The sequence below is a fragment of the Oceanobacillus sp. FSL W7-1309 genome (assembly GCF_038002145.1).
GTDB classification, from domain to species: Bacteria; Bacillota; Bacilli; order Bacillales; family Amphibacillaceae; genus Oceanobacillus; species Oceanobacillus profundus.
On record NZ_JBBOBX010000001.1, the window covers coordinates 57,672 to 115,342 of the forward strand.

At 38.4% G+C, this 57,671-nt stretch carries 50 protein-coding genes and 1 riboswitch (2 of these 51 cut by a window edge); of the genes, 13 read left to right on the forward strand and 37 right to left on the reverse strand.

Annotated features, from left to right (window positions below):
- Together thiO and NST46_RS00290 are read right to left on the reverse strand one after the other, a co-directional pair.
- Positions 1–769, reverse strand: partial view of a glycine oxidase ThiO gene (gene thiO, locus NST46_RS00285; RefSeq protein WP_341136563.1) — the 5' portion only. The gene continues 341 nt to the left of window position 1, outside the view; the window shows 769 of its 1,110 coding nt (coding positions 1–769); its start codon is at positions 767–769; its stop codon lies off the left edge, out of view.
- Complete coding sequence (locus NST46_RS00290; protein ID WP_095310662.1) at positions 766–1,362, reverse strand: thiamine phosphate synthase; 597 nt, start codon at positions 1,360–1,362, stop codon at positions 766–768. The genes thiO and NST46_RS00290 overlap by 4 nt, the downstream gene beginning before the upstream one ends.
- 137 nt (positions 1,363–1,499) lie before the next feature.
- Positions 1,500–1,609: riboswitch (TPP riboswitch) on the reverse strand.
- A 185-nt stretch (positions 1,610–1,794) separates the two neighbouring features.
- Between NST46_RS00290 and NST46_RS00295 the strand changes: the two genes are divergently transcribed.
- On the forward strand, positions 1,795–1,932 hold the full coding sequence (locus tag NST46_RS00295; RefSeq protein ID WP_168927295.1) for a hypothetical protein: 138 nt from the start codon (positions 1,795–1,797) through the stop codon (positions 1,930–1,932).
- 493 nt (positions 1,933–2,425) lie between these two features.
- Here NST46_RS00295 and NST46_RS00300 read toward each other — a convergent pair whose 3' ends face one another.
- The 6 genes from NST46_RS00300 to NST46_RS00325 all read right to left on the reverse strand — a co-directional run bounded on the left by NST46_RS00300 (position 2,426) and on the right by NST46_RS00325 (position 9,348).
- Positions 2,426–2,665 carry an indolepyruvate ferredoxin oxidoreductase subunit alpha gene (locus NST46_RS00300; RefSeq protein ID WP_095310664.1) on the reverse strand — a complete coding sequence of 80 codons (240 nt, stop codon included), beginning with the start codon at positions 2,663–2,665 and terminating at the stop codon, positions 2,426–2,428.
- A 97-nt stretch (positions 2,666–2,762) separates the two neighbouring features.
- Positions 2,763–4,277, reverse strand: a complete 1,515-nt coding sequence (locus tag NST46_RS00305; RefSeq protein WP_095310666.1) for an AbgT family transporter — start codon at positions 4,275–4,277, stop codon at positions 2,763–2,765.
- 24 nt (positions 4,278–4,301) lie between these two features.
- Complete coding sequence (locus NST46_RS00310) at positions 4,302–5,609, reverse strand: hypothetical protein (protein ID WP_340002113.1); 1,308 nt, start codon at positions 5,607–5,609, stop codon at positions 4,302–4,304.
- Complete coding sequence (locus NST46_RS00315) at positions 5,606–6,859, reverse strand: M20 family metallo-hydrolase (RefSeq protein WP_095310670.1); 1,254 nt, start codon at positions 6,857–6,859, stop codon at positions 5,606–5,608. The genes NST46_RS00310 and NST46_RS00315 overlap by 4 nt, the downstream gene beginning before the upstream one ends.
- Complete coding sequence (locus tag NST46_RS00320; protein ID WP_341136564.1) at positions 6,852–8,147, reverse strand: amidohydrolase; 1,296 nt, start codon at positions 8,145–8,147, stop codon at positions 6,852–6,854. Before NST46_RS00320 ends, NST46_RS00315 begins: the two co-directional genes overlap by 8 nt.
- A gap of 4 nt (positions 8,148–8,151) precedes the next feature.
- Positions 8,152–9,348, reverse strand: coding sequence for a M20 metallopeptidase family protein (locus NST46_RS00325; protein WP_095310672.1), 1,197 nt, complete (start codon positions 9,346–9,348; stop codon positions 8,152–8,154).
- Positions 9,349–9,528: 180 nt separating this feature from the next.
- Between NST46_RS00325 and NST46_RS00330 the strand changes: the two genes are divergently transcribed.
- The gene (locus tag NST46_RS00330; RefSeq protein WP_095310674.1) at positions 9,529–9,726 is read left to right on the forward strand and encodes a DUF2188 domain-containing protein; all 198 of its coding nucleotides are present in this window, start codon (positions 9,529–9,531) and stop codon (positions 9,724–9,726) included.
- Positions 9,727–9,781: 55 nt separating this feature from the next.
- Here NST46_RS00330 and NST46_RS00335 read toward each other — a convergent pair whose 3' ends face one another.
- The gene (locus NST46_RS00335; protein ID WP_095310676.1) at positions 9,782–11,953 is read right to left on the reverse strand and encodes a DNA topoisomerase III; all 2,172 of its coding nucleotides are present in this window, start codon (positions 11,951–11,953) and stop codon (positions 9,782–9,784) included.
- A gap of 185 nt (positions 11,954–12,138) precedes the next feature.
- Here NST46_RS00335 and ytaF point away from each other — a divergent pair, with 185 nt between their 5' ends.
- Positions 12,139–12,762: a sporulation membrane protein YtaF gene (ytaF, locus tag NST46_RS00340; RefSeq protein ID WP_095310678.1), complete on the forward strand. Its 624-nt coding sequence runs from the start codon at positions 12,139–12,141 to the stop codon at positions 12,760–12,762.
- Positions 12,763–12,921: 159 nt separating this feature from the next.
- Here the strand turns inward: ytaF and NST46_RS00345 are convergent, their stop codons facing one another.
- Positions 12,922–13,713, reverse strand: a complete 792-nt coding sequence (locus tag NST46_RS00345; protein WP_340002116.1) for an SDR family oxidoreductase — start codon at positions 13,711–13,713, stop codon at positions 12,922–12,924.
- 297 nt (positions 13,714–14,010) lie between these two features.
- Positions 14,011–14,907: an AEC family transporter gene (locus NST46_RS00350; RefSeq protein ID WP_095310682.1), complete on the reverse strand. Its 897-nt coding sequence runs from the start codon at positions 14,905–14,907 to the stop codon at positions 14,011–14,013.
- A 679-nt stretch (positions 14,908–15,586) separates the two neighbouring features.
- On the opposite strand from NST46_RS00350, the gene NST46_RS00355 reads away from it, so the two are divergent.
- On the forward strand, positions 15,587–16,441 hold the full coding sequence (locus NST46_RS00355; RefSeq protein ID WP_095310684.1) for a CvfB family protein: 855 nt from the start codon (positions 15,587–15,589) through the stop codon (positions 16,439–16,441).
- Positions 16,442–16,475: 34 nt separating this feature from the next.
- On the opposite strand, the gene NST46_RS00360 is transcribed toward NST46_RS00355, so the two are convergent.
- Together NST46_RS00360 and NST46_RS00365 are read right to left on the reverse strand one after the other, a co-directional pair.
- Positions 16,476–16,760: a hypothetical protein gene (locus NST46_RS00360; RefSeq protein ID WP_095310688.1), complete on the reverse strand. Its 285-nt coding sequence runs from the start codon at positions 16,758–16,760 to the stop codon at positions 16,476–16,478.
- 133 nt (positions 16,761–16,893) lie between these two features.
- A complete protein-coding gene (locus NST46_RS00365) occupies positions 16,894–17,088 on the reverse strand; it encodes a YwbE family protein (protein WP_095310690.1) in 195 nt (64 codons plus the stop codon).
- Positions 17,089–17,295: 207 nt separating this feature from the next.
- On the opposite strand from NST46_RS00365, the gene NST46_RS00370 reads away from it, so the two are divergent.
- Positions 17,296–18,165: a LysR family transcriptional regulator gene (locus NST46_RS00370; protein ID WP_118889908.1), complete on the forward strand. Its 870-nt coding sequence runs from the start codon at positions 17,296–17,298 to the stop codon at positions 18,163–18,165.
- A 123-nt stretch (positions 18,166–18,288) separates the two neighbouring features.
- Here NST46_RS00370 and NST46_RS00375 read toward each other — a convergent pair whose 3' ends face one another.
- Positions 18,289–18,915, reverse strand: a complete 627-nt coding sequence (locus tag NST46_RS00375) for a TetR/AcrR family transcriptional regulator (RefSeq protein WP_341136565.1) — start codon at positions 18,913–18,915, stop codon at positions 18,289–18,291.
- Between the two features lie 97 nt (positions 18,916–19,012).
- Here NST46_RS00375 and NST46_RS00380 point away from each other — a divergent pair, with 97 nt between their 5' ends.
- Positions 19,013–19,774 carry an SDR family oxidoreductase gene (locus NST46_RS00380; protein WP_339316484.1) on the forward strand — a complete coding sequence of 254 codons (762 nt, stop codon included), beginning with the start codon at positions 19,013–19,015 and terminating at the stop codon, positions 19,772–19,774.
- Between the two features lie 129 nt (positions 19,775–19,903).
- Here NST46_RS00380 and NST46_RS00385 read toward each other — a convergent pair whose 3' ends face one another.
- Together NST46_RS00385 and NST46_RS00390 are read right to left on the reverse strand one after the other, a co-directional pair.
- On the reverse strand, positions 19,904–21,622 hold the full coding sequence (locus NST46_RS00385; protein ID WP_095310698.1) for a GMC family oxidoreductase: 1,719 nt from the start codon (positions 21,620–21,622) through the stop codon (positions 19,904–19,906).
- Positions 21,623–21,657: 35 nt separating this feature from the next.
- Entirely contained in the window at positions 21,658–22,425 is a 768-nt protein-coding gene (locus NST46_RS00390; protein WP_341136566.1) for a gluconate 2-dehydrogenase subunit 3 family protein, read from the reverse strand.
- Between the two features lie 360 nt (positions 22,426–22,785).
- Between NST46_RS00390 and NST46_RS00395 the strand changes: the two genes are divergently transcribed.
- Both NST46_RS00395 and NST46_RS00400 read left to right on the forward strand, forming a co-directional pair.
- Positions 22,786–24,483 carry a M3 family oligoendopeptidase gene (locus NST46_RS00395; protein ID WP_341136567.1) on the forward strand — a complete coding sequence of 566 codons (1,698 nt, stop codon included), beginning with the start codon at positions 22,786–22,788 and terminating at the stop codon, positions 24,481–24,483.
- A gap of 154 nt (positions 24,484–24,637) precedes the next feature.
- Positions 24,638–25,423 (forward strand): HAD family hydrolase, encoded by a 786-nt coding sequence (locus NST46_RS00400; RefSeq protein ID WP_341136568.1) that lies wholly within the window; start codon positions 24,638–24,640, stop codon positions 25,421–25,423.
- Between the two features lie 90 nt (positions 25,424–25,513).
- Here NST46_RS00400 and NST46_RS00405 read toward each other — a convergent pair whose 3' ends face one another.
- Both NST46_RS00405 and NST46_RS00410 read right to left on the reverse strand, forming a co-directional pair.
- Entirely contained in the window at positions 25,514–26,041 is a 528-nt protein-coding gene (locus tag NST46_RS00405) for a chromate transporter (protein WP_095310705.1), read from the reverse strand.
- Positions 26,038–26,610, reverse strand: a complete 573-nt coding sequence (locus NST46_RS00410) for a chromate transporter (protein ID WP_095310707.1) — start codon at positions 26,608–26,610, stop codon at positions 26,038–26,040. The genes NST46_RS00405 and NST46_RS00410 overlap by 4 nt, the downstream gene beginning before the upstream one ends.
- Before the next feature lie 904 nt (positions 26,611–27,514).
- On the opposite strand from NST46_RS00410, the gene pflB reads away from it, so the two are divergent.
- On the forward strand, positions 27,515–29,758 hold the full coding sequence (gene pflB / locus NST46_RS00415; protein WP_251659225.1) for a formate C-acetyltransferase: 2,244 nt from the start codon (positions 27,515–27,517) through the stop codon (positions 29,756–29,758).
- Between the two features lie 114 nt (positions 29,759–29,872).
- Positions 29,873–30,598: a pyruvate formate-lyase-activating protein gene (gene pflA, locus NST46_RS00420; protein ID WP_341136569.1), complete on the forward strand. Its 726-nt coding sequence runs from the start codon at positions 29,873–29,875 to the stop codon at positions 30,596–30,598.
- Between the two features lie 50 nt (positions 30,599–30,648).
- Here the strand turns inward: pflA and NST46_RS00425 are convergent, their stop codons facing one another.
- The 17 genes from NST46_RS00425 to ilvD form a co-directional block, all read right to left on the reverse strand.
- Positions 30,649–30,930: a YciI family protein gene (locus NST46_RS00425; RefSeq protein ID WP_303450413.1), complete on the reverse strand. Its 282-nt coding sequence runs from the start codon at positions 30,928–30,930 to the stop codon at positions 30,649–30,651.
- 111 nt (positions 30,931–31,041) lie between these two features.
- Entirely contained in the window at positions 31,042–32,886 is a 1,845-nt protein-coding gene (gene asnB, locus NST46_RS00430) for an asparagine synthase (glutamine-hydrolyzing) (RefSeq protein WP_341136570.1), read from the reverse strand.
- Between the two features lie 300 nt (positions 32,887–33,186).
- Positions 33,187–33,864, reverse strand: coding sequence for a ribose-5-phosphate isomerase RpiA (rpiA, locus tag NST46_RS00435; protein WP_095310715.1), 678 nt, complete (start codon positions 33,862–33,864; stop codon positions 33,187–33,189).
- Between the two features lie 175 nt (positions 33,865–34,039).
- Complete coding sequence (opp4A, locus tag NST46_RS00440) at positions 34,040–35,899, reverse strand: oligopeptide ABC transporter substrate-binding protein (protein ID WP_095310717.1); 1,860 nt, start codon at positions 35,897–35,899, stop codon at positions 34,040–34,042.
- A gap of 141 nt (positions 35,900–36,040) precedes the next feature.
- Complete coding sequence (locus tag NST46_RS00445) at positions 36,041–36,949, reverse strand: ABC transporter permease (RefSeq protein WP_445321715.1); 909 nt, start codon at positions 36,947–36,949, stop codon at positions 36,041–36,043.
- 28 nt (positions 36,950–36,977) lie between these two features.
- The gene (gene opp4B / locus NST46_RS00450; protein ID WP_095310719.1) at positions 36,978–37,940 is read right to left on the reverse strand and encodes an oligopeptide ABC transporter permease; all 963 of its coding nucleotides are present in this window, start codon (positions 37,938–37,940) and stop codon (positions 36,978–36,980) included.
- A 4-nt stretch (positions 37,941–37,944) separates the two neighbouring features.
- Positions 37,945–38,877 carry an ABC transporter ATP-binding protein gene (locus NST46_RS00455; RefSeq protein WP_095310721.1) on the reverse strand — a complete coding sequence of 311 codons (933 nt, stop codon included), beginning with the start codon at positions 38,875–38,877 and terminating at the stop codon, positions 37,945–37,947.
- On the reverse strand, positions 38,864–39,874 hold the full coding sequence (locus NST46_RS00460) for an ABC transporter ATP-binding protein (RefSeq protein ID WP_341136571.1): 1,011 nt from the start codon (positions 39,872–39,874) through the stop codon (positions 38,864–38,866). The genes NST46_RS00455 and NST46_RS00460 overlap by 14 nt, the downstream gene beginning before the upstream one ends.
- Positions 39,875–40,568: 694 nt before the next feature.
- Entirely contained in the window at positions 40,569–41,537 is a 969-nt protein-coding gene (gene ilvA, locus NST46_RS00465) for a threonine ammonia-lyase (protein ID WP_445321728.1), read from the reverse strand.
- A 71-nt stretch (positions 41,538–41,608) separates the two neighbouring features.
- Complete coding sequence (leuD, locus tag NST46_RS00470; RefSeq protein ID WP_341136573.1) at positions 41,609–42,193, reverse strand: 3-isopropylmalate dehydratase small subunit; 585 nt, start codon at positions 42,191–42,193, stop codon at positions 41,609–41,611.
- Between the two features lie 13 nt (positions 42,194–42,206).
- Positions 42,207–43,613 (reverse strand): 3-isopropylmalate dehydratase large subunit, encoded by a 1,407-nt coding sequence (gene leuC, locus NST46_RS00475; RefSeq protein ID WP_095310727.1) that lies wholly within the window; start codon positions 43,611–43,613, stop codon positions 42,207–42,209.
- A gap of 38 nt (positions 43,614–43,651) precedes the next feature.
- Positions 43,652–44,758, reverse strand: coding sequence for a 3-isopropylmalate dehydrogenase (gene leuB, locus NST46_RS00480; protein ID WP_095310729.1), 1,107 nt, complete (start codon positions 44,756–44,758; stop codon positions 43,652–43,654).
- 237 nt (positions 44,759–44,995) lie between these two features.
- The gene (locus NST46_RS00485) at positions 44,996–46,540 is read right to left on the reverse strand and encodes a 2-isopropylmalate synthase (protein ID WP_095310731.1); all 1,545 of its coding nucleotides are present in this window, start codon (positions 46,538–46,540) and stop codon (positions 44,996–44,998) included.
- The gene (ilvC, locus tag NST46_RS00490; protein WP_095310733.1) at positions 46,527–47,561 is read right to left on the reverse strand and encodes a ketol-acid reductoisomerase; all 1,035 of its coding nucleotides are present in this window, start codon (positions 47,559–47,561) and stop codon (positions 46,527–46,529) included. The genes NST46_RS00485 and ilvC overlap by 14 nt, the downstream gene beginning before the upstream one ends.
- A 123-nt stretch (positions 47,562–47,684) precedes the next feature.
- On the reverse strand, positions 47,685–48,203 hold the full coding sequence (ilvN, locus tag NST46_RS00495) for an acetolactate synthase small subunit (protein WP_341136574.1): 519 nt from the start codon (positions 48,201–48,203) through the stop codon (positions 47,685–47,687).
- Complete coding sequence (ilvB, locus tag NST46_RS00500) at positions 48,200–49,921, reverse strand: biosynthetic-type acetolactate synthase large subunit (RefSeq protein WP_251659231.1); 1,722 nt, start codon at positions 49,919–49,921, stop codon at positions 48,200–48,202. Before ilvB ends, ilvN begins: the two co-directional genes overlap by 4 nt.
- A 781-nt stretch (positions 49,922–50,702) precedes the next feature.
- On the reverse strand, positions 50,703–52,385 hold the full coding sequence (gene ilvD, locus NST46_RS00505; RefSeq protein ID WP_251659233.1) for a dihydroxy-acid dehydratase: 1,683 nt from the start codon (positions 52,383–52,385) through the stop codon (positions 50,703–50,705).
- 339 nt (positions 52,386–52,724) lie between these two features.
- Here ilvD and NST46_RS00510 point away from each other — a divergent pair, with 339 nt between their 5' ends.
- The gene (locus tag NST46_RS00510) at positions 52,725–53,885 is read left to right on the forward strand and encodes a pyridoxal-phosphate-dependent aminotransferase family protein (RefSeq protein ID WP_340002119.1); all 1,161 of its coding nucleotides are present in this window, start codon (positions 52,725–52,727) and stop codon (positions 53,883–53,885) included.
- Positions 53,882–55,468, forward strand: coding sequence for a phosphoglycerate dehydrogenase (gene serA, locus NST46_RS00515; protein ID WP_095310744.1), 1,587 nt, complete (start codon positions 53,882–53,884; stop codon positions 55,466–55,468). The genes NST46_RS00510 and serA overlap by 4 nt, the downstream gene beginning before the upstream one ends.
- 50 nt (positions 55,469–55,518) lie before the next feature.
- On the opposite strand, the gene NST46_RS00520 is transcribed toward serA, so the two are convergent.
- Positions 55,519–56,298, reverse strand: a complete 780-nt coding sequence (locus NST46_RS00520; protein WP_341136575.1) for an HAD family hydrolase — start codon at positions 56,296–56,298, stop codon at positions 55,519–55,521.
- Between the two features lie 144 nt (positions 56,299–56,442).
- On the opposite strand from NST46_RS00520, the gene NST46_RS00525 reads away from it, so the two are divergent.
- Entirely contained in the window at positions 56,443–57,537 is a 1,095-nt protein-coding gene (locus NST46_RS00525; RefSeq protein WP_095310749.1) for a branched-chain amino acid aminotransferase, read from the forward strand.
- A gap of 111 nt (positions 57,538–57,648) precedes the next feature.
- On the opposite strand, the gene NST46_RS00530 is transcribed toward NST46_RS00525, so the two are convergent.
- Positions 57,649–57,671 carry the 3' end of an alpha/beta-type small acid-soluble spore protein gene (locus NST46_RS00530; protein ID WP_095310751.1) on the reverse strand. 178 nt of this gene lie beyond the right edge of the window, so only the last 23 of its 201 coding nucleotides appear in the window; the start codon falls outside the window, past its right edge — the gene reads right to left on this strand; the stop codon is at positions 57,649–57,651.

Here is a 57,671-nt window from a genome sequence, read left to right on the forward strand (position 1 = left end):
TAACAAGCTTTCCATTATTTCTAGGAACGATATAACAGCTTTCATGAAATAGGGTATGCTCTAATACATGCTGTTCACTATGAACGATTAAACTTTCACCTTTAATTGGTATGAGCTCTTCATCTAATCCAATTTGCCTAAATAGCCCATTACCATATACACCTGTAGCAAAGACAACATAATTTGCTTCGACATCACCATGCATTGTTCGGACAAGATAGTTGCCATCTTTCTTTTCCACTTGATAAACACCATTGCTTTCCATAATGGATGCACCAAGGGCTCGAGCACTTTTAGCAAAGCTTTCACAGGTTTGTTCTGGTATAACACTCACATCATCCTTTATATATGCTGCTCCTAATATATTTGGAGCAATCAATGGCTCCCTTTTCTTTACTTCTTCTTTATCCAACCATTCTGCAGTTGGTTGCTTCAGAAGCGGAGTAAGCTGATACTTATCTGTATCTGAAAATACAAGCTTTAATATTCCACCTTCTTTGTATCCGATATCAATGCCGCTTAATTGATAAAGCTCATCCTTCAACCTGAGATATGCTTGTTGACTCGATCTGGCAAACGAAAATATTGTATCCTCGCCATTGCTTTCAGAATGAGCACCGAGCATACCAGCCGCAGCACTTGTAGTCATCAAACCAATTTGTCCTTTTTCAAATAACGCAACATCAACCTTTTCTTTCGCTAAGTAGTAGGCAATCGAACAACCAATAATACCACCACCAATTACGACTACTTCATAATGCTGTTTCACTTTGAAATTGCCTCCCTATATTTTTTTATCATCACGTTTGGTGCATCGGCATGGAAAATACCGGACATGATTGCAATTCCATCTGCTTTTGTCTGTTTCATTAACGGCACCTCTTCCAATGAAATTCCTCCGATACCATAAACTGGGATGTGAATTTCTCTTTTCATTCGTTCAATTGGCAAAATTCCATTTGGAGGTATTCCCCTTTTACTGCTTGTCTCAAAACAATGACCAAATATTATATAATCCGCCCCATCCGCTTCAGCTTCTTTCGCTTTTTCGAATGAATGTACACTGCAACCAACCCTTAGATGCGGATATTGCTTCTTCACTGTTTTTACTGGTAAGCCATGTTCTGGCAGGTGAAGATTTGGGATGTCACTAAGCAGTACGATATCAAGCCGATCATTTAGAATTACTTTTTCTTTATCAACCCCATTCATTTGCAGATAATCTAGTAGCTGCAAAATTTCACGGGCTGTTTTTGACTTTTCACGAATTTGGAGAAAATCAATCTCGTCGATGATGTCAATAATGGTATCTGCTAGCTTTTCAACAGTCATGCTATCTGCGGTTACAGCAATTAGCTTCATCAAACTCCCGCCCCTTTCTTTCAGGTTTCATCAAGAATCATTACCTAATAATGCAATTACAGCTTTTATGCACACAAAAAACCACTTTCCTGCACACAGAAAGTGGTATCGTATTTGTATAATGAAACTAACAATACAATTTGCCCTTGCCACATTCCTACGCAGGTGCTAGCCTGTTCAGGTTTTGAGGGTTTCAAAGTAACTACTTTTTTCTCAGCCCTTATCAAGGGTTCCCCTAGTGAATAACGCTACGTATTTACTTATCATTACTTTACCACAAATAGAAAAATTTGCAAAGTCTGGATTTTTCAAATAATACAGTTTAAAGACGAGTTGCAGGCTAGATTTCACACAGCTTTTTTATTTTCGAACCAAAAAAATACCATTTTCATGTATACTAAAACTAGAAAAAATAGAAAGAGGTCTTAAATAATGAAAGTAAAAATGAACGTACAGACAGCATATCATGGTGAATTGCTGCGAGCAGGCAAAGTATATGAAATTGATGAAACGACAGCAAAGCGGTGGATTGCTAGTAATTTGGCAGAAGAAGTTAAAAATGAAAAGTAAGCTATAACCTTCCGCAATTGATGCGTCCAGAACAGTTAAATTGTATGGAAAAAATGCTTACTTCTTTAGTTAAAACTGTTGGATCAGACATCGAATAACAAACTGAAGCGGGCGGGGATATCACATCGATGAAAGAAAAGAAAAACACCTGGCATCATGAAGTTATAGACGCAGTAAACATAATTAGAGTAGATAACAATCTTCTTTGGGAAAAGCAATAAGCATGAGCGCGAAATAGGTATACCAGGAAGCTTAATGAGATTCAATCTTCCAAACGCAACTGTAATACAGTACAAACCTCGCATATTGCTACCCGATTTTTTCCCACTAAATACAAATGTCAACCCAGCCGGATACACTTCGTGACTCTTTACTGTGAATAGCGGGGTTGACTATTTATAATGCATATTTTTTAGCACTGCCAATCTAACAGCACTGCTAGTTGAACAAATAGACGTTTCTTCTAGAACATTTCGTCTACTATCCAATAAATCTATCTATTCGCGAAGAATTCTTCCGCCTTTTCTAAAAATACTTCTTGATCAGGAGTCAAATCGTATTCCTCCTCGATCGCTGAAACAGGACAAACTGCTTTGCACGCACCACAGTCAATGCAAATGTCAGGATCAATATAAAATTGATCTGGTCCCTCTTCTATACAATCAACCGGACAGACACTCACACATTCTGCTGCCTTTTCCGGTCCACATGGATCCAATATTACAAAAGCCATTTATGATTTACCTCCTTACATACATCACTTTCTCTCTATTAAATGATAATGCTTAAACGTCTTGAAGTAAACCATTTGACTCGAAATTCCGACAACATTATACATAAACACTTACTCCTGGGCCAAACGGAATTCCAAAGTAGAAGAAAATTAACAGAAGAATCGTAAATGTAATCAAAAAGAAAATCGTATATGGTAACATTAATGCAATCAATGTACCAATTCCTGCTTTCTTATCATACTCCTTCATAAATCCAAGCACGATAATCAAATACGGGTTCATCGGTGTGATTACGTTTGTGGATGAGTCTGCAATTCGATATGCCGCTTGAACAAATGCTGGACTGTATCCTAAAAAGTAAAACATCGGTATAAAAATAGGTGCTTCTAACGCCCATTGTGCAGATCCACTAAATATAAACAAGTTCAATAGTGTTGTTAAAAGAACAAACCCTAATATAACAGCAATTCCTGTTAAACCAATGGATTCCAGCATGTTCGCTCCACTAATAGCAATCCAAGCTCCCATGTTTGTCCATTCGAAATAGGAGATAAATTGAGCTGCCGCAAATACGAGTACGATAAATCCGGACATGTCTTTTATTGCATTTCCCATATAGGTCCCGATATCCTTCGAGCTTTTAATCTTTTTTACTGTTACCCCATAGACCGTACCAACTAGAATAAACAAAAACAAAATTAATGGCACAATTCCAGATAAAAATGGTGAAGGGATGATTCCGCCTTCCTCATTCGTCAGTGGGGAACTAGGAATAAGAATTACTGTAACAATTAATACAACATATGCAACACCCGCAAGCACAGCATTACGCAATCCCTTTATTTCCAAGGAAGTTGTTCCCTTTACTTCTTTGGCTGCTCCACCTGCATAGGTACCTAAGCGTGGCTCTACTATCTTTTCCGTAACAAATCCGCCAACAAAAGTTAAAATAAATACACATGTCAACATAAAATACCAATTATCGACAGGTGTTACATAGAGATCTGGATTTACAGTACGAATCGCTTCCGTTGAAATTCCAGATAGCAATGCATCCGTGCCAGTAATCATTAAATTAGCTGTAAAACCGGAGCCCACACCAGCAAATCCTGCAGCAAGTCCTGCGAGAGGGTGTCTGCCAATATTATAGAAAACCATTGCAGCCAGTGGTGGAATAATAACAAACGCAGCATCAGATGCGATATTTCCCAAAATACCAGTGAAAACCACTGCATATGTAACCAATGATTTTGGTGCCTTTAAAATCGTACTCTTTATTCCAGTCTCTAAAAGCCCTACCTTATCAGCCAGGCCAATTCCCAGCATCATCGCTAAAACAATCCCTAATGGTGTAAAACCAACAAAATTGTCCAGCATCGATGTTAAAATATATTGCAGCCCTTCAGCTGAGATCAAGCTTTTTATAGCGAGCACCTCAGACTCACCTGGTAATGTGAACGTGACATTAAATAGTGAGATTACCCATGATAATACGATAACGATACCTGCAAGAATGACAAACAACATAAATGGATCCGGTAATTTATTCCCCACTCTTTCAATTCCGTTCAAAAAACTTTGCATGCCAAACCTTTTTTGTCCTCTTGCCATCAAATCCATCCCTTCTATTTTCTCTTATTTCAATGCACAAAAACGAAATACTTTTTTGGGCCTGCCTCGTACATTTGATTGCACCTCTCCACATTGCTCTGTAATTGCAGCCTTTTCTAGCAGGCTGACAATCCTTCTCCCATTTCTTTCTGTGCTTTTCAGCCACCTGGCCACATCACTAGCTGTAAATTCATATCGATTATATTTTCTTGAATAAGCTCTTATCTTTGAAACGATACTTGGACTTACACCACTGTGTCTAATTTTTTCTTGCCATTCCTCATCTAACTCCATCGTTTTAAATGCAATTGTTTCATTATCTGCATTCTTTTTTGTGATTGACTGGTCTTCATCGACAATAATAATAGATGTTGATTTCTCTGTTTCCAGTTGGTGGAATCCTAGTCTTACATGGTCTTCTGCTTGGGATACTGTTTCACCAAATCCAATCGAGATAGTCAATTGAATATTCTCCTGGACTTTAACATCCTCCATTATTTCAAATATCGCCACTTCGAATTGATCATCAATTTCTCCCCGGGTTGTGAATATAAAAAATAATCCATCACCTAGCTGCATTAATGATCCATTTATTTTTTCTGTTAAAAAAAGCAATGTTTTCCGCAATTCGAGTTCTTTATGTTTCATTTTGAACGAATAATACATCGCTTCTTCATTCGTATTAAACACTACATTGCACCCGATTACAGCCAATTGGGCATTTTTATAGCGACTGGATAGCGCCCGTTGAATTAATAGTCTAAACGATTGTTCGATCGATAAATAGGATGGCATAACCCTGTAAACAGGAATTCCTTTCTCTTTCAAAGCGATATAAGTAGAACGAATAAATGTAATAGCAACTTCCGATTTACCTTTTTCATATAGTTCCTCATGAAAAGCAATTTGCTTTTCGTTATGTTCATATCCTTGGAAAGGAATATTATTATAAATCATGGAGTGTAACTGATAAAAGGATAATAACTTGTCTATTTCTTCATTTTCAATCGTATCAATGCTTATTTTTTTATAGACCTTATCCTCATTAAGCTGCGCCTCAAGCAATGTCCCTAAAAAAGCTGATCCATTCATATCTGGATAGATTGCATGATCCATTGACAAAAGCGTATGCTCCATTGCATAAGAAAAATTCATTATTCCCGAAAAGAACCATTGATCAAATTGATTTTTATTATTCTTCAATATTTCGTCTATTTCCTCGAGCGATTCATAGGTAAATGGGACAATTGATGTATCGCTAAATTCCTTTGCAACAGTCATAATTTGATTTACAGAATCAGCAGGACCGATGACCCCAATTCTTACTTTCATATTGGTTCTCCTGCTTCCTGTTGTAAAAATGTCATCATAACCTTTGTTCCTTTTTCAAGACTTTCTATCGATGCAAATTCACGTGGATGATGACTTAATCCATCTTTACACGGAATAAAAATTAAACCTGCTGGCCAGTTCGCCGCCATATTCATTACATCATGACCAGCCCCGCTATTCATTGACAATGTTTCATACCCAATTGTTTTACTTGCTTGGGTTAATTTTGCATGCATTATGTTATCCATCTTGACTGAATCATTATCTACAAGCGTCTTTACACCAATCCTAATTTGCTTTTTCACTTCAAGCTCAGAAACAAAAGTACGAATATTTTCAGCGAAATCCCGTTTTAGTCTATCGTCAACACTTCGTATATCAATACCAAGTTCAACTTCTCCAGGGATTACATTCATTGCGTTTGGATGTAAACGGATTGTACTTACTGTAGCTACAAGTGGAACTTCACTTTTTTCATTTACTTTTAGTGCTTCCTCCTGCACAAAATTTACGAGTGGTGCAATGGCTACAAAAGCATCCTGCCTTTGATGCATCCGGGTTGTACCAGTGTGATTGGCCATTCCCTTTGCAGTAATTACAAGTCTTACTGGGCACGCGATCCCCTTTACAATACCAATTTCTGCACCTGTTTCTTGCAACTCCATTCCTTGCTCAATGTGCAGCTCAATAAAGCTTTCCAATGAATCAAGTGAGAGGGCAGCCGCTTCGATAGATTCCCAGTCAAGTCCATAATCTGTCATTGCTTGTTTCATTTTAATTCCATTACGATCTTTAATTGCTTCCATTTCCTTTAGTTTTAGTTGACCCGTGATTGCTTTGCTTCCAATCGTCGACACACCAAATCGGGCAGATTCTTCAGCAATAAAACAGATGATAGCGATGTTTTTTATCGGGTGAAATCCTATGTCCTGTAATCCTTTAACAGCAGTTAATGCTGTTAACACACCTGCAACCCCATCATAGCCACCACCACAATCAACGGTGTCTAAATGCGATCCCATTGCAATTGTTGATGCAGACGGATCAACCTCCCAAACAGCCCAGCAGTTCCCTGCTTGATCTTGATATGTTTTCAAACCGAGTTCAGCAGCGATTTGTTCAAATTGGATATGCGCTGCTTTTTCTTCCTTTGTAAAGCTAAGCCTCGTAAACCCATCTGGACGTGCCATTGTATCCGTCACATTGAGGGCTAGCAGTTTGTCCTCTAGCCATTTAGTCAAATTACTCAATTCCTGACCCTCCTTCAATGATTTTGATAAATGCATCCAATGCAACAGGAAGAACATCTTCTTGAAAATCAAAAGCTTGATGGTGATGCGGGTAATTCAACTCTGTTCCAAATAACAAATAAGTTGCTTTCCCACCCTGTTGCTGTACACGATTCATCATAAAGCTTGCATCCTCTGAACCCGAAACCTTCGCTACCGGAAGAACTTCCTTTATATAATCACTTGATTTACATGCCTCTATTATTGTTGGTATTAATGCTTCACTGCAAATCATTTCCTCTGTAATACCGACAGGAGTGATCTCACAAGTCACGTCATGCATGTCTGCTGCTGCTTTTATGATTCGGGTTGCTTCTGTTAGCATATATTCATTAATTTTTTTAGTTTCTCCTCTCGTCTCCATTTCAAGAAAGGCGTCACTAGGAATTATATTTCTACCACTACCAGCAACCATTTTCCCAACATTAATTCGAGTAATGCCATCACTATGCCTAGGAATTGTATAAAGATTTGTTGCTGATACTGCAGCAGCGAGCAAAGCATTCTTTCCTAACTCCGGGTGCATTCCTGCATGAGAAGCAACACCAGAAAATGTGACATTGAACTTTGAGGATGCTAGAAATCCATCTACCGTTGCAGCAATGGTTCCAATTGGCAAGGACTGGATGCCAATATGTCCGCTATAAAAATAATCGACATTATCTAACCACCCTTTTTCAGTCATTGCTTTAGCACCTCGTCCACCTTCTTCAGCTGGCTGAAACAATAACGTAAATTTTCCTTTTAATTTTGATTGATAGGCAGCAATGTAGGAGGCAACCCCTAGACCAATTGTCATATGGCCATCATGGCCACAAGCATGCATGGTTTGGTCGATCATAGAATGAAAACCTTCTTTTGCAGGGATATGATTCGTATCCTTTGTTTCCGTAATTGGTAAGGCATCGATATCAAATCTGAATGCCACATGGTCTCCGGGTCTTTCAGTATCCCATGTTGCTACAAGTCCTGTAAGACCTCCACGCATTTTAGCAAGCCAGGACTCTTCCACTCCTTTTGCTTTTGCTTGGAGTTCATGTTTATCCAATTCAGTTTTATTTGGAACTCCTAATCTCGCATCACGCTCTAGTGCTTCTTCTCCTAAATGAATCGTAAATCCAAGTCCCTCTAGAACTTTTCCAAGACGGTACGTTGTTACATATTCCATAAAACCAAGTTCAGGGTATGAATGAAAGGATTGTCGCCAACTAATCAACTTTGGTTCCATATGGCTTACAAAATCAGACATATACTCACTCCTCATTTAATTTTTGTAATGCATCGATTGCAAATTGGACAAATAGCTTAGTTCCCTGTGGCAAGGCACGTTCATTCAATTTAAAATTCGCATCATGAAGTGGTGTCTGCTTTTCCTTATCTTCCAATTGTGTTCCAAGCCAAATAAATGCACCAGGGTATTTATGTAGGAATCTTCCAAAATCTTCTCCTGCTAAAGACGGCTTTTGTGAAGGTGTTGCATTCTCTCCAAGGATCTTCTGTGCAGAACTTCTGGCAAGTTTAGCCCATTGTGGTGTATTAATTGTTGCTGGATACCCATCCGTGTATTCAATATATGCTTTTGTATTAAAGGCTTCCGCAATCTGGTTTGTAATCTGGTAAAAGCGTTCTTTTAATCGCTCTCTAATTTCTGAATGATACGTTCGAACAGATCCTTGCAGCGTCACTTCTCGCGGAATAATGTTCGGTACACTGCCAGCATCCAGCATACTAATTGTAACAACAGAAGACTCCATTGGATCTAGGTTTCTACTAACGATTGTCTGCAGTGCAGTAATCAAATGCCCTGCTGCTATAACAGCATCATTTGCTTGATGCGGCATGCTTGCATGACCACCTCGCCCTTCTAAAATTATTTTAAAACGATCTGATGCTCCCATTACTTCCCGGTCATGCACACCGACAGTACCCGTTCGCATATATGGCCACACATGCTGGCCAAAAATTACATCCGGCTTGTATGTATCAAATACACCATCCTCCATCATGACCTGCGCTCCACCTTTTGGTGATGCTTCTTCTGCCGGTTGAAAAACAAGCAACACTGTTCCATTAATCTCTTCCTTTAGTTGCTGAAGAACATATCCTGCACCAAGTAACATAGCTGTATGAGCATCATGTCCACATGCATGCATCACATTTGGGTGTTTAGATACAAAATCATCTTCATTTAATTCCTGTATTGGTAATGCGTCGATGTCTGCACGTAACGCAACGATGTTATCGGAATCTTTACCTTTAATAATCCCCAAAACCCCATGTTCGGCAAAGCCAGTTTTAAAGGGAATTCCATAATCTGTTAGCTTCTGTTGAATATAGTGGGATGTTTTGACCTCTTGATTACTAAGCTCTGGATATTGATGCAAATGACGTCGGTTAGCGATAATTTCCTGTTCCACTTGCTTCAAATATGTGTCTATCTTTCGTTGCATTAATCTACCTCCAAAAATATAACTCATTTACGGAAAATTACCTTTAATATTCCGTTAAAATGGATTATACAGAATTTTTAACCTGTTGTATATATTTTGTTTATATAAAGTTGATGATGTTTTAGTTTCAATACAAATGGGAAAATAAATTATATCTTAAGAAATAAAGGAGTTTTTTAATTGAAAACGTATAGTGTCACACCAAATGTAGATGCAAGTGCTTGGTTTGTAAAATTGGAGGACGTTGCACCAGAGGAAGTCTACGACACTAAGTCAGAAGCCATTGAGGCAGCAGAACAATTGGCACAGGAAAACACACCAAGCATTGTCGAAATACAAGATGAATATCATAATGTTTTGGAAGAAAAGAAGTATTAAATCACACCACACAAAAAAAGGGATAGCTTATCTACTGTAAGCTATCCCTAAACCTCTATTTCTTCAGCTTTGCCAACGCATCAGCGAGTGCATTGTTCTTAAAGCCATCATCCTGCTTTTTCAAATACTTATTTACATCTTTTTTCGATACTTTATGTTTTTTCTCTTCTTGTTTACGTGCATTAAATGTGGAAAGTTTTTCTCTGTGTCCACATTTGCATATAAACATTTGCCCTTCTCCTTCACCGCGAAGTTCCATACGTTTATGGCAGTTTGGACAGCGGGCATTCGTTTGTTTGGCAATATTTTTCTTATGCCCACAAGAGCGATCTTGGCAAACGAGTTTACGTCCATGCTTATTCTTAATTTCCAACATGAGCTTTCCACAACTAGGGCATTTCGTCCCCGTCATATTATCATGCTTGAACGTGTCCCCAGTATTTTTAATCTCCTGAACAGCTTGTTTCGTATAGGTTTTTATTTCAGAAATAAATTTATCCTTTGCAAGCTTGCCTTCTGCAATTAAGGCTAGCTTCTGCTCCCATTCCGCAGTCAAGGCCGGAGAACGCAAATCTTCTGGCACAAGATCAAGCAGCTGACGACCTGTAGGAGTTAAATAAATATATTTTCCTTTTAGCTCCATGTACATATTATTAAATAACTTCTCAATAATATCCGCTCTTGTCGCTACCGTTCCAATACCGCCTGTTTGATTAATTGTTTTCGCCAAATGTTTTTCATCCGAGCTCATATAACGAACTGGATTTTCCATCGCCTGTAATAAGGCACCCTCTGTAAATCGTTCTGGCGGCTTCGTTTCTCCTTCCGTACGAGAAATACGGATATCCGTTAGCTTATCACCTTTATGCATAACTGGTAAACGTTGGTCATCTTGAAGATCATCTTCACTTCTTCGGTTATTGTAGACTTCTTTCCAACCGAGCTTTTTAATCACTTTTCCTTTCGCAGTAAAACGCTCTGGTCCAATTTCAGCTGTAATTGTTGTTTGTTCATATTCATAGGCATCTGAAAGCACCGCTAAAAAACGTTTCACAACAAGATCATAGATTTTAATTTCCTTATCATCTAAATCCGCTAACAGAACCGGCTGTTCCGTGGGGATAATCGCGTGGTGATCCGATACCTTCGCATTATCGACAACTGCCTTGGAAAGCTTCAAATCCTTTTTTAAAATTTTCGCAGCTGATTTTGCGTACTCATCTACGCCACAAGCTTTTACGCGATCCTTTAATGTAGGAACAATATCTGAAGAAATAACGCGTGAATCGGTCCGTGGATATGTCAAAACCTTATGCTGCTCATAAAGCTTTTGCATAATCGACAACGTCTGTTTTCCAGAGAAATTAAAAATCCGATTGGCTTCTCGCTGTAATTCCGTCAAATCATAAAGCTGTGGGGCAAATTTTTTCTTATGCTGCCTATCAACTTGGACAACAGTTGCGGACTCATTTTTCAATTGATTAAGCAAAAGGTTTGCTTTATCTTCGGAAAAAATACGCGAATTATTTTTTTCATCCAGCCAAGTTAATTTAAATCCTTTGTCTGTTTTTGCTTCGATACCGTAGAATGCCCTCGGCTTAAACTCTTTGATTTCCTGCTCTCTTGCAGCAATCATCGCTAGTGTTGGCGTTTGAACTCGCCCACTGGACAATTGGGCATTATGCTTTGTCGTTAATGCACGTGTTGCATTCAGACCAACATACCAATCAGCTTCAGACCTTGCAACTGCCGATTCATACAGATGCACATACTTTGCACCAGGCTTGAGATTTTTAAAACCTTCACGTATCGCTTTATCCGTAACCGAGGAAATCCATAAACGTTTAGTCGGCTTTTTAATTCGGGCTTTCTCCAAAATCCAGCGGGCCACCAGCTCCCCTTCACGTCCGGCATCAGTAGCAATAACGACTTCACTGACGTCCTTGCGTGTTAATTGGGATTTGACAACCTGAAATTGTTTACCTGTCTTCTTAATAACGACTGGCTTTAATTTCGGCGGGAGCATTGGCAAATCTTCCATACGCCACGTTTTATATTTATCATCATAGACTTCTGGATCTGCCAATGTAACCAGATGACCAAGCGCCCATGTTACAATATACCTTGAACCTTCAAAATAACCATTCCCCTTTTTCGTACATCCAAGCACCCTTGCAATGTCACGACCAACGGATGGTTTCTCTGCTAATACAACTATTTTACTCATCAAAAAATCCTCTCTATATGAACGATCCATTCGGATTTCACTTACTTATTTCGTTATGAAATGAAGGAAACATCTAAAGATACTTTATCACAAATTAACTCTTTCGTGCAGGCATAACTGCCGCAAGCACAACGTAACCATCCTTTCCATACTATAATCTAGAACCTTGTAAAGGATATGGTTAGATGCTTTATTATACTGGATTACTCTTATTAGTTACAGCAGTTAGTTTAGATGGATTCGGCGTAGGAATCACTTATGGACTGCGAAAAATTAAAGTACCTGTGATTGCATTAATCATCATCATGCTCTGTTCAGGTATTATAGTTTATACATCCATGCTGGTTGGCGATTTGCTTAGCTTTTTTATCTCAAAAGAAGTGGCAAAGATCCTTGGAGGTATTATCTTAATCGCGATCGGTTTATTTTCATTCATTAATGTTATCCGAGCAAAATTAATAAATGCGACTTCTACTAATAAGGCTCACACGACTAGAATAGAAGATATTAAAACCGTAATGACAACACCTGATAAAGCTGATTTAGATCAATCCGGGTCCATTTCAGCCGGAGAAGCATTCCTGCTTGGCTTAGCACTTGCACTTGATGCATTTGGTGCTGGAATTGGCGCATCAATGCTTGGGTATTCCCCTGCACTGACTGCCGTTCTTACAGCGTGTATGAGTGGTTTCTTTTTATTTTTCGGTATGAAGCTAGGAATTTTTTTATCACAGCAAGAGAAACTGCAGCGCCTAACCTTTCTGCCACCCGTTATTTTAATTGCGATCGGGATTTTTAATATTTTTTAAGGGTCATTCCAAATGTCTGATAAACGTGCAATCATTAGAAAACCAAGGCATTTGCCAAGCCTTTTCATCGAATGCCTTAGTTGCGGATAAAAAAGTTTAAACTTTCTTATCTGTCAAAGATGGATCAGGCTCAATCACCTGATCCTCTTTGACGTCCATTTATAATGCTTTCACTTGTCCACCGTCAATAATGAGAGATTGTCCTGTAATGTATGTATTTGCACCAGATGCTAAGAAGACAACTGCTTTCGCAAACTCCTCTGGCTGGCCGAATCGCTTCATTGGAATCTGATTCTCCGTCTCTTCTATGATTGTTTCAACACTTACTTGACGCTTTTCCGCTCTCACCTTGTATAGCTCAAGTATCCGATCCGTTTCAACCGTTCCCGGACCAACTGTATTGACTAAAATATTATCAGCACTTAATTCCTGTGCCAATGTTTTAGAAAGCCCAACAATACCTGGACGCATTGTATTCGATAGTACTAAATTGTCTAGGCTTTGTTTAATAGATGATGATGCAAGATTTACAATATGACCACGGTTTTGTTTTTGCATGAATGGAACGACTGCTCTTATTGTTCGGACAAAGCTGAGCAGATTTAATTCAAATGCGTGATACCAATCATCATCAGACATATCCATGAATGAACCCGCTGGTGGTCCTCCTGCATTATTAATGAGCACATCAATCGTACCATTCCAGGACAATGCTTTTTCAACAAGTCGATCAATTGCCTCTGAATCCTTCATATCGCAAATAGTATAATCAACCTGTTCATTTCCTGTTTCCTGCTTAATTTCCTGAACTGCAAGATGCAATGCTTCTTCATCCCTGCTACTTAATAAAACATGAGCACCTTCCTTTGCAAACTCTTTCGCAATTGCCCTCCCAAGTCCTTTGCTTCCTGCTGTTATAATCACTGACTTTCCTTTTAATTCTAAATCCATCTGGAACAACCTCCCTATTTACCTTTTTTTCAATTATAGCAAAAATCATAATGAATACGAGTAAACTTAATCACTTAATCCTTAACATGAACACAACGCGAAAATGCCCGAGACAAATTGTCTTCGGGCAAGTCACGTGTTTATTCTTTTTTCATTAAAGCAATGAAATAATAAACCCGATTACTACTATTGCTCCAATTATCATTAGTATTGTTCGAATCATATTAATCTCCCTTTTCTGGAATGCATGAGCTTAATAAGAAGTTTCCCCTTATAATTCCATACCAAACATCTAAATTAAACAATGATATTTAACAGAATACTAAGTGTTACAATACTAACTAATGTTGCAATGAATGTAATACTTGAAACTAGGTCTGGTTCTGTATCAAACTCAATGGCGTACATTGTTGTTGTAGCAGCCGTTGGCATTGCAGAAATGATAATGATAACAGCGGCAATTACTGGATCTACATCAAGAATTGAAACAAAGATTATCCCAATTATCGGAGCAGCAATCATTTTCAATGTCACTGCAGAAATAACAACCTGCCAATTAAGTTTCAGTGCTGTTATCGAAGCTAACTGCATTCCAAGCATAATCATCATTACCGGAATAGCCGCACTTCCAACCATGTCTAATGTCGAATGAACCGAATCAGGAATTTCAACAGAAAAAAACTGGAAAACAAATGCCAAAACCGCCGCATAAGTAGTAGGCATTTTCAATACATTCTCAAACGCGCGTCGAAAACCACTTTTACTTCTGGAAGCATAATAAACACCAAAAAAGTTATTTTGTAATGCTTGAACAACCATTATGAAAATAGCATACGGTAATGCAGCGTTTCCTACTGTATACAGTACAACAGGCAAACCATAATTACCTGAATTCATAAAACCTGAAGCTAGAATCGAAGCACTTTCTGTGTTTGGATCCCATTTGAATATTTTTGCCAATATTTTATTGATGGCAACCATTATGTAAAATAATACAAGCATGTAAACTACAATCACCATATAGCCACTATTAAACTCAGTATCATATAAGGTTACAAATATAAGTGCTGGTGACAATATGTAAAGCGAAATAGCTGATACCGACCTTACATCTAGAATACGAATTCGTTGCAATATAAAACCTGAAGCAAAAACTGCCATAATCGGTACAATAATATTCAGAAATAAACTCATCCATGACATCTCCATTTTATTAGAACTATTCACTAGTTTATCACAATTTTTGGCACTTCTAGAATGAAAGACTATTTATCTTATTTTCTAGCATCTAATATTTCATTGTGTCTCCCTTTTTTTATCGTAAGCTCCTTGCCCTCTCGTTCAGGTGTAAAATTATGATTTGACAGAAGTACTCATGCATGGTATGATTACTCATCTAGTAACAAATAAGTAATTCTGGCATTCTACAATGTTTTTGAAGATGCTTATTCACACTGGCGCGACTTAGGGGTCGCAAGGACGTAGAGCAGGTAGGGCTACGTTGCTTAAGTTAGAGGACATCCAGTGGAACACGTACCGCGGTTAAGTGAAATTCTTGGCAGATAGAAAAGAATAAATGCTGCTATCTGTATATTGCAATGAATATTTGCATAGAAGACTTGGTAAATACTACGTTTTTGAAAAATAACTTTATTGAATAAAACAAGTAATACACTTTCTCACGCTATCAATTAATAGCTGATGAACAAGAATTTCCCACCCGAAACAATCGGGATAATAAAATAAAATTAAACTTATGTGTTACTTTTAAATCAAAGGGGTACTCTTAATAATGAGGGTACTCCTTTTCCAATACATACTAGGATTGCGCACATTTAGGACACTTTAGAAAAGAATGAAAGTAGGTAAATATATGCATACATTACCAATAGGCAAGGTACAAACAATGACTGTTTCTCGAAAAATTGACACCGGCTATGTATTAGAAAAAGACGGACAAGAGGCGCTTTTACATCATAATGAAGCCAATCATACTTACGACGAAGGAAGAGAAATTGATGTTTTTCTCTATAATGACAAAAAAGGAAACATTGCAGCTACAGCGACATTGCCATCCGTTCAAATGGATGTCTATGATTGGGCTGAAGTAGTAGAAGTTATTCCTAAATTAGGAGCTTTTGTTAACATTGGTATCGCAAAGGAAATGCTAGTATCTGTTGACGACCTTCCATTATTCGAAGCTGTTTGGCCAAATCCAGGAGATAAACTTTTTATTACTCTAGGTAAAGATCAAAATGGACGTCTGCTTGCAATACCTGCTACGGAGGGTGTCATTGCTAGAGAAATCGAACTAGCACCAGAAGAACTATACAATCAGCCGATAAGCGGAACCGTTTATCATACAAGCAAAGAAGGATCCGCTATTATAACCGAAGATGATTATCGCGGATTCATTCATCATACAGAACGTAAAGAAGAGCCAAGACTCGGTGAATTCGTTCATGGGCGTGTGATTGATGTGAAGGAAGATGGGACATTAAATGTTTCCCTTCGCCCATTAAAACAGGATAGTATCGGAGAAGATGCTACGAGCATTTTAGCACATTTGGAAGAAAACAATGGTGTTATTCCCTTTAACGATAAGAGTGATCCAGAAGACATCCGTGGAACATTTCGTATCAGCAAGGCAGCATTTAAACGAGCTTTAGGCAGACTTTTAAAAGAAGGTAAAGTGGAACAACGTGATGGAATGACTTATTTAAAGTAAAAAACACAGCATCTTTCAAAAGATGCTGTGTTTTTTATGCAGTTACATTTTGGTAAGCGTCAATAATTGATGTAATAATAAATCCAATTGCTGCTGAGAATAATGCTGCAATTCCCCAACCACCAAATCCTGCTCCTAGTATGTCTACTTTAGGAGCAATCGATGCTACTCCTAGTAGTAATAATCCAACAATCACTAAGAAGATATTTGGATAATAGCAAGACCTTGATTCTTTTGCGGTCATTTTAACAAGTAGAACGTTTGCAAGAAGTGTTACGATTGTTAAAATTCCCCCGATTGTAAAAACTGCCAAAATCATAACTTTCACCCCATAAATATTAAATGACATTACCTATAGTCTACAATTGAAAGAAATCAAAGTCAATTAGAATATCGCTTTTCAGGTAGATCGTGTCATCTTTTTGGAAGCGGTTCCTCTGGTTAAGTCATCCCTATTTTACATGGATTCGTCCAACTTGACCGTCCTCTAATCTAACTTTAATTCCATGTGGATGAAATTCTGATTTTGTCAAAAGATCTTTCACAACTCCTGCCGTTGTTTTTCCTGTGCGTTGATTTTGCTTCAATACGATTTCTGCTTTTTGCCCAGGATAAATATTTTTTCGATATCTTCCATCAACTATCATCTTGCTATTCCCTCCCCTAACTTCATTTCTTTAACAAAAATCTGATTTTAAGCATCTCATTTACTTCTACCGTTAGCCATAATATACTAAAATAAAGAAAAATGCACGGTTATCATTCATAGCGTGTATGACTATTTTCGTAAAACTTTCTGCTTTTAGTATACAATATAATGCACTAGAAATTGATGAAGGGAATAAACAAGACATATGGCCACTATTACACAGCTTCATATTTTTTCAAAAGTTATTGAAATCGGCAATTTCACGAAGGCAGGTCAAGCCTTAAAAATGACACAACCAGCTGTCAGTCAGGCTGTTTCCAGTCTTGAGGCTGAACTTGGTGTGTCACTATTGATCCGAGATAAATCAAGGGGACTCATTCTGACAGACATCGGTGAAAAGATTCTTCTGCAAATCCGTACGATTGAAAACAGCCTTAAAATAATTGATCAGGAGGTTGCGGCAGAAAAAGGCCTTGAAACTGGCACAATCAAAGTCGCTGGTTTTCCCGATGTATCCGCACGTTTTCTGCCTAAGATTATTCAGGCAATCCAGCAAAAATATCCGAATATAACCATCGAATTATTTGAAGGGTCTGTCGAAGAAGTTTTTAACTGGATCACATCACGTATGGTTGATATTGGATTTATTTACTCTCCACATAGCAGCCTGGATATTATTCCATTAGTGGAAGATAAATATATGGCAGTATTTCCTCCTGAACATCATTTACTTAAAAAGTCATTAATTACGTTGTCAGATCTATCAAATGAATCATTGATTGTTGGTAAGTGGGGAGATCCAAAAGCGATTGAACAACTATTTATCGATAAAGGACTTCCCTATCATCAAAAATATACCGTTTCAAACTTAAATACAATGCTCGGAATGATTCAGGAAAGGCTTGGTTTATCCATACTCCCTGAACTTGCTATAAAAGATACGGAAATGTGGAAATACGCTCGTCCAATTTTGACCGATTATCGTCGAAATATCGCATTAGCTGCTATTTCACTACAGCACGTTTCGCGAGCGACCAAGCTGTTTATTGACATTGTGAAGGAACAGGTCAATTAAGAACAAAATGCACGTTACTGAAAGAACAAGCCTCCCCCCTTCTCCACGGGGGCCTTTTTTTATAGAAGTCACAATGCTTATACTTCTTCATACCTCCTCAATCCTATTAAAGGTTCAAGATGATCACCTATATGACCTAGTGTTTGTTATGAGCTTGATTAGCTGCTCATTCAGTATCTCTATCGGTGTTGTATAGTTTTGTTTATGCCACTCAATGATAATTCCGATTATTGCATTGGCGTGGTAGCTTATGAGGTAATCGAAGTCAACATCCAAATACACTGCATTATTATCTATGCTCAAGGATTCTTCCATAAATTTACGAATTGTATCAAAGACGAGATAATAATAAGTCATTGGAGATTTTCCATCAAATATAATCTGATAAAAAGCTTTATATTTTTTTACATGATTAAAAATATCAATCATATCAGGTGTCATATTATTTATATTAAAATTTGTATTCAAATATGGTTTCTCATATGCCTTTCTAAAATCTTCCACAATCACTTCAAAGTAATGACGAAACACATCATGGACATCACGATAATGCAGATAAAAGGTCCCTCGATTAATTTGCGCCAACCTACATAGCTCTGAAATTGTTATTGTTTCTAAAGTCTTTGTTTTTAATAGTGTGAGCAGTGCCTTTCGCAAGCTTTCCTCAGTCTTTATAATACGTAAATCTTTTTTCACTTTTTCTCCACCTTTAATCAACATATTTCTTAATAAGCGTATATTAATCAGCATTTCTCGATTTTCTGTTGATTGCGCTTTCTTATTAGACCATATATACTTTTATTGTACAGGTGTTCATTATCTTCATCAATATGAAGGAGGAAATTAAATGAAATTACAAGAAAAAGTTGCGATTGTAACTGGTGCTGCTTCAGGTATGGGAAAAGCAATTGCGAAGTTATATGCTAAGGAAGGTGCTAAAGTAGTTGTAGCTGACCTTAATTTTGAAGGTGCTGAAGAAGTTGTAAAAGAAATCATTGCAGATAATGGGGTTGCTGTGGCCGTTCAGGTTAATGTGGCAAACCAAGGAGATATTGATCACATGATTGATACAGCTGTTAATGAATACGGTAAATTAGATATTTTAGTAAATAATGCAGGAATTATGGATGGGTTTGAGCCAGTTGCTGACATTACGGACGAACGCTGGGATTTAATATTCGATGTAAATACGAAAGGTGTTATGCGTTCGATGCGTAAAGCAATTCCGTTATTCCTTAAGCAAGGCGCTGGTGTCATTGTGAATATCGCATCAACAGGTGGCTTAAATGGGGCACATGCGGGAGCAACCTATGGTGCTTCCAAGCATGCAGTTGTTGGTTTAACGAAGAACACAGGTTATATGTACGCACAAAAGGGTATCCGCTGCAATGCAATCGCTCCTGGTGCAGTAAATACAAATATTTCTGCTTCCATGAAAAATATTAATCCGTTTGGGATGGAGCGAACCAAAACAGTTCAAGGTGTTATTCCGAAAGTTGGGGAACCAGAAGAGATTGCAAATGCTGCACTTTTCCTTGCTACAGATGAAGCGAGCTTTGTAAATGGAACAGTTCTTACAGTTGATGGCGGCTGGACTGCTGCATTCTAATATGGATAAAGCAAAAGCACTTTCTTTTTTCACAAAAAAGAAAGTGCTTTTAATTCTAATATATTAATACTTGCACTTCAACAGCTGTCACACAGTGAAATATTTTGGGAAATATATTCTAATGAACAATTAAACGAGTGAACCGCCACCATCTTTAAGATATTTTATAATGCCTTCTGAAGCTCTGTAAGATAGCGCACCAATCGTACCTGTCGGGTTAAATGAACTGTTATGCGGAAATGCGGAAGCACCAATAACAAATACATTCTCGGCTTCCCACATTTGTAAATAAGAGTTTACTGCCGATGTTTTCGAATCAGCCCCCATAATTACGCCACCAGTGTTATGAGTATTTGTATCCACATTCACATTAAAGGCTGCTTGTTCTTCAGTAGTTTCATAATGATCCGCGCCAATTTTCTCCGCAATTTTACGAGTTACTTTAGACATATATTTTACTAATTCTTTATCTTGTTCGGTATAGTCATATGTCATGCGTAATAATGGCATGCCATATGCATCTTTATACTCAGGATCAAGATCAAGATAATTGTCTTTATGTGGCATGCTTGCACCTTGTGATTTCACCTGTAACGTACTATTTGCGTATTTAATCGATTGCTTTTTAAACTCTGCTCCCCATGACGGTGTTCCGCTTGGTACTTGATTAATGGCAATTGGTCGGTTGCCATATTGCGTCATGCGAATCCCTGAACCATGAATAAAGTTTACATCTGAATGGTCAAAGTTATCTCCAGCGAAATCAGGAATTTCAATTCCTAAGGCCCCAGCCCCAGCATAGTTATTAAACGCTTTATCCTCATAGAATAACGTAGTAGCACCTGCACTTACTTGATAGCAATAGTTTTTGCCAATTGATCCTTCCCCAGTCTCTGGGTTATATGGTGTACCTAAGTTAGAGTTTAATAGTAAACGAACATTATTAAATACATAGCTTGTTACAATAACAACATCAGCTGGCTGTTCAAATTCTTCACCAGTAATTGTATTTACATAAACAACTCCTGTTGCTTTTGTTCCATCATTTAAAATGCGCGTTACATTGGAATGTGTTCGAAGATCGAGGTTACCTGTTTCCTTAGCAACCGGGATAACCGTAACTACTGGATCGGCCTTCGCTCCATACTCACACCCAAAGTTTTCACAGAATGCACAGTATTGACATGCTGATCGTGAGATACCATCAGGATTCGTATAGTTTTCCGATAGGTTAGCTGATGGCAACATATACGGATGATAGCCTAATTTTTTCGTTGCTTCCTCAAACAATTCAAAAGTAGGTGTCTTCACCATTGGTCCTGTTGGATAAGGATTTGAACGGTGTCCATACATTTCTACCGTTTCACCAGAAATCCCAGCCATTTTTTCGAATGTATCATAATATGGCTCAATTTCATCGTATGTAATTCCCCAGTCCTGTAATGTATACTCTGAACCTAGTTTATTTGTGCCATATTTCTCTTCAGTCAAGGATTTAATTTCAAAATCATATGGAAGAAATCGATAGGTTTGACCATTCCAGTGACTTCCTGCTCCACCAACACCATCTCCAACAATAAATGTTCCGTAACTGCGCATTGGAAGTGCACGCATATTGGGATCATTACGATGTGTAATGGTTTCTTTCGATAAGTCTTGCATTAATTCTGTTCGATGTTGAAAGCGAAGCTCATCATGTCCCATTAAATAGTCATTTGTAGTTCGCTCTTTCCCACGCTCAATGCCTACAACTTTAATTCCTGCTTTTGTCAGTTCAGAAGCAATAATGCCTCCTGCCCATCCCATTCCAACAATAACCGCAGGCACTTTAGGTAGTTTTGTGCTCATGTTTGTCAATTCCTTTCTTCAAGTCCCTCTTCAATTTAGTGCCCCATATGGCTTTGTAAACTTTCAGGTTCCAATTCAATAAATTCTTTGCTTACCACTTCATTGTTATAGTTCATTCGAGAACCCGGGAATTTGCGCATTGCCCAGCCTTCCATGTCTTTGTTCCCGCCATACATTGGATCTGCGTACGCACCTTCGATCGTTAATATACGAAGCAAGTCAAAGAAAATACTGCTCGATACGCCGGAAAGTTTGTATTCCCCATTTTCAAACTCGGTCAAAATCTCATCCTGCTGTTCGCCTTCTAATGAAGTAAATTTACTGTCAAATTTATTCCCACTATAGTCATCCAGTCCCTTTAACCCCAATAAGAATAAATCTTTCCGTAAAATACGTACTTGTTCCTGTTGAGTGGCCTCTGCTTTATAAAATGCACCTAACATATAGTCCTTTGCATTAATTCCCCAAGGACTCGCCAATTGATGGTCAATATAAATAGCTACATTTAAATCAGCTGCACCTGGTCCGTTCTCATCTGCAGGGAAAATCCGCTCTGTTGCAGCAATTGTAGTTTGGTACTGATCAGGTGTGAAAAACATTAATGCAGCATTTGGATTTGCTGCAGGAGCGGCATGTTCGTGCTCAGTTTCTGGTGCTTGGTGCTGTTTTTCACCACCAAAACCAATTAAGCCTCCAAGCACACTACCAACTACTACTCCGCCAGCTGCTACTCCAGAATTTCTAAGGAATTTACGCCTTGAAGACCCCTTCTCGTCAAGTCCATATTTCTCTGATTCTTCCATCATATAACCCCCAGTAAATAGACTGATAATATTTGATTTGGTTGCTTATGAAAGGAATTAATTACCCATTCAAAAGCACTACAAAGAAACTCTCACCCATTTCGGATGAGAGAGCTTCCATTTTACTATGTAGTAGAAAGCTTTTTTTAATCTCAATTAAAAGAATTATAGCATAGTAATCCTTCTAAATAACAATGCGAATTTGGTTATATATCATAATCAAATACTTATGAAAACGTTATATATCATAATTTTAGAATTTTATGTAATCATAAATTTTAAAAAGGATTACTTAAATTTAGAGGTTTCTTTACACAAGAAGTCGAATTATTAAATGATATATATTTGAGGGGGTCCACCATGCTAAAATTTGAAGAATATGTTTATGAAAGACCTATACTCCATGAGGAACAGGCGACATTTAAAGTGCTATTAAAGAAATTTACAGATGCACAATCAGCTGAAGAAGCAATTGCTGGCACAGAAAGCATCAATGCTTTTCGTAACAGACTATCAACTTTATTTAATTTGGTCTATATACGTGCATCAATCGATACAAAAGATGAGTTTTATCAAAAGGAACGTGACTATTTCGATGAGATTCAACCAAACCTAAAAGAAATGACCACCGAATTTTATAAAGAACTGGTTAACTCTCCCTATCGCAAGAATTTAGAAAAGCAGTTCGGTTCTCAGCTCTTTCAGCTTGTCGATAACGAAATTAAAGCTTTTTCACCTGAAATAATTAGCTTATTACAAAAGGAAAACAAGCTTTCTTCAGAATACTCAAAGCTTGTAGCCTCAGCAGAAGTAGCCTTTCAAGGTGAAACCTATACATTGGCACAGCTTGCCCCATTTGCACAAAACGAAGATAGAGAAGTTCGGAGGCAAGCAGTCACTGCATATGCAGGCTTTTTCGCGAGCCATGAGGATCAATTTAATTCCATTTATGATCAGCTCGTAAAAGTGCGACATGAGATTGCCGGGAAGCTTGGTTACAAAAATTTTGTGGAAGTTGGTTACTTACGAATGCAGCGAATTGGTTATAATGCTGAAATGGTTGCCGCATTCCGTAAGCAAGTTCGGGACTACATCGTTCCACTTGCTACAAAGCTATATGAGAAACAGGCAGCACGCATCGGTGTTGATACATTAAAATTTTATGATGAAAGCTTTCAATTTAAAAGTGGAAATGCTAAACCAAAAGGTTCCCCAGAATGGATTATTGAAAACGGCCAAAAAATGTACAAGGAATTATCCAATGAAACAAATGAATTTTTCCATTTTATGCTTGATCGTAATCTGATGGATCTTGAAGCAAAAAAAGGAAAAGAAGCCGGCGGATACTGTACATTCATTGAGGATTACGAGGCTCCATTTATCTTCGCCAATTTCAATGGAACCTCTGGTGATATTGATGTGCTAACACATGAAGCAGGACATGCTTTCCAAGTCTATACTAGTCGGAATCTGAAAGTGCCAGAATACGTTTTTCCTACAAGTGAAGCTGCAGAAATTCATTCCATGAGCATGGAATTTTTAACATGGCCATGGATGGAGCTTTTCTTCAAGGAAGATACCGATAAATATAAGTACTCCCATTTAGCTGATGGCCTACAATTTCTTCCTTACGGGGTTGCTGTTGATGAATTCCAGCATCTTGTATACGACAATCCAGACTGGACACGAAAACAACGTAAAGATGCTTGGAGAAAACTTGAAGAAATCTATTTACCACACCGTGATTACGACGGCAATGCATATCTAGCTTCTGGTGGGTATTGGCATCGTCAAGGACATATCTATGATATACCTTTCTATTATATTGATTACACGCTTGCTCAAATTTGCGCTTTCCAATTTTGGAAAAAGTCGCGTGAAAACCATGAGGATACATGGAAAGACTATCTAAACCTCTGTAAACAAGGCGGCTCACAGTCCTTCCTTAATCTTGTAAAGACAGCAAAACTGAATTCTCCGTTCGAGGCAGGAACAGTCCAAGCAGTTATTCAAACAATTGAAGATTGGCTCGATTCTGTGGACGATAAATCATTATAATATTATTTTAAAGCAGTATTCCGAATTGGGTACTGCTTTTTTTAGTGTATCTAAAACCCAAAAGTTAATATTATGTAAACGTAATTGGTATTAGTACAATCCAAATTTCCTTTATGCTAGAATAGACTACAAAGCATACATAAAGGAGAACATTATGAGTTATAAAGTACTTTTTCTAGATATCGACGGTACCATCCTAAAACCAGATCACACATACACAGATTCAACAAAAGATGCTATTGAACAAGCAAAGCAAAATGGGGTTGAAGTTTTTATTGCAACCGGCAGACCATATATTGAAATTCAGGATCTTGCTGAAGAATTAACTATTGATTCATTTATTGCTTATAACGGCGGATATGCAATCTATCAAGATCAAACCGTGGTCAATGAACCAATGGATCCAACGATTGTAAAAGAATTCATCGAAATCGCTAAACAGCATAATCATGAACTTGTTCTTTATACAAAGGAAAAAAACTACTTCACAGATCTTAACCATCCATTTGTTAAAAAATTCAATGACATTTTCCAGTTGAAACAAAATGCGTTATTTGCTGAGGAAGTTGCAGATCAAATCATAGGTGCTACCGTATTGAATATTGAACCAGGAGATGCATCACTTTATGAAATAGAAGAAAATATTCGCTTGTCACAAGTAAATGTAGAAGGGGCAACAAAGGCCTTTGATATTATTCGAAAGAACGTCAATAAAGGAGAAGCCGTTACAAAAATTCTTCAGCGCATCGGTATACCAATGGAGCAAGCTATCGCTTTTGGAGATGGAATGAATGATTGTGAAATGCTGCAAGCTGTAGGCGAAGGATTCGCAATGGATAATGCACATCCAGAACTATTTACTTACGCAAAGCACCGTACCACATCTGTTAGTGATTCTGGTATCTATAACGGCTTAAAAAAGCTCGGGGTTATCGAGTAATGGGAATATAAAAAGCAAAACCCAACAATCAAGGGGTTTTGCTTTTTTTCATAAGTTGAGGCTTATGGAGTCGATAAGGGCTAGATCTATTTATAAAAGAAAGCCACCGTAAATAAGAGCTCCGGCAATTACAAATGCAGGGTGTATTTTAAAACGCTCGATTAATAGAAAACTAACGCCAACCAGTAGTACCGTCTGCCAAATTCCAATTCCTATATAAGATTCACTGAAAAACCTCCATGCCATAACACCGAGCAATATAGCAATGACCGGCTGAACAAAAAGCGTTAACCGCTTTACTTTAGGAGAGTCCTTATATTTTAACAACAGTCCACCAAGGAATATTAATAAAATTAGAGATGGAGCCACAGTAGCAAATACGCCTACAATCGACCCAATAACCCCTCCTACTTCATAGCCTATGTACCCTGCCATCTTCGTTGCAATTGGACCTGGTAAAGAGTTTCCAAGCGCTAAAATCTCACTAAATTCCTGCACTGACATCCAACCATATCGTAATACCACTTCATTTTCAATAAGGGGAATGGAAGCAGGTCCTCCCCCATAGCCCAGAATACCCGGAATAAAAAAGGCGACAAAAATATCAATATAGATCATACATCTTCACCTTCTTTATTCTTTTTTTGCTTCTTGTGGACTGGCAGAGACAGCGCCAGGATGAGTAGAACAGCAATCAAAATTCCTGGATGCACCTGAAGAATTTGCAAAGTGATAAAGAAAATGGCAAGAAATATACATGTCTTTACCCATCCCAAGCCAATAGCAGCTTTTTGGGCAAATTGCCATGTCAAGACAGCCATCATCATCCCCACTACTGGAACGACTGCTGCCGTCATTCCTTGCACCCAATCAAATTCTTTAACTTGTGAAAGTGTAGTGAGTAAAACAATCATTAATAAAATCGTAGGTACAATCGTAGCAAGAACGGCATTTATCATTCCTAGTGTACGGGCAACCCGATAACCAATATAACCAGGTAGCTTTGTTGCAATTGGACCCGGTAATGTGTTTGCTAAAGCAAGAATATCACCAAATTCCTCGTTATCCATCCATTTATAGTGATCAACTACTTCCTTTTGAATAAGCGGTATCGAAGCAGGTCCTCCCCCAAATCCGAGTATACCAACACGAAAAAAAGCAATAAATAAATTCCAATGTGTTTTCATTTGTCACAAACCTTTATCTATTTTTAGTATGTTGCCAGCCTATCCAGTGATGAGCTTTCGAGTAAGCCCGTGAATCCAGTAAATAGGCCCCAAATGTTGATGCTCTCTTAATGCTGGAACCCCATTCGCTTTAGATAATCAAATAACTCACTGCGCCAAGAAGCTCATAGCCTACATAACTTACAGAATGAACTTATCATTCCTTTGATTGGTAACTCATCTTTGACCAATCAAAGGAGCCTACTCTCTTCCCATTAGGACTCTCATCACTTCTATGAATGACCAAATAAACTTATTCTCTTCTCATTCGGGCACTCATCACTTCTATGAACGACCAAATAAACCTACTCTCTTCTCATTCGGGCACTCATCACTTCTATGAACGACCAAATAAACCTATTCTCTTCTCATTCGGGCACTCATCACTTCTATGAACGACCAAATATACTTACTCTCTTCCCATTCGGGCTCTCATCACTTCTATGAACGACCAAATAAACCTACTCTCTTCCCATTCGGGCACTCATCACTTCTATGAACGACCAAATAAACCTACTCTCTTCTCATTCGGGCACTCATCACTTCTATGAACGACCAAATAAACCTACTCTCTTCTCATTCGGGCACTCATCACTTCTATGAACGACCAAATAAACTTATTCTCTTCTCATTCGGGCACTCATCCATTTATGATTTCCTTTAATATGACGTTCAAATCATTTATACCATTATACGTGAATGAAACATATTTTTAAATATTTCTTTCCTTCTTCATCGACACGATATAGTTACAATTCTGACACACTTCTTTAACATTTTAAATAACTTCATCTAAAAATATGTGATATGATAAATATATAAAGAATGCTCAATGTTTCACAATATCTTTTTTAGGAGGGTTATTATGGTTGTAACTGCTCAAAACAAAATGGATTTTAAAAGTGGAAAATGGCAAGAGGAAATTAATGTTCGCGACTTTATTATGCAAAACATTACTGTCTATACTGGTGATGAAAGCTTTTTAGCAGGATCGACAAGGAACACGACAATTTTATGGGAACAAGTGATGGATTTAACAAAGCAAGAACGAGAAAATGGTGGCGTATTGGATATGGACACATCAATTGTATCAACCATTACGTCACATGGAGCAGGCTATTTAAATAAAGGTATTGAAAAAATTGTTGGTGTCCAAACAGACCAACCTTTTAAGCGCTCTCTTCAACCATTTGGTGGTATTAGAATGGCAGAAGATGCTCTACATGCATACGGATATGAGTTGGATGAAGAAGTAAAGCATGTCTTCAACAATTATCGGAAGACACATAACCAAGGTGTTTTTGATGCATACACACCTGAAATGCGAGCAGCAAGAAAAGCTGGAATTATTACAGGTCTTCCTGATGCTTATGGACGCGGACGGATCATTGGCGATTACCGAAGAGTTGCTTTATATGGTGTTGACAGGCTAATCGCAGATAAACAAAAAGAACTTGCAGCAACGGGAGTTAATGGTGTGATGTCCGAGAAAATCATTCGTGACCGCGAAGAGCTTTCTGAACAAATTCGTGCCTTACAAGAGTTAAAACAGCTCGGTTCAGATTATGGATATGATATTTCCAATCCTGCTACAAATGCAATCGAAGCGTTCCAATGGTTATATTTTGGTTATTTAGCAGCTATCAAGGAGCAAAACGGCGCAGCTATGAGTCTTGGCAGGGTTTCTACCTTCTTAGATATTTATATTGAGCGTGACATTCAAAATGGTGTCATTACAGAAGAAACAGCACAAGAGCTTGTCGATCATTTTGTAATGAAACTACGACTTGTAAAATTTGCAAGAACTCCAGATTACAATGAATTATTTAGTGGAGATCCAACTTGGGTTACAGAATCAATTGGTGGTATTGCTATAGATGGTACACCGCTTGTGACAAAGAATTCGTTCCGATTTTTACACACATTAGACAATCTTGGGCCTGCACCCGAACCAAACTTAACGGTTTTATGGTCTGATCAATTACCACGCCCTTTTAAGGAATACTGTGCATCTATGTCCATTAAAACAAGTTCAATTCAATATGAAAATGATGACCTCATGAGGAAACAATTTGGAGATGATTATGGAATTGCATGCTGTGTTTCTGCAATGGAAATTGGCAAGCAAATGCAGTTCTTCGGTGCACGAGCTAACTTAGCCAAAGCATTGCTATATGCAATTAATGGCGGGGTAGATGAACAATCCTTCACTCAAGTAGGACCGAACTATGAACCAATTACTTCTGAATATCTACACTATGAGGAAGTAATGGAAAAATATGACCAAATGCTAGAATGGCTTGCCGGATTATATATTAATACACTAAATGTGATTCACTACATGCATGACAAATATAGCTATGAACGAATTGAAATGGCATTACATGATAGAGACATTCTCCGGACAATGGCAACTGGGATTGCAGGATTATCAGTTGCAGCTGATTCACTAAGTGCCATTAAGCACGCAAAGGTAAAAGTAATCCGCAATGAAGCTGGCTATGCCATCGACTACAAAATAGAAGGAGATTTCCCGAAATACGGAAACAATGATGACCGAGTTGACGCTATTGCAGTCGAACTTGTCACAGCCTTCATGAATAAAATCAAAAAGCATCAAACATACAGAAATTCTGTACCAACACTTTCTGTATTAACAATTACTTCCAATGTCGTTTATGGGAAGAAAACTGGAAATACACCAGATGGACGAAAAGCTGGAGAGCCCTTTGCTCCTGGAGCGAACCCATTGCATGGACGTGACGAAAAAGGAGCACTTGCATCCCTCAGCTCTGTCGCAAAATTGCCTTACGAATACGCATTAGACGGAATAAGCAACACCTTTTCCATTGTACCAAAAGCATTAGGGAGAGAAGAAAGTACACGAATTCAAAATCTAGCAGGAATGCTAGACGGATATACGATAAAAGGTGGACATCATTTAAACGTCAATGTGTTTGATCGAGAAACATTGCTCGATGCAATGGAGCATCCAGAACAATATCCACAGCTAACCATCCGTGTATCTGGATATGCGGTAAACTTTATTAAATTAACGAGAGAACAACAATTAGATGTTATTAATCGAACATTCCATAAAGGGATGTAAGCAAACCACTTGTAAGGAAAAAAGCATGCAATAGTTAGATGATATAGGTTCTCGCTTCCCTGTTTAAGGGGAGCACCCTATTACGTCAACAATTTTAATGGGGAGGTTTTTCAAGTGAAAGGTCGAATTCATTCTATCGAAACATGTGGAACCGTCGATGGTCCAGGTTTGCGCTATATAATTTTTATGCAAGGCTGCCCGCTCCGCTGCCAGTTTTGCCATAATCCAGACACATGGAAAATGGGCGATGGCAAGGAAATGACGGTAAATGAACTCGTCACGGACATCAAGGATTACCTCCCCTTTTTCCAAGCATCTGGTGGAGGCGTTACCGTAAGTGGCGGAGAACCATTGCTCCATGTTAAGTTTCTGATAGCCCTTTTTAAAGAACTAAAAGAATTAGGTATCCATACAGCAATTGATACTGCCGGTGGCTGTTTCTCCAAATCTCCTGCATTTCTGAAGCAGCTTGACGAACTCTTGGAACTAACTGATCTAGTGTTAATGGATATCAAACAGATTAATCCAGTGAAGCATAAAATACTAACTGGCATGTTTAACGATCATATTCTCCTACTTGCTCGTTATTTAGATAAAAAAAATATTCCTGTCTGGATCCGTCATGTGCTTGTTCCTGGACATAGTGATAATGAAGAGGATTTAAAGGATTTATCTCTTTTTATTCATACACTAACTAATATCAAGAAAATCGAAGTATTACCTTATCATAAAATGGGCGTATATAAGTGGGAAGCACTAGGGTTAGAATATCCGCTTGACGCTGTCGAACCGCCAACAGATGCACGCGTTCAAAATGCAATACAAATTTTAAATGCATAACAAAAAGTCAGGACTCTCCTTTGAAAAAGGGCCCTGACTTTACATGTAATCTACTTTTCTGGTAAAACTGCTTCCGTAGTCATTTCCCATTCATGAATATCATACCCTCTTGCTCCATAAACAACATATGGATCGTTTTTCACAATTTCTTCAACCTCTTCAAAGCTTTCCGCGATGTAAATAACAAGTCCACCAGTACTATCCGTAAAACGACCTTTAGCAAAAACTTTCCCCTGTTCGGCTAACTTGCCTAAATAGTCTAAATGATCTTGACGATACTGCCTGCTTTTTTCAGCATTCTTCATTGGTGAAAATGCAGCATAATACTTCATATGTATCCCCCTCCTAATTGAAACTAGCATTATTATATCGCAATTTTCAAAGAGTTACATAATAAAAGGTTCTTTTAAAAGGGAGCCAATCCTTTTAAGAGAACCTTTCTATCATACTTGAATCTTCACATCATATTTACGTAGCCAATAATCAATTTGACATAAGTGTGCAATTAATTGGGGGCCGCGCATTAACTGACCATACCATGGCTCCTTAAATTCCTTCCCTTCACTGTTTACAATAGCTTCCACTTTTTCACGCTTCATAAATTCAAATAAACGAGCATTCGGATCTGCTAAAATTGTTTCCATCCACGCTATTACCTGCTTCGTATATTCTGGTTGAAAGGTCCTCGGATATGGACTCTTTTTTCGATATAAAACATCATCTGGTACAATACCTTCCAGCGCCTTGCGTAAAATTCCTTTTTCACGTCCATCGAGATTTTTCATTTCCCATGGGATATTCCAAACATATTCCACAATACGATGATCTGCATAAGGAACACGTACTTCTAGACTGGCTCCCATACTCATCCGATCCTTCCGGTCAAGCAGCTGCGCCATAAACCATTGCATATTTAAATAAAAAAGCTCTCTGCGCTTGGCTTCTTCAGGTGATTCACCATCCAGCCTTGGCGTTTCCAGAATAGTTTCCTGATAACGATTTTGAACATAGCTTTTTAAATCTAATTTCTTTTGCCATTGGGAATGAAGCAAGTCGATTCGCGCATCTAAAGAACGCATCCAAGGAAAACCATCTTGAATGGCCGACGGATCATGAAACCATGGATAGCCACCAAAGATTTCATCAGCACACTCACCGGACAATGCCACCGTTGTTCTTTCTTTAATCCGACGACAAAACCATAATAAAGATGAATCAATATCCGCTTGCCCTGGCTGATCTCGAACATCTACCGCTTCCTTCAGTAAAGCAGCAAGCTCAAGTCCAGAGATAATTTCATCATGATGATCTGTCGAAAATACATTAACCATCTGTTCAATCCAAGGCTTATCACTAGAGGGCTGGAAGGTACTTGACTGAAAATGTTGCTCATTTCCAGCATAATCTACTGAAAAAGTCGTTAATGTTCCCTTTCCTTTTTCCTTAAAATAGTCTGCAGCTATAGCTGTAATCGCACTAGAGTCTAATCCACCAGATAACAAAGTAGATACAGGTACATCTGCTACAATCTGCCGTTGCACTGCATCTACAACTAGTTCTCTTACCTTTTGCGCAGTATCTTCCAGTGAATCAATATGTGGCTTACTGACCATGTTCCAATAACGCCAAACTTTTAACCCATTTTTGGAAAAGATTAATGAATGCGCTGCACGAAGTTCACGTATACCTTTAAATAATCCGTGTCCAGGTGTTCTCGACGGCCCTAGACCAAAGATTTCCGATATACCTTCATGATCTATTGCTGCATCAACAGCATCATGAGCTAGAATTGCTTTCAACTCTGAGCCAAAAATGAACTGCTCTTGTTCCTCATAAAAAAACAACGGTTTTACACCTAAACGGTCTCTCGACATAAAAAGCTGTTCTTTTTCTTCATCCCAGACACCGAATGCATAAATGCCATTGAGATAATTGACGCAATCTTCTTTCCACTCCAAGTAAGCTGTCAGCAAAACCTCTGTATCAGATGAGGTCTGGAATACATAACCTTTTTGAAGAAGCGTTTGGCGTAATTCCTCCGTATTGTAAAGCTCTCCATTATAAACAATCGTATAAGTAAAATCATTCTTTTTCTTATGCATTGGTTGTTTTCCGCCTTCTAAATCAACAACCGACAGCCGCTTATGTCCAAACCCAGTATGTTCATAGATCCAATGATTTGTTTCATCAGGTCCCCGTAATGATAACGTATCTGTCATTTTCTCCAAAACCGCTAGTCGTGTATGCGCATGCCTCTTCCAGTCAACAAATCCAGTTATTCCACACAAATGATGCCACCCTTTCCACCCACATTTTTAAGTCTACTTCTCATCGTATGCAAAAAAGTCGGATAAAGTGATAAAGTGAGACTTCATTTAGCGGGGAGACTCCTTCCAACTAAATATTAGTACCACAAGGGTATGACCTAAAGGCCCTTGAACAGAATCAGGAATTTACGGGCTGTTTTATCCCCTATCCTCAACATTTTGATTTTCTTCAGGATTGGAGGTCGAGATATCACAGTTCGTTAATGCGTGGTAAAAACACCCAAAGAATCTCTTCTAGGGTGTCTCTTCTATTACATCATTTTACTCGACAACAGTAACCGTTTCTTTATTTCCAATAATTACTTTCGTTGTCATATCGATAAATAAGCCAGTTTCTATTACTCCAACAATTTGCTTCAATTGTTTATTTAATTGATCTGGATCTGGTATTTTATTGAACGGACAATCCAATATGTAATTCCCATTATCGGTAACTAATATTTCTCCATCAAGCGTACGCAGCTTTGGCACACAGCCAAGTTTCGAAATTTCATTTGCTGTTCGTTCCCAAGCAAATGGAAGCACTTCGACAGGCAGTGGATACTCTCCCAAATGTGAAACCATTTTTGATTCATCCACAATAATAATCAGTTCCTTAGCAGCCTGTGCAATAATTTTCTCACGAAATAACGCTGCACCTCCACCTTTGATGAGTTGATGATTTTCATCTACTTCATCCGCACCATCAATTGTAATATCCAATTCCTTTACTTCCCGAAAATCAGTAAGTGGTACGCCAAATTCCTGCGCCCATTTCTCTGTTTGTTTTGATGATGGAATTCCCTCAATATTTACACCAGCATCAACAAGCTCACCTAGCTTCCGTACCATCCAATATACAGTTGATCCCGATCCAAGACCTATTTTCATACCATCTTTTACAAAAGTCGCAGCTTTTTCTCCAACTGCTTTTTTCATTTGATCTTGTTCCGTTAGCATTACTTACGCCTCCTTGATTATATATCTATTAATTATTATAGCTTATTCGACCCGTCCAGCAAAATCAGGAGAAATTTTATAAATACACTCAAATCGCAAGTTTGATAAATTTATATTAGATACGTAACCGCACAAAAAGAAGACTCACAAAACGAGCCTTCTTTTCATTTACTATTTATTCAGCTACAATTGGTTCTTCTTGCGTAACTGCAATATCATAACGATACATGTTTGTTCCATCACCGATATAGTAATTATGAACTCGATTATTTACAGGTACAAGCTCTGAACGGTATAATGTTGGGAATACAGGAACTTCATCAATCATGAATTGCTGCCACTCATTGTATACTTTTTGACGATTCTCTAGTTCAAAGGCATCCTCCGAAACTCCAGCAGCCAGTAATTCATCGTTTTTGTCACTTGAATAACGAGAGAAGTTGAAGATCGCGTCTCGGCCATACAATCCTCTAGGATCTACGTCGATTCCAACGCCCCAAGCTGCTGAATAAATATCAACCGCTGGGTCATCATCACCATTTTGACCTACACGATCGTAGAATGAATTAAATTCTTGTAAACGTCCATCTAAAAGCTGCACATTTAAACCAACTTGTTCCCAAGCCTGGATATAGTATTGAGCTAATGGTTCTGCCACTTCTCCTCCAGACATGGAAGCAAAATTAATAACAAGCTCTTCGCCATCAGGATTTTCGCGGAAGTTATCTCCATCTACATCTACATAACCAGCCTCATCCAAAAGTTGTTTTGCTGCTTCTGGATCATATGAAACTCCAGCGTTTGAATCATCATGGAATTCTGGATGTGACGGTGGAATGAGTGTTGTTGCATTCCAACGTAGACCGTTATAGAAACGTTCACCAACAGTCGTGTTATCTACTGCATGCCACATTGCTTTACGTAGATTAACATCTGCCATTTTTGCTTCAGGATCTGTCACAACTTCACCATTTTCTTTGTCCCAAGTACCTAATTTAAATCCAATATATGAATATGACCTATCAATTCTTCCTAAATATTCAACATTGGACATTTCTGCATTGTCAGGGTATTGATCCACCTGGAATGCACTCACGGTATCAACACCACCGGATTCAAGCTCTTGTACTACCACATTCGGGTTAATTACTTTTACAGTAACACCATCTAAATTTGGCTCGCCTCTCCAGTAGTCTTCATTTTTAACCATGGTTACGGATTCCCCCGGTACAATGCTTTCTACCTTAAACGGACCAAATCCAATTGGGTTTTCACGTACTTCTGGTGATGCAGACATTTCTGCTACTTCCATATCACCAAAAATATGCTTCGCTAATGGATATGTCCAAATACTACCAGTTACTAGTGATGGTGTTGCTTGAATATAGGTGATCTCTAATGTTTTATCGTCAATCACTTTGATACCTGAAATCGTATCCGCTTCACCTGCATGGTACTCTTCCATTCCTTCAATATTAGTAAAATCTGAACCATATCGTGGGCCATCATAGTCTGGATGGCCAATTACTTCATGCGCGAACAACCAATCTTCAGCAGTGACTGGCTCACCATCATGCCAGTTTACATTATCACCAATCGTGAACGTAAAGACATGCCCATCTTCACTGATTTCATACGTAGCTGCTCCATCATTTGTATACACATAGTTTTCATCCCAAGTTAGCAAAGCCTCATCAAACCAATCTAAGATTTGAGCATCTGGGTCTCCTGAGTAGAAATTCCAGTTTAGCGTTCCTTCAAATGCAGTATCCGAAACTAAACCAAATGTAAGTGTTCCTCCATCAATTGCTTCCCCTTCATTTGTCTTAATTTGATTAAAATCTTCAATTGAATAAAGTTCACTTTCACTATCACTTTCTCCTCCATCATCAGCCTCTGCTGAATCCCCAGAATCAGAACCACTATCAGTCCCTTCACTTTGACCATCATCAGAGTCCCCGCTACAAGCAGCTAATGCAACTAAAAGAACCAACATTAGTGCTAATAGCGCCTTCATAAGTTTTGACTTACCCATAACTCTAACCTCCCCTTTTTTTAAAAGCTTTTTCTTAATTTCAGTTTTTAATGACTGAAATTATATATCTAACATTAATACGATTTGAATAAAGGTATTAATGTAGGTACCAAAGTAAGATGTGTACACAACTATCCTTTATTAACCTCTTCGCTGCCTTGCATCAGTAGCGCGTTTTAATGCCTGGCCAACATTATTTATAGCAAGCATCAAAATTAGAATGAGTATTGCTGCCGGTAGCCAAATCCACCATCTAAATTCAAGCGTTTGCGGATTTCTAGCATAACTGATAAGTGTTCCAAGGCTTGGTGTACTTTCCGGGAAGCCAAATCCAAGGAAAGAAAGACCAGATTCAATTCCAATATTCGCTGCTAAGTTTAATGTCATTGTAACAATAATTATAGAACTTAAGTTAGGCAGAACTTGTGCAAACATAATTTTAAAATTGGACGAACCCAAAGTCTTCGAAGCTTGAACATAATCGTGCTCCCTTTCCTGTAATGCTTTCGAACGAATAAGCCTAGCAATCCCCATCCATAAAAAGGCGGACATAATAAGAGAGAAAGACCAAATGCTATAATCAGATACAATGGTTACAAAAACAATAACGATCATTAATGTTGGCAAAACCATGAAAAAGTCAACTAACCGCATAGCAGCGTTATCAATATGGCCTCCAAAATACCCAGAAATTAAGCCGAGCAAAATCCCAACTGTTCCTGATATTAAAGTAACTAATATTCCAATAGATAACGAGTTTCTCGTTCCAATAATTAATTGGCCAAACACATCACGACCACCATAATCCGTACCTAATATAAATTGATCATTTGGAGGTTCATGTATTGCAAATAAATCAACTTTTACAATTTCCCCTTGATCTAAAAATAAAGAAATACCATATACAAACATGCATGTAAGTATCAACAGGATTAAAGATATTAACGCAACTTTATCTCGGACAATTTCCCTCCATAAAATTGAAAATCCGGAGGGACTTCTTACTTGATCAGACGCTTGAACGTCTGCATTAACCTTGTTCATTTCCATTTTAACTCACCTCAGTGTCTCTCGGATTCTACTTGATGCGTATCCTTGGATCAACGATACTTAAAATAATATCAGAAAGCAAAGCACCTAATATGGCAGCAATACCAAAAATTAATACAACTGAAGTTACGACACTATAATCTCGTAAAAGTACCGAATCAAGGAATAATTGCCCCATTCCCGGAAAAGAAAATATACTTTCAATAAATATAGATCCTCCGATTAACCCTGAAATTTCATAGCCAAAAAAAGCAGCAATTGGCAATAATGAATTCCTGAAAATATGTCGATTATATACTCTCGATTCAGGAGCTCCCTTAGCCCTCGCAGTTACAATAAAGTCTTTCTGTTTCGTATCAATTATTTCACTTCGCAAATATTGAACCGTAGAAACTGTGGTAATTACTGCCATTGAAAATGCAGGTAATAATAAATGTTGTAACTTACTTATAAAATACTCAAATGTTCCTGGTGTTAGTCCTGGTGCAACACTTCCACCTGTTGGAAACCAACCAAAATGAAAACCGAAAACCCAAACCATCAATAAGGCGGTAATAAACAGTGGGGCTGCAAATCCAATATAGGTATAGCCTGTAATTGCACGGTCTAACCACGTATCGTTCCAGCGTCCGCTAATAATGCCCAACGGAATCGCCATTGCATATGTAAAAATTAGTGTAAGAAGTGACAACCAAAATGTGTTAATCATCCGTTGTTCAATCAGATCAGATACGGGCATCTTATATCGAAATGATTGTCCAAGATCCCCTTGTACGACGCCTTTAACCCAGTCACTATATTGAACATACCATGGATTGTTGAGACCTAGCCGTTCACGCTGCTCTTCGATTGCAGCCGGATCAATATTTGGATCGATTAAGCCAGTAAGTGCATCTCCCGGCATCATTTGCGCTAGAATAAAAATAATAACACTAAGTATTACAATTTGAGGAAAAGTTACAAAAAGTCGTCTAACAATAAATTTCCACATAGAATCAACCTCTCTTCGGCAAAGCAACTTTATGTGTATCCGATATCGATTGCAAGCTGTACGCTAATCCTTCATGATCAAAATAATCATTATAGGAACTGTTGTATTCTTCTTGTACCTCTTGACGATATCGATATTGCTTTTCACGCATTCGCGGATTAATATCAGGAATTGCAGCAACGAGACGTTTCGAATAAATATGATGAGGTTTCGTAAAAATCTCTTCTTTTGTCCCTTCTTCCACGTAACGTCCCTTATACATAATTCCTATGTGATCACACATATGTTTAATGATACCTAAATCATGACTAATTAATAGGTATGTCAAGTTTAGCTGATCTTGAATTTCTCGCATGAAATTAAGTACCTGGGCTTGAACAGAAACATCTAATGCTGAAACAGGCTCATCAGCAATAATTAACTTTGGTTTTAAAGCTAGTGCCCTTGCAACACCAATCCGTTGCCTCTGTCCACCAGAGAATTGATGGGGATATTTCAATATACTCTCTGGACTCAATCCTACAAGTTCCAATAAGTCTTGTACTTTCTTTTTTTCCTCCTGTTTAGAATGCATTTCGAAATTTCGCAATGGTTCTGCAATAATATCGAGAACACGCTTTTTAGGATTCAAAGACGAATACGGATCTTGAAAGATCATTTGAATATCTTTTCTCAAATCTTTTGTCTTACTTTTCATTGATGTAATATCTTTACCTTCAAATAATATCTGTCCAGAAGTTACATTTTCTAAACCAATAATTGCTCTTCCAGTGGTTGACTTCCCTGAACCTGATTCTCCAACTAGCCCGTATGTTTTACCTTGTTCCAGAGAAAAAGAAACACCATCAACGGCTTTGATATGGCCAACGGTGCGATTGAAAACTCCGCCTTTAATCGGAAAATATACTTGTAAATCCTTAACCTCAAGAAATGCCACTCTTCTCAGCCTCCTTACTTTCTTCAGAGAAGTAAAAATGCGTGTGACAACTGCACCTTACAAAATGACCTGGTTTAACCTCATGCAATACAGGATTTTCTTCGTGGACAGAGGCGTCAATCCAAGGTATTCTTGATGCAAAACGGCACCCTTTACGCGGTAAATTTTTTAACGATGGGACAATCCCTTGAATGACGTGAAGCTTGTCTTGTCCTTCCGTTGGTACTGAATTCAGTAATGATTTGGTATAAGGATGTAATGGATTTTCGAACAATGTATGTACTTCAGCAATTTCTACAATTTGTCCAGCATACATAACAGCTACCCGGTCAGCCATTTCAGCAACAACACCTAGATCATGCGTAATTAGAATAATTCCAGCATTCATTTCTTCTTTTAGCTTGCGAATTAAATCCAGTATTTGCGCCTGAATCGTTACATCTAGTGCTGTAGTCGGCTCATCTGCAATTAATAATTCTGGTTTATTCGAAATTGCAATCGCTATAACAACTCGTTGTCGCATCCCCCCAGATAATTCATGCGGGAATTGCTCATATACAAATTCCGGACGTGGAATTCCTACTAAATTTAATAATTCTATAACTCTTTGCTTACGTTGTTTCTGTGTCATTCTAGGATTATGTAAAAGTAATGCTTCACTAATCTGTTCTCCAATTTCCATTAGCGGATTTAATGCTGTCAGTGGATCTTGGAAAATCATTGCCATATCGTCACCACGTAATTTATTTAAATTAGCAGCAGACATGTCTACAATATCCTGATCATTGAGCAGAATACTTCCTTCTATTTTTGCCCGATTGTGGAGTCTCATTATGGAGAATGCAAGTGCACTTTTTCCCGAACCCGATTCTCCAACAATACCTAATACTTCGTTTTTATTTAGCGTTAATGTAACATCATCCACTGCAGCATAATAATCATCACCGATGCGGAATGAGGTTGATAGGTTTTTAATTTCCAATAATTTATTACTCAAATTAATCCCCCTAAAGTATTAATTTACCTCTACTATGAAGTATGATTGATATAAAAGAGCTACATGGTACTTAAAAAAATTTGATCTACTGCACCCCCTCTAAACAGAAGGTTCTGATAATTATTAAAAAATAAAAAGTCTTCCTAACTAATAAATATAATAGACTTATAACTATTTTGTAATTATTTTTAGCATATTAGCTTTTGTGATTTTTCTAATAATTCACATCCTGAGTCAATACAAAGACAAAAAAGTTGTATTTCTTTATCGACTTATTCGGAAACTTATATTTGTTTTTTAAACATTTTGTATTATCCGAAATCAAATCGTAAATATTTCTTAATATATTAGAAGATTATAAGTGAATATTTTTATAAAAGCAATATCTTTTGATAAAATTTAACAGTAATAAATTCTGATAATTTTCGTTATTAATAAGAATTCTCTTTATAAAGTCTTTACTATTAAGGGTTTAACAAGTAAGCATATAAATATTTTTTTAATTAATTTTTTTCGCATTATATGAAAATTTTAAATCTTAATAGCTAATTTTCAGATAAATTTAATTGACTAAATCAATTATTTTCGCCTAAAATCTGACAAACTCTGACAAATCAACGGATGTATCCGCTTACCGTTTTTCCTAAAAACAGAAAAAAAGCCTCTTGGAAAATAAATGCCAAGAAGCTTTTTCTTATAATGCCATGTAAGCTTTTTCTTTTTTGGGGTTTTTTTGTTCGGCAAGCTGCTGAATATTGGACATTGCACCAATATCCAAATTTCCTCCACTTACAATCACACCGCAGTGCCTTGATTTTATTTTATCATTATGGGCGAATAAGGCTGCCAAGGCAGCTGCTCCCGCTCCTTCCATTAGTGTTTTATTTCGTTCGAGCATATACACAATGGCTGAAGCAATTTGCTCATCTGTCACTGTAACTATATCGTCTACATACTCCCTGATAACTGGTAAGGTTAGACTTCCTGGTTCTTTAACAGCAATTCCTTCTGCTATAGTTGAAACCTTATTCGATTTCATCACCGAATTAGCATGGTAGCTCTCATATATTGCCGGGGCCCCTTCTGCTTGAACACCGATTATTCTAATATTCCGGTTCACATGCTTCGCAGCAACAGCAATACCGCTAATTAATCCTCCCCCACCGATTGGGACGAGGATCGTATCCATTCTGTCTTCTTGCCGAAGCATCTCCATTGCAATGGTTCCCTGTCCTGCCATAATATCATAGTCATCAAAAGGATGGATATAAACTGCCCCAGATACCGATTGATGTTCGATGGATGCCTGATATGCTTCCTGGAAGCTCTCACCAATTAATACTACTTCAGCACCATAGTTTCGTGTAGCATTCACTTTCGCAAGTGGCGTACCTTCTGCCATAAAGATGGTTGCTTTCACGCCAAGCTTCGCTGCTGCATGCGCAACCCCTTGTGCATGATTTCCTGCAGAGGCAGTAAGCACACCTTTAGCAAGCTGTTCTTTTGACAGCTGCATCAGCTTAAAGCTTGCTCCACGAAACTTAAATGCTCCTGTTTTTTGCTGATTTTCCATTTTGCAATAGACGTGTTTTCCTACTATATTATCTGTCGTATGTGATGTTAATAATGGTGTACGATGAACAATGGGGGTCAGCCGCTTCATTGCATGGTAGACCTTATCACCGTTTAAGAAATCCCCAAGACCATTCACTCCTTCTTCTCGTTCAAATTCATTTAATTTCTGTTGGCTTCGTATGCTAATATTTTATTTTCTTGAAGCAAGGTTAATGCAATATCATCCCAGCCATTCAACAGCTTTTCCTTATGATATTCAGGGATATCAAAGGTTATGACATTCCCCTTCTCATCAGAAATTTGTTGGTTCCGTAAATCAACATGCAAAACCAATTGTGAATCTGCAGCATCTTGCATCCATTCATGAAGTTGCTCTTCTTCCATCTTAATCGGAATAATTCCATTTTTCAATGCATTATTATAGAAGATATCAGCAAAGCTTGGTGCAAGAATCACCTTAAAACCAAAGTCTGTCAGTGCCCACGGCGCGTGTTCTCTTGAAGACCCACAGCCAAAATTCTCACCTGCTATTAAAATCGATGCGTTTTTGTATTGCTGTTGATTTAACGTAAAGTCTTCTCTTGGGTTACCGTCATCATCAAATCGCCAGTTATAAAATAAAAATTCTCCAAAACCTGTACGCTCAATTCTTTTCAAAAACTGCTTAGGAATAATTTGATCCGTATCCACATTTGAGCGATCTAATGGGTATACTAATCCTTTATGCTCTTGAATTGCTTCCATTGTTCGTCATCTCCTAGCTAAGTACTCCTGCAAAGTTACGTACATCTACAAAACGCCCTTCAATCGCTGCGGCTGCTGCCATTTCGGGACTGACAAGATGCGTACGTGCCCCATTTCCTTGTCTTCCTTCAAAATTACGATTCGAAGTGGAAGCACAACGTCCTCCAGCTGGAACAATATCATCATTCATTCCAAGACACATACTGCACCCTGATTCTCGCCATTCAAATCCTGCTTCCGTAAAAACTTTATCCAAGCCAGCTGCTTCAGCTTGTAATTTTACACTAAAGGAACCAGGAACGACGATTGCTTTAATATGATCCTTCACTTTTCTACCTTTAACAATTGCCGCTGCTTTTTCTAAGTCACTTAATCTTGAATTTGTACATGAGCCAATAAACACATGATCAATTTCAATAGAAGTAATTGGCTGATTTTCTTCCAGACCCATATATTCAAGAGCTCGCTTCACATCTTCTTTATGGTCCGAATCCGCAACAACCGGTGTATTCCCACCAACAGGTACACACATTCCTGGATTTGTCCCCCATGTAACCTGTGGTTCAATTTCATCAGCTTGAATGGTTACGGTGTGATCATACGTAGCACCTTCGTCTGTTGCTAAAGCAAGCCATTCTTCTGCTGCTTTATAGAATGCTTCTCCATTAGGAACATATTCTCTTCCTTCTAAATAATCAATCGTTTTCTGATCCGGGCTGATCAATCCTGCCCTCGCCCCTGCTTCAATTGACATATTACAAACAGTCATTCTTCCTTCCATGGATAAGTTACGAATTGCTTCACCTGTATATTCCATGACATACCCTGTACCAAAGCGAACTCCAAATTTCCCTATAATAGCTAGAATCAAATCCTTTGCAGTTACACCTGGACCGAGATCACCAATAACTTTAACATTCAATGATTTTGGGCGTTCTTGCCAGATCGTTTGAGTTGCAAGTACATGCTCCACCTCACTCGTGCCAATCCCAAAAGCTAACGCGCCGAATGCACCATGCGTAGAAGTATGACTATCCCCGCATACGATTGTCTTTCCTGGCTGTGTCAACCCTAGCTGTGGTCCGATTACATGAACAATACCTTGGTCTGGGTGAAACATATCTGCAAGTTTAATTCCAAAATCGGCACAATTCTGCTTTAATGTCTCCATTTGCTTTTTTGAAATCTCATCTTTGACAACTTGTCGATTTATAGTTGGCACATTGTGATCCATCGTCGCAAATGTCAAATCAGGGCGACGAACCTTTCGATTGTTCATCCGTAAACCTTCAAAGGCTTGTGGCGAAGTTACTTCATGAACAAGGTGCTGGTCAATATATAGAAGGTCTGGTTTTCCCTCTTCTTGGTGTACCACATGCTTCTTCCATATTTTATCAATGATTGTTTCCGGTTTTCCCATTTCCTAACACCTCACTCTTTAAAATACGTATGAATCTTTTACACGTACATATTGCAAATTGAATCTGAAATACTCTTCGTAGTTAAATTCTCTAGTACGATTTCTGTTATTTTCTTAGTTCCAACCTGTTTTCCGTTTTGTATCTGCAAATCAGCCGTATGGTAGCCTTGCTCAAGACATTCATTTACTGCTCTTTCAATTTCAGAAGCTTCCTCCTCCAATCCAAAAGAGAAACGCAGCATCAATGCAGCAGATAAAATCATCCCAAATGGATTCGCAATCCCCTTACCTGCAATATCAGGTGCAGATCCGTGAACTGGCTCATACATTCCAACACCATCTGTCCTGAGACTAGCAGACGGTAACATGCCAAGTGATCCAGTTAATACGGATGCTTCATCACTTAAAATATCTCCAAATAGATTTTCCGTTACAAGAACATCAAATCGATTTGGTTGTGTAATCAATTTCATTGCGGCTGCATCTACTAATACGTGCTCAACCGTAACATCTGGATATTCCTGCTTTTTTTCCTCAACAATTTCTCGCCACATACGACTGGATTCTAAAACATTTGCTTTATCTACAGAGGTTAAGTGCTTATTCCTAATCCTTGCACTTTGGAAACCTTTATCAATAATTCGTTCCATCTCTGCCCGCTTATAATAGAGTGTATCGACGACAGCATTACCATTCTCTCTTCTTTCACTCGGTTCACCAAAATATAACCCACCGGTTAATTCACGTATGATCAAAATATCACTGTCTTTTATGATTTCTTCCTTTAATGGAGAAGCATGCAACAGAGGGGAAAATCCTTTTACAGGACGAATATTTGCGAATAATCCAAGGGCTTTACGGATACCTAATAAACCTTTTTCTGGCCTTAAATGAGCCGGATTAGAATCCCATTTTGGACCTCCAACAGCACCAAGCAAAACCGCATCTGCGCTCTTACAAGCCTGTATTGTATCCTCCGGTAACGGGTTATTGTGCGTATCAATCGCACTTCCACCAATTGCATGTTCCTCGAAAGTAAAATGATGGTTATACTCAGCTGCAATTGCTAGTAACACAGCCTTAGCAGAATCCATAATTTCTTTCCCAATACCATCACCAGGAAGTAATATGATTTGCTTTTCCATACTCGGGGTCCTCCTTTTTCAAAGTATTTTTAAGAAAGCTCACGCCCGATTTTATAACTAGCTCCGGGCGCTTGCGCTTCTGGTTATTACGTCCAGCTTCAGCGCCCAGCGACTAGCGAGACTTCCCTCACCTCCGTACAATAAGTCAACATCGACTCCCTACGGTCGCCGTGTTTCCTTTATCTCCTGCGGCTCAGTCCAGTCAGTACGTCGCTAAACGGGCGCTTGCGCTCTTGGTTATTTCACAAGTTCTTTCTTTTCTATTGTTTTTACTTTGATAATATAACGATTTACTGCATTCAAAAATGCTGATGCAGATGCTTGAAGCACATCTTGTGCTGAACCTCTTCCATTTACGGTTTCACCATTTACAATTAGTTGAACATGTGATTCTGCTAAAGCATCCTTCCCTCCACCAACTGAGTTCAATTGGTAGTCTACTAGCTTTACATCTTCTTCCACTAAACTATCAATGGTTTGATACAAAGCTTCAACACTACCTGGAGCAGAGCAAGAATTCTCTACAACATCTCCTGCTGGTGTTTTTAAAATGACAGTAGCTGTTGGAACATTCTCTGTTCCATACTGTACTTGGAAGTTTTCTAATTGATACTTACTCACTGCTGAAGAATCTGTCTTGACTTCCATTGCAATTGTATATAAATCATCATCTGTAACTTCTTTTTTATGATCCGTAAGCTTTTTGAATTGATCAAAGGCTTGCTTCAATTCATCCTCTGTAAATTCGATTCCAAATTCTTTTACACGATCTTTAAACGCATGGCGACCAGAGTGTTTACCTAAAAACAGATTGTTTGAGCTAACGCCAACCATTTCTGGTGTAATAATTTCATAGGTTTCAGCATTTTTCAGCACGCCATCTTGATGAATTCCAGATTCATGGGCAAATGCATTTCTTCCTACAATTGCTTTATTTGCTTGAACGTACATACCAGTAAGTTTGGAAACAAGGTCACTCGTACGCTTTATCTCATTTAATTTCAAGCCTGTTTCAAAGGAATAAAAATCCGAACGAATTTTGAATGCAACTGCAAGTTCCTCTAAGGATACATTTCCAGCACGCTCTCCAATACCATTAATTGTTCCTTCGACCTGAGTGGCCCCATTTTCAACAGCTGCAATGGAGTTTGCTACTGCCAATCCAAGATCATTATGACAATGACAGGATAATGCAACTTGATCAATGTTCGGGACGGTTTCACGGATAAATCGGAATAGTTCACCATATTCTTTTGGTGTCGTATAGCCAACCGTATCCGGTAAATTTATGACCGTTGCACCAGCATCAATAACCTTTTCAATTATTTGGGCTAGAAAGTTCCAGTCCGAACGTGTAGCATCTTCAGCAGACCATTCGACCTCAGAAAACCTTTCTTTTGCGTAGGTGACCATACTGACTGCTGTCTCCATTACTTCTTCGGGAGTCTTCTTCAATTTATAAGTCATATGAATTGGTGATGTTGCAAGAAATACATGAATCGCAGGCTTCTCCGCCCCCTTTAATGCATCCCAAGCAATGTCAATATCGGATTTAACAGCTCTTGCAAGTGCAATAACGGATGTATTTTTAATCGTATCGGCGATCGCTTTTACTGCCTCAAAGTCACCTTTGGAGGAAGCTGGAAATCCTGCTTCCATCCGATCAACTCCAAAACGTTCAAGCTGTCTTGCAATTTCCAGCTTTTCTTGCTTATTCAAGTTAACCCCTGGTGATTGTTCGCCATCTCTTAGAGTCGTGTCAAAAATCTTAATTAGTGACATGTTCCTTCACATCCTTCTGTTTTGATTTAACGGATTGTTTAACAAAAGGCATTAAGTCACGGAGCTCCCTTCCAACAGTCTCAATTTGATGTTTATTTTCTTGGTTATTGATTGCATTAAATTGTGGACGACCTGCCTGGTTCTCAAGAATCCAACCTTTTGCAAATTTACCATCTTGAATATCTGTTAGAACATCTTTCATACGTGCCTTTGTATCTTCATTTACAACACGTGGTCCAGATACGAAGTCACCCCATTGTGCTGTGTCTGAGATGGAATAACGCATGTTTTCTAGTCCACCTTCATATAGAAGATCAACGATTAATTTCATTTCATGCATACATTCGAAGTAAGCAACTTCTGGCTGGTATCCAGCTTCCACTAATGTTTCGAAGCCAGATTTGATTAAGCTTGTAACCCCGCCACATAGTACTGCTTGCTCACCGAACAAATCTGTTTCTGTTTCCTCTTGGAAAGAAGTTTCCAAAACTCCTGCTCTTGCTGCTCCAATTCCTTGTGCATATGCTAATGCAAGCTCTTTTGCATTACCTGTTACATCTTGATACACACCATATAGAGCTGGTACTCCTGCACCTTCTTCATACGTTCTTCTTACAAGGTGACCAGGTCCTTTTGGAGCTACTAGAAATACATCTACATCAGATGGAGGTACAATTTGTGAAAAGTGAATATTGAACCCGTGTGCAAAAACAAGCGCATTTCCAGCCTTAAGATTTGGTTTAATGCTTTCTTCATAAACCTTTTGCTGCATTTCATCTGGAAGAAGAATCATGACAACGTCCGATTGTTCAACAGCTTCAGCTACTGAATATACATTAAAACCATCTTCCTCTGCTTTAGCTTGAGATTTTCCTGGTCTTAAACCAATAACAACATCATAACCACTTTCACGGAGATTCAATGCATGCGCATGCCCTTGTGAACCATATCCTACTACCGCAATTTTCTTTCCTTGTAATACCTCTTTTTGGATGTCTTTTTCATAAAGTACTTTAGCCATTAATATCTTCCTCTCATTAATTAGTAGTTTTTTTATTAGTAAAGTATAAATACTTAACTCGCAATTTATTTGTTTCAAGCCTGAATCGTTACAAAAATCAGTTAATTATATTTTGCATTCAATTTAGATGGACAACGAATTTAGTTCTGTTACCTGTTCTGGCTGCTGTCCTCTTAAAAATGCTGTAACACCAGTTTTCGTTAATTCCTTTATGCCATATGGTCTGAGTAATGCGATAAGTGCATCCACTTTATCAGGACGCCCTGTAACTTGTATGATTAAGCTGTCCTTGCTTACATCAATGACAGATGCTCTAAACGGAGTGATAATCCACTGTATTTCAGCACGTGTCTGCCCAGTACTAACAACCTTAATGAGTGCTAATTCTCTCGCGACCATTGCTCTATCCGTTATGTCGGATACTTTTAACACATCAATTTGTTTGTTTAATTGCTTTGTCAGCTGTTCTAATTTCTGATCATCACTGACTTCTACTACAAATGTCATCTTAGAGACACCCTCTACCTCCGATGCTCCGACAGATATACTTTCAATGTTGAATTGACGTTTGTGTAACATACCCGTAATCCGATTCAGAACCCCGCCACGGTCTTGAACCGTAGCTGTTATAATTCGTTTCATTTTGTCACCCCAACCATCTCATGAATTCCTTTTCCTGGTGCGATCATCGGATAGACACAGGTTTTTCGTACAACTCGGAAATCAGCAACCACAGGACCATCATAAGCAAAGATGTCTTGTAATGTTTGGATTACATCTGCTTCCTTGTCAACTTTCACACCGCGGACACCATAGCTTTCTGCCAATTTTACGAAGTCCGGGTTTTCTGAAAACAGTGATTCTGAATAACGTTCTTCATAAAAGCTTTCCTGCCATTGTCGAACCATACCTAATGCCTCGTTATTAACGATAATTACTTTCACCGGGAGATTTCGTTCCTTGATTACGGATAATTCCTGTAACGTCATTTGGAATCCACCGTCACCAACGATCGAAATAACTAAATCATCTGGTCTTCCTAACTGTGCACCAACTGCTGCTGGAAAACCAAAGCCCATCGTACCAAGCCCACCTGAAGTTACCCAATTATTTGGCTTATCAAATTTATAGAACTGTGCTGCCCACATTTGGTGCTGACCTACATCAGTAGTAACAATCGCTTTCCCACTTGATATGTTATAAATTTGCTCAATCAGCCATTGTGGTGATATTGGTGAATCTGTGCGTTCGTACCACAGTGGATAATCCTGCTTATTTTTGGATAGCTCCTTAAGCCATTGGATATTATTTTGCATATCAATTTTACTATCTAATAATGCAATCAAGGTTTTCTTCGCATCAGCTACAACCGGAATATCCGTTTTGATATTTTTTCCGATCTCTGCCGGATCGATATCGATATGTGCAACTTTAGCGTTTGGTGCAAAGTCAGCAATCTTCCCAGTTAATCGATCATCAAACCTTGCACCAATATTGATTAACAAATCGCATTCATAAATTGCCATGTTTGCTGCATATGTTCCGTGCATCCCTGCCATACCTAGCGAAAGCTCATTCGTACCCGGAAAAGTCCCTAGACCAAGCAACGTGGTCGTGACAGGAAGCTTATATTTTTCAGCAAAATGCTTCAGTTCCTCTGAAGCATTTGCAAACAATGTACCTGCTCCTGCTAGCAGCAGTGGACGCTTTGCACGACTTAGGGCTTCTGCAAGTTTAACAATCTGTAATGGATTCGGGTTAATTGTCGGTTGATAACCTGGTAGATAAAAGTCATCTTCAAAATCATTTATCGTGATGTTCGCTGAAATATTCTTCGGTATATCAATTACGACTGGGCCAGGTCTACCTGTTGTCGCTATATGAAATGCCTCTTTAACAATTCTCGGCAAATCCGCAACGTCACTTACCTGATAATTGTACTTGGTAATCGGTGTTGTTATCCCCATTACATCTGCTTCTTGAAAGGCATCGGTCCCGATAACATTTTTAGCTACCTGACCAGTGAAGATAACAAGTGGTATAGAATCCATCATGGCATCCGTAATCCCAGTAATTAAGTTTGTTGCACCAGGACCTGATGTTGCTAGAACTACTCCAGGCTTACCTGTCACACGAGCATATCCTTCTGCTGCATGAATGGAGCCTTGCTCATGACGTGATAGGACATGCTCAAATGGTGTCTCGTTACGATACAACGCATCGTAGATCGGTAATACCGCGCCACCCGGATAACCGAATATGGTGTCCACTTTGGCGTCCACTAATGTTTTAATTAATAAATCAGCACCTGTTATCAAATTCCCCTTCATTTCCACTTCGTGACTAGCCTCAACTTTCACTACTGCTACCTCCTTAGGTTCATATTAATTTTAGAAAACTTGGCATTCAGTATGTTGCACTTATGCAGTAAGGAAATTGTGGGTTTTCCTTCCAGTAAAAAAAGACCCTTCTCTCCCCTATAATCTGCATAACATCAGAATTATTGGGGAGAAAAGAGTCTTCTTTTCACGGTACCACCCATGTTCATAGCATCCTCACGAATACTACCTCGGCAGGCTGATAATCAGCCTACTTGGATAACAGGTACACAAAAACTGCACCTGACCGAATCTAATAAAAGCATCGTTCTTACGCTCCGTTCAAAACGGCACTCAGAGAAGATGTCAGAACAATATGTATTTCTGGGCTTCCAGCAACCCCAGCTCTCTGTGAATACACGTGGCATGTTCTTTTTTTCTCGTCATCGAGTTATTGTATTTAGTTTTAAACCAACAGTTATAAGATTTTGAAAATTCATAGTAACAACTATAATTCGTTATTCAGAAAAATAGGTTTGTTAATTGAATTCTTGATATTGCGGTCAATCATATAATGTTTTCCGGGAAGAGTCAAGAGTTTTTCAGAAGTTTTTAGATAATTTTATTTAGTTCGTCTTTTTGTATGCGTTTACAACATTGAAGCCTCATACTCTCTTAGATTTGTAAATTTTTCTTAGCAGATTTGGGATTTTCATATCCTTTAGGAAAATAATTTTCTTTCACTAATGCAGATAAAAGTATTTTCATCTGTTTTCTACCTACTAAAAAACGAGCGTCTTCAAACAGACGCTCGCAATGAATGTTATCTATTCAAATAATCTGTAACAGCACCTTTGGATGAACAGGAAACATTATGTGCGTACTTGCCTAGTATCCCTTTACTGTATAACGGTGGGGCTATCCAGTCTTTACGACGTTTCTCCAGATCAGCTTCAGAAAGATCGACAGAAATTAATTTTTCACCCGAATCAATAGTTACCATGTCACCTTCTTGTAAGAGTGCAATTGGACCACCTGCTTGTGCTTCTGGTGAAATATGACCAACTACAAGACCATGTGTACCACCAGAAAATCGCCCATCGGTTAATAGCGCAACCGATTCACCCATTCCTTTACCAACAAGAATACTAGAAATGGAGAGCATTTCAGGCATACCAGGTCCGCCTTTAGGCCCCACATAACGAATTACAAGAACATCCCCATCCTTGATTTCATTCGCCATAACGGCTGCAGTCGCTTCTTTTTCGGTATCGAATACACGTGCCGGTCCTGTATGACGTGTGACTTTCACCCCGGATACTTTAGCAACAGCTCCTGTTGGCGATAAGTTCCCTTTTAAAACAATTAATGGTCCATCTTTACGTTTTGGACTATCAAAAGGCATTATGATTTCCTGACCATCTGCAAGTGATGGTGCGTCCGCAAGGTTTTCAGCGATTGTTTTTCCTGTCACCGTTAAACAATCTCCATGTAGATAGCCATTTTCAAGAAGCAGCTTCATAACTGCTTGCACCCCGCCTGCTCGATGCAAGTCTTGCATCACAAAACGTCCACTAGGTTTCAAATCTGCAAGATGCGGTACTTTTTCCTGCATTCGATTAAAGTCATCAATTGTTAAATCTACTTCTGCTGCATGAGCAATTGCAAGCAAGTGAAGAATTGCATTGGTCGATCCTCCAAGTGCCATCACAACTGTAATCGCATTTTCAAATGCTTCTCTTGTCATAATATCTTTAGGATAAATATCGTTTTCCAGCATGGAATAAACAGCTTGTCCAGCAGCTTTTACATCTTCCTCTTTCTCTTTAGATTCTGCTGGATTGGAAGAGCTTCCTGGGAGACTCATTCCCATTGCTTCTACGGCCGAAGCCATTGTATTAGCAGTATACATTCCTCCACATGCACCAGCACCAGGGCATGCACTGCATTCAATCGCTTTTAATTCGTTATCATCAATATCACCATTGTTATGCTTACCAACGCCTTCAAACACGGAAACGATGTCAATGTCTTTTCCTCGATGTGTTCCAGGTGCGATAGTTCCCCCATAAACAAAAACGGATGGGACATTCGAATTCGCGATTGCAATCATGCATCCTGGGATATTTTTATCACAAGCACCAATTGCCACAAGTCCATCTAAGTTTTCTGCTCCGACAACCGTTTCAATCGAATCAGCAATTATGTCACGACTTGGTAATGAATATCGCATTCCTTGTGTCCCCATCGAAATTCCATCAGATACTGTTATCGTATTAAAAATCAATGGAACACCACCAGCTTCTCGCACTCCTTTTTTAGCACGAACAGCCAGTTCATCAATATGGATATTACACGGTGTTACTTCCGCCCAAGTACTTGCTACACCTACCATTGGTTTTTTAAAATCTTCATCTGAAACACCAACAGCCCGCAGCATTGCACGATTTGGGGCTCGCATAGTTCCGTCAAAAGCATTACTTTTGATTCGCAAATCCTTACTCATTTGAGGATACCACCTTTCTTTCGCACTATTATATGATTAATCAATCTATACTTCAATCAAATTGTAAAAATAAACAGAATGTTCATAGCATCAAAATATTAAAATGGACAATGTTAAATTAATTACGGATCCAACCACATACATACATAAAGCGATTACATTTATTTCAGTTATTTTTACTGAAAAATATTACTTCGCAAAATTTGTTGACAACAGTTGTATACTTGTTATATTGAATAACTAATATGGGTTGCTATATGAATGAATTCGTTTCTCAAAAAATGACATCCGTACAAGAGTAAATGAATCATATAAACTCAAAAAAAGGAGCAGTGCAACATGCTAGCAGATCAGCATTTATTAAGAATACCCGGACCAAGCCCAATTCCACCAAGTGTGCAGCGGGCTATGAACCAAACGATGATTGGACATCGTGGAAAAGAAACAAAAGATTTAATCCAGCGAATCAAACCAAGATTAAAACCGATTTTCGGAACAGAACAAGACGTATTAATTGTTTCTGGAAGTGGTACAGCAGGACTTGAAACTGCTGTTGTTAATACAGTTAAACCTGGTGATGAGGTACTCGTTATTGTTACTGGAGCTTTCGGTGATCGTTTTGTGAAAATTTGTCAGGCATATGATGTTGCCGTACAGCGCTACGATGTAGAGTGGGGTGCAGCATTTGATCCAGCATACATAAAAACATACTTAAAGGATCATCCGAATATAAAAGCCGTTTTTGCTACTTATTGTGAAACTTCCACAGGTATATTAAATCCGATTCAAGAATTGTGTACAGTTGTTCACGAAAATTCGAATGCACTTGTGATTGTTGATGGTGTCTCTTGTGTTGGCGGAGTCGATACAGAAGTAGATGCATGGGGAATTGATGTACTCGTTACAGGCTCACAAAAAGCAATGATGCTTCCAGCAGGATTAACTTTTATTACAGTGAGTGAAGAAGCATGGAAAATCATTGAGCAAAACAAACAAGCCCGTTTCTACCTCGATTTGCGAAAATATCGCAAGAGTCTTGCCGATGATTCTACGCCATTCACACCTGCACTATCCTTATTGTTTGGATTAGATCAAGTGTTGAATCTTGTAGAAGAGGAAGGTCTGCAAAATGTCTATACAAGACATGAATTAATGAAAAAAATGACACGTTCAGCATTTAAAGCAATGGGAATTCCTTTGCTGACAGCGGATGATGCAGCTTCACCGACGGTTACTGCAATTAGACCGAATGATTTTGCTGCAGAGGATTTAAGAAAAGTAATGAAGCAAGAATTTAATTTATCAGTTGCTGGCGGGCAGCAGCATCTACAGGGTAAAATTTTCCGAATTGGCCATATGGGCTATTGTTCTCCTGCAGATGTGCTGCAAATTATCGGTATCGTAGAAATCAGCTTAAGAAAAATCGGCAAGCAGATTGAGTTGGGACAAGGCATACGCGCCGCTCAGGAAGTTTATTTACAACAGGGGGTACTAGCATAATGTTTAACATTTTAATCAGTGATCCGCTAAGTGAGGATGGTATCGGACCACTACGTGAAGCGCCGAATATGAATCTTGTCATCGAAACACATTTAAGTAAAGAAGAACTGGAAGATCGAATCGGCGAATTTGATGCTTTGCTCGTTCGAAGTCAAACACAGGTAACGCGTGAATTAATTAATAAAGCTAAAAAGTTAAAAATCATTGGTCGTGCTGGTGTTGGAGTTGACAATATTGACCTCGATGCTGCTACTGAGAATGGTATTATCGTTGTCAATGCGCCAAATGGAAATACCAATTCAGCAGCAGAGCATACAATTGCGATGCTTATGTCACTATCAAGAAATATTCCACAAGCGTACCATGCATTAAAACATAAAAAGTGGGACCGTAAAAAATATGTCGGTGTAGAACTAAAAAATAAGACACTTGGTGTAGTTGGTCTAGGTAGAATTGGTGCAGAAGTTGCTTTCCGTGCAAAAGGTCAGCGTATGAACGTCATTGCCTATGACCCATTTTTAACAAAAGAAAAAGCAGATAAAATGGGTATTGGTTATGGGACACTAGAAGAGGTTATTGAGCAAGCTGACTTTATTACAGTTCATACGCCATTGATGAAAGAGACAAGACATCTTATTAACGCTGAAGCCTTTGAACGCATGAAGCCAGGGGTTCACATTATAAATTGTGCACGCGGTGGAATTATTGATGAAGATGCATTATATGATGCAATTATTTCAAAAAAAGTGGCTGGGGCCGCATTAGATGTCTTTGAAGAAGAGCCTTTTATCGATCATAAATTATTAGAACTGCCAGAAGTAGTAGCGACACCACATTTAGGTGCAAGCACCATTGAAGCACAGGAAATTGTAGCTGTTGATGTTAGTCACGACGTACTCAGCTTTTTGAATGGAGATGTCGTGAAAAATCCAGTCAACCTTCCCTCTGTTCCAAGTGAGCTGATGCATAAAATTGAACCTTATTTCCATTTAGCTGAGAAATTAGGAGTTTTCTTAATTGATTTGACGAAGGATGTAGCAGAAGAAATTAATATCTCCTATTCTGGTGACCTATCCGATATGGAAGTAGCGCCATTAACACGCAACACAATTAAAGGGATTTTAAAACGTCACTTAGGTGATCACGTAAATGACGTCAATGCATTATATCTTGCAAATAAAAAAGGAATTATCGTTAATGAAAATAAAACCTCTTCAACAAAAGGATTTACGAATTTAATCACAGTAGAAGTAAAGAGCAAATCAGGAACACGTAAAGTTGCCGGTACTTTGCTGAATGGATTTGGACCGCGGATTGTGAAAGTCGACGAATATAGTATTGACGTTACTCCAGAAGGTCACCTTGTTGTTATCCAGCATGTTGACCAGCCTGGTGTTATTGGTCGAATGGGAAGCACCATTGCAAAGCATCAAATAAATATTGCTACGATGCAAGTAGACCGTTCAGATATCGGCGGGAATGCAATCATGGTACTGACGATCGATAAACATTTAGAAACAGAAGCAATGGAAGAATTAAAGAGTCTTGAGGAGATTAAAGAAGTAACATCGATTGATTTATAGCAGATTAAAAGCACACCTCTATTTTTGAACGGTGTGCTTTTGTGTATTACCTAATCTTCAAGAATTGGCAAAAGCTCTAATAAGCTTGTGATTTCATACGTTGGTTTAACATCTTCTGGTTTTCTGTCATGTCGATTTAACCATACAGATGTTATCCCAGCCCTTTTTGCTCCAAGTATATCAGTATTCAGGTTGTCACCGACCATGACTACTTCACCTTTATCGAGCGAAAGCAATTTTAAAGTATGCTCAAAAATCGTTGGATCCGGTTTTCCTTTTCCAAAGTCACCAGAGATCACGATTTGATCAAAATAGGCAACTAATTCCGGTGTTAGTGTCAGTTTTGTATTTTGTAACTCTGGAGATCCATTCGTTAACATGAGCAGTTGATAGTGCCCTTTCAATTTATCCAGTACTTGAATCGTATCATCAAATAAAAGTGCTGTTTTCTTTCGCTCCCGCGGGAAAGCTTCTGCTAGCTCCAAGCCAAATTCAGGATCATCAACACCTAGCGCTTTTAGCCCTGCTGTCCATGCTTCCCTACGATACAGGGGAGCAATTTCCTTCAATTTAGCAAAGTCCTCCCCTTCATCCAAGAAATTCGCCCAAAGTCCCTCAAATGGATTAATTCCGATCATTTGTGTAAATTCATATGTATCGTACGAAGCATAAAGCTTTCTAGCATGCTCTCTAACAGCAGCTTCCAGCTCATCTGGGTTGAGACCATATTTCTTAACTGCCAGCTCACAAGTCCTTTCAAAAGCGTGTTTAACACTTTTTTCATCCCAAAGCAATGTATCATCTAAGTCAAAAATTACTGCTTTAATCATTTTTCATCTCCTTTAAACCTTTTTTTCATTTTAACATATCGAAATAAAACTAACTTAACAAAATTAATTAAAAATTAAGTCTTGCACAAATTCTAAATATCTATTATGATATATAGAAACTTTTAGAACAAGGAGATAATTGATATGGAAGACAAAACAATTCGCTTACAACTAAGTGAAACAAAAAAAGAGAAGCCCAATTCTGATCAGCTTATTTTCGGCAGAGCTTTTACAGATCATATGTTTGTGATGGATTATTCTGATCCATTAGGGTGGCATAATGCGAGCATTGTACCATATCAACCTCTAATGATCGATCCTTCTTCCATGATATTCCATTACGGGCAATCCGTTTTCGAGGGATTAAAAGCATTTCGCACGGAAGACGGAGATGTACAATTGTTTAGACCAGAAAAGAATTTGGAACGATTAAATCGTTCAAGTGACCGACTTTGCATTCCGCCTATTGATGAGGAATTCGGATTAAAGGCAATTAAACAGCTTGTAGCAATGGATAAAGACTGGGTTCCTGACGCTGATGGAACATCGCTTTATATTCGACCATTTATTATTTCAACAGAGCCCTATCTTGGTGTTGCACCATCACGCAATTATAAATTTATCGTTATTCTATCCCCAGTTGGCGCTTACTACAAAGAAGGGATTAACCCTGTTAAGATTGCTGTTGAAAACAAGTACGTTCGTGCGGTTAAAGGCGGTACTGGTGAAGCAAAAACCGGTGGAAACTATGCTGCTAGCTTAAAAGCACAGGAGGATGTTGCTAAAGGCGGGTTCGCCCAGGTACTTTGGTTAGATGGTGTCGAACAAAAGTATATTGAGGAAGTTGGTAGCATGAACGTATTCTTCAAAATCAATGGAGAAGTTGTAACACCAAAGCTTAATGGAAGTATTCTTGCTGGCATAACTAGAGATTCTGTAATTGAACTTCTTAAACATTGGAATATACCAGTATCAGAACGTCGAATTTCTATGGATGAACTATATCAGGCGCATCAAGAAGGTTTATTAGAAGAAGCATTTGGTTCCGGAACTGCCGCTGTTATCTCCCCTATCGCGCAATTGTCATGGGAAGGTAAGGATATGGTAATTAACGGAGGAAAAACTGGGGAAGTTTCCCAAAAGGTTTATGACACAATAACTGGCATCCAATATGGAAAATTAGAGGATCCGTTTAACTGGATTGAGAAAGTTGAAGCAAAAAGCGCTGTAAAACAATAATTTCAAAAAGAAATCGGCATTCTGCCGGTTTCTTTTTGAAAAAAACTATCCTATACCTATGCTAAAAAAGGATACCCAACTATATAACCGGGTATCCTCAATTACTACCAACTAATTACGTTTATTAACCATAC

Excerpts from the sequence above, each read along its gene's own strand:
- NST46_RS00375 (WP_341136565.1), bottom strand. The coding sequence starts at position 18,915 with ATGCTGATTAATATACGCTTATTAAGAAATATGTTGATTAAAGGTGGA.
- NST46_RS00425 (WP_303450413.1), bottom strand. The coding sequence starts at position 30,930 with ATGAAGTATTATGCTGCATTTTCACCAATGAAGAATGCTGAAAAAAGC.
- ilvA (WP_445321728.1), bottom strand. The coding sequence starts at position 41,537 with ATGAAGCGGCTGACCCCCATTGTTCATCGTACACCATTATTAACATCA.
- leuC (WP_095310727.1), bottom strand. The coding sequence starts at position 43,613 with ATGGGAAAACCGGAAACAATCATTGATAAAATATGGAAGAAGCATGTG.
- NST46_RS00335 (WP_095310676.1), bottom strand. The coding sequence starts at position 11,953 with ATGAGTAAAATAGTTGTATTAGCAGAGAAACCATCCGTTGGTCGTGAC.
- NST46_RS00365 (WP_095310690.1), bottom strand. The coding sequence starts at position 17,088 with ATGATAGTTGATGGAAGATATCGAAAAAATATTTATCCTGGGCAAAAA.
- NST46_RS00400 (WP_341136568.1), top strand. The coding sequence starts at position 24,638 with ATGAGTTATAAAGTACTTTTTCTAGATATCGACGGTACCATCCTAAAA.
- NST46_RS00360 (WP_095310688.1), bottom strand. The coding sequence starts at position 16,760 with ATGATTTTGGCAGTTTTTACAATCGGGGGAATTTTAACAATCGTAACA.
- NST46_RS00355 (WP_095310684.1), top strand. The coding sequence starts at position 15,587 with ATGCATACATTACCAATAGGCAAGGTACAAACAATGACTGTTTCTCGA.
- NST46_RS00310 (WP_340002113.1), bottom strand. The coding sequence starts at position 5,609 with ATGAAAGTAAGAATTGGGGTCATCGGTCCTGCTGATTCTGTAAATCAA.
- NST46_RS00350 (WP_095310682.1), bottom strand. The coding sequence starts at position 14,907 with ATGAGTTTATTTCTGAATATTATTGTACCGATTATGGCAGTTTTTGCT.
- NST46_RS00445 (WP_445321715.1), bottom strand. The coding sequence starts at position 36,949 with ATGGAAATGAACAAGGTTAATGCAGACGTTCAAGCGTCTGATCAAGTA.
- NST46_RS00380 (WP_339316484.1), top strand. The coding sequence starts at position 19,013 with ATGAAATTACAAGAAAAAGTTGCGATTGTAACTGGTGCTGCTTCAGGT.
- NST46_RS00305 (WP_095310666.1), bottom strand. The coding sequence starts at position 4,277 with ATGGCAAGAGGACAAAAAAGGTTTGGCATGCAAAGTTTTTTGAACGGA.
- NST46_RS00525 (WP_095310749.1), top strand. The coding sequence starts at position 56,443 with ATGGAAGACAAAACAATTCGCTTACAACTAAGTGAAACAAAAAAAGAG.
- NST46_RS00290 (WP_095310662.1), bottom strand. The coding sequence starts at position 1,362 with ATGAAGCTAATTGCTGTAACCGCAGATAGCATGACTGTTGAAAAGCTA.
- leuD (WP_341136573.1), bottom strand. The coding sequence starts at position 42,193 with ATGGAAGCAATTCAAGAGCATAAAGGATTAGTATACCCATTAGATCGC.
- NST46_RS00405 (WP_095310705.1), bottom strand. The coding sequence starts at position 26,041 with ATGATCTATATTGATATTTTTGTCGCCTTTTTTATTCCGGGTATTCTG.
- NST46_RS00410 (WP_095310707.1), bottom strand. The coding sequence starts at position 26,610 with ATGAAAACACATTGGAATTTATTTATTGCTTTTTTTCGTGTTGGTATA.
- opp4B (WP_095310719.1), bottom strand. The coding sequence starts at position 37,940 with ATGTGGAAATTTATTGTTAGACGACTTTTTGTAACTTTTCCTCAAATT.
- NST46_RS00385 (WP_095310698.1), bottom strand. The coding sequence starts at position 21,622 with ATGAGCACAAAACTACCTAAAGTGCCTGCGGTTATTGTTGGAATGGGA.
- ilvC (WP_095310733.1), bottom strand. The coding sequence starts at position 47,561 with ATGGCTAAAGTACTTTATGAAAAAGACATCCAAAAAGAGGTATTACAA.
- NST46_RS00370 (WP_118889908.1), top strand. The coding sequence starts at position 17,296 with ATGGCCACTATTACACAGCTTCATATTTTTTCAAAAGTTATTGAAATC.
- NST46_RS00295 (WP_168927295.1), top strand. The coding sequence starts at position 1,795 with ATGAAAGTAAAAATGAACGTACAGACAGCATATCATGGTGAATTGCTG.
- NST46_RS00390 (WP_341136566.1), bottom strand. The coding sequence starts at position 22,425 with ATGGAAGAATCAGAGAAATATGGACTTGACGAGAAGGGGTCTTCAAGG.
- ytaF (WP_095310678.1), top strand. The coding sequence starts at position 12,139 with ATGCTTTATTATACTGGATTACTCTTATTAGTTACAGCAGTTAGTTTA.
- ilvD (WP_251659233.1), bottom strand. The coding sequence starts at position 52,385 with ATGAGTAAGGATTTGCGAATCAAAAGTAATGCTTTTGACGGAACTATG.
- NST46_RS00320 (WP_341136564.1), bottom strand. The coding sequence starts at position 8,147 with ATGTCTGATTTTGTAAGCCATATGGAACCAAAGTTGATTAGTTGGCGA.
- NST46_RS00485 (WP_095310731.1), bottom strand. The coding sequence starts at position 46,540 with ATGTCACTAATTAAGATTTTTGACACGACTCTAAGAGATGGCGAACAA.
- rpiA (WP_095310715.1), bottom strand. The coding sequence starts at position 33,864 with ATGCTAACGGAACAAGATCAAATGAAAAAAGCAGTTGGAGAAAAAGCT.
- leuB (WP_095310729.1), bottom strand. The coding sequence starts at position 44,758 with ATGGAAAAGCAAATCATATTACTTCCTGGTGATGGTATTGGGAAAGAA.
- NST46_RS00325 (WP_095310672.1), bottom strand. The coding sequence starts at position 9,348 with ATGCAACGAAAGATAGACACATATTTGAAGCAAGTGGAACAGGAAATT.
- opp4A (WP_095310717.1), bottom strand. The coding sequence starts at position 35,899 with ATGGGTAAGTCAAAACTTATGAAGGCGCTATTAGCACTAATGTTGGTT.
- ilvN (WP_341136574.1), bottom strand. The coding sequence starts at position 48,203 with ATGAAACGAATTATAACAGCTACGGTTCAAGACCGTGGCGGGGTTCTG.
- NST46_RS00510 (WP_340002119.1), top strand. The coding sequence starts at position 52,725 with ATGCTAGCAGATCAGCATTTATTAAGAATACCCGGACCAAGCCCAATT.
- NST46_RS00345 (WP_340002116.1), bottom strand. The coding sequence starts at position 13,713 with ATGGATTTAGAATTAAAAGGAAAGTCAGTGATTATAACAGCAGGAAGC.
- NST46_RS00395 (WP_341136567.1), top strand. The coding sequence starts at position 22,786 with ATGCTAAAATTTGAAGAATATGTTTATGAAAGACCTATACTCCATGAG.
- NST46_RS00520 (WP_341136575.1), bottom strand. The coding sequence starts at position 56,298 with ATGATTAAAGCAGTAATTTTTGACTTAGATGATACATTGCTTTGGGAT.
- pflB (WP_251659225.1), top strand. The coding sequence starts at position 27,515 with ATGGTTGTAACTGCTCAAAACAAAATGGATTTTAAAAGTGGAAAATGG.
- NST46_RS00300 (WP_095310664.1), bottom strand. The coding sequence starts at position 2,665 with ATGGCTTTTGTAATATTGGATCCATGTGGACCGGAAAAGGCAGCAGAA.